Origin of the sequence: Cupriavidus sp. IDO (assembly GCF_000812465.1) — a bacterium.
Classification (GTDB): Bacteria; Pseudomonadota; Gammaproteobacteria; order Burkholderiales; family Burkholderiaceae; genus Cupriavidus.
Map to the genome: position 1 here is coordinate 1 of NZ_JWMA01000192.1, position 57,387 is coordinate 57,387.

Here is a 57,387-nt window from a genome sequence, read left to right on the forward strand (position 1 = left end):
CCTCCGGCATCCAGCCGCACTTCCAGCTGACCGGCATCCACGCCATGGAAACGCTGGATCGCATGGTGCGCGCCGGTATCTACAAGGGCCCGCTGAACCTGACCTGGATCGGCATTGGCGGCGGCTTTGACGGCCCCAACCCGTTCAACTTCTTCAACTTCGTCCACCGCGCCCCGGACGGCTGCACGCTGACCGCGGAATCGCTGCTCAAGAACGTGCTGCCGTTCAACATGATGGCAATGGCCATGGGCCTGCACCCGCGCTGCGGCATCGAGGACACCATCATCGACCAGCACGGCAACCGCATGAGCTCGGTGCAGCAGATCGAACAGTGCGTGCGCGTGGCCAAGGAACTGGGCCGCGAGATCGCCTCGGGCAAGGAAGCGCGCGAGATCTACCGCATCGGCACCTGGTACGACAGCGCCGAGGAAACCCTGGCCGCGCACGGCATGGCGCCGAACCGCCAGGCCGGGCAGAAGAACCTGCCCCTGCGCGCGGCCTGACGCGCAGCGGCCTGGCCACCGGCGCAATGCCTGTGGCCAGGCCATCGCCCCAGCCCGGCGCGCCGACCAAGCCTCCACGAACACATGACTCCACCACTTCCGCCGCCATTTCGTGCTCAGCATCCGTCGCACCGCCAGATCCCGGAAGCCTTTCCTGCAGTAGCCCGTACGCTCTCCTGAAATGACTGCGCCTACGGACGTCCTACATCCCGCATCGATAACGGAGTCACCTATGCCATATCGCCCCGCCCTCCTACGAGTCGGCAAGGCCGCTGTAGCTGCAATCGTTGCCCTCGCCATGCCTGCTGCCATGGCGTGGACCAACAAGCCCGTCCGGGTGCTGGTCCCCGCCCCCGCAGGCGGATCCATGGACGTACTGGCCCGCGTGCTGGCTGACCAGCTCACGGCCGACCTGGGGCAACCCGTGGTCGTCGACAACAAGCCCGGCGCCGGCGGCGGCATCGCGATCAGCACCATGCTGGCAGCGCCGTCGGACGGACAGACCATTCTGGTTGCTACCACCAATGTGCTCACGGAAATCCCGCATGTCATGAAGGTCTCCTTCGATCCGATGAAAGACGTAAAGCCCGTAGCCGCCGTGGCCAAGACGGGCCTGCTGCTGGTCGGGTCGACGAGCCTGCCAGCCAGGGATCTGCCGAGCCTGATCAGCTATGTGAAGGCTAATCCGGGCAAGCTGAGCTTCGCCTCCTACAGCGCAGGCACGGTCGCTCATTATGCGGGCATGATCATGAATCAGAAGGCAGGCATGGATCTGCAACATGTGCCGTTTGCCGGCTCGCCACCCGCACTGACCCAGGTGATGGGTGGACAGATCGCCGTGATGTACGACGGCATGGTGACCTCGCTGCCGATGATCAGGGCGGGCAAGCTGCAGGCTTTTGCCGTGGCATCGAAGGAGCGCTCGCCGCTGCTGCCACAGGTCCCGACGTTTGCCGAGATGGGATATCCGGATCTGGACTTCAGCAACTGGGCGGGCGTATTCGTATCGGCCAAGGTGTCCGAAGACCTGGCCCAGAAGATCCACGCAGCGGTATACAAGGCCATGTCAACACCCAAACTGCATGAGCGGATCGCAACGCTCGGCTTTGAACCGTTGCCTGTCCAGACTATCCAGCAGCTCAGCCAGGGCCTGCGCACCGAGTTCGATCGCAATGCCGGCATCGTGAAGACCTACCATATCCAGCCTTGATCTACACGGCCCGGGCAAGGCCCGGGCTCGCCTTCGCGGGAGAGGCGGATATGAACCGCCGGCATGGCCGCGCAACGACGCCAGAATCATTTTGATAGCGTCTCTTAGCGGCCTATCCAGCGATTCCCGGCCTGTTTGCCCATTGAAATATCGAGGAGCCTGCATTGAGTTTCGGATCCTGTCTGCCGCACGAAGCCGATACGCCGGAAGACGTAGGACTTTCGTCCAGGCGGCTGCAGACCATTGCGTCGGTCCTTGAGGGTGATGTCGATCGGGGAAAGATCCCCGGGGCGGTCGTGCTGGTGGCGAGGAAAGGCCGCATTGCCTTTCTTGAAGCCATCGGGTTCGAGCGCGGGGATGACCCGTCTCGTCCGATGCGGCGCAATTCGGTCTTCCGGATTGCAGCGATGACCAGGCCGATCGTCTGCGCGGCTGCGCTGACATTGGTCGAGGACGGCCGACTGGCGCTGAGCGACCCTGTCGAACAGTTCATTCCGGCGTTCGGGCACCTGCAGGTCGGCTCGGAAATTGTCGACGCGAGCACCGGGCAACGACGACTTGAACTAGAGCCCGCACGGCGCACCATGACCGTTCATGATCTGTTCCGGCACACATCCGGCCTGACCTATGGGCAGTTCGGAGATTCGCTGGTACAGCGCATGTATCGCGACGGCAATGTCATGGATGCCGGACAGACCAACGCCGAAATGGTCGCAAAGCTGGCCGCCATCCCGCTGCAATGCCAGCCGGGTACGGCGTTCGAGTATGGCATGTCGACTGACGTGCTCGGTCGCATCATTGAGGTCGTCTCCTGCATGGAACTCGACCGCTTCGTCGCCGATCGCGTGACGCGCCCACTGGGCATGCATGCGACCGGCTTCCGGCTGAACCGAATGGACGACGCAGGCCTGGCCTTGCCGTTGCGGCGACCAGATGGGAAATCCGGCGTCTTGTTCGATTACGACGACAGCAATCCGCCTCGGTGGTGCTCAGGCGGCGCCGGCCTGTTATCGACTGCCGGCGACTACGCTCGCTTCTGCCAGATGCTGCTGAACGGCGGCGTGCTCGAGGGAGTGCGCCTGCTTTCGCGCAAGAGCGTGGATCTCATGCTCAGCGACCACCTGCCGGCGACCGTGAGCTTCGGCAGCTCGACGAAAGGGCTGGGCATCAACGCGCCCCTGCCTGAGGTTGGGCAGGGTTACGGGCTGGGCGTGGGCGTGCGCAACGCCATGGGCTTGTGTCCTGTACCCGGATCAATCGGTGACTTTTTCTGGGGCGGTGCACTTGGGACCTATTTCTGGGCCGACCCACGGGAGCAACTGATCTCGATCCTGATGCTTCAGGAAAACGATATGGCATTGCGGGCCTGGTACCGGGCATTCTTGCGCAACGTCGTGTATGGGGCGCTGATCGACTGAGCTTGCGACAGCGTTGTGATGGCTGGACACACGGCGAGCACCATGCGCGTAGCGCCGATGCAGACTTTCAGGGAGTAAGGATGATGACGATGAACCGACGCTGGATTCTCAGGCAACGCCCGATAGGCGACATCAGGGACGGAGACCTTCAGCTCGTCGACGCGCCGCTACCGGAGCCAGGCGACGGCGAGATACTGGTGCGCAATATCTACCTCATGGTGGCCCCAACCAATCGCGTCTGGATGAGCCAGATCGACCAGTATATGGAGCCTGTGGCAACCGGCGAGGTGATGCGCGGCGGCACGATGGGCGTGGTGGTCGAGTCCAACAATCCGGACTTCAAGCCCGGGGACATTGTCGAAGCCGGCATGGCCTGGGAAGAGTACTCGGTGGCAAAGAACGCGCGGCGTATCCCGGTGGAGCACGACCTGCCCCTCCCCGCTTTCGCGAGCGTGCTGGGCAACTCCGGCATGACCGCTTATTTCGGCATGCTTGACATCGCCAGGCCAAAGCCTGGCGAAACCGTGGTCGTGTCGGCGGCTGCCGGTGGCGTCGGCTCGATCGCCGCTCAGATTGGCAGGATTCTCGGGTGCCGCGTAGTCGGGATCGCCGGCGGCGAAACCAAATGCCGGCTCGTAAAGGAGGAGTTTGGTCTGGATGCGTGTGTCGACTACAAGGCAGGCAATGCGCTCGCCGACCTCCGCGCAGCGTGCCCCGATGGCATCGACGTGGACTTCGAGAACGTGGGTGGCGACACCATGGACGCCGTACTCACGCTCATCAACCTCGGTGCCCGCATCGCGCTTTGCGGAATGATCTCCACCTATAACGCAAGCGGTGACTGGTGGAGCCCGAAGATGTTCCGCAACATCATCATGAAGCGCGCCCGGATCGAGGGCTTCCTTGTTTCCGACTATCGTTCGAGATTTCCCGAAGCCGTTGCAGTCATGGCGCAATGGATCCGGGACGGCCAGCTCAAGTACAAGACCGACATCGTCGACGGCATTGAGCAGGCTCCGGCTGCATTGAACCGGCTGTTCAGTGGCAAGAACATCGGCAAGCAACTCGTCCGCCTCTCTCCCGAGCCGGCATTCGGGTAAGCGCTGCCCCTGCGACATTGACGACAGCGGAACATACATGACCCATCGAACTGCCACCGCAAAAGGCCATCCGCCCGCGACCGGGAAGGCCGATTCTCCCTCAAGGACCGGTATCATCGACTTCTGCGGCAAGACTGCCATCATCACTGGCGCCGCGTCCGGTATCGGCCTGGCACTGGCCGAGGCACTGGCAGCGCGTGGTGCTGACCTTGCGCTTGCCGATATCGATCCGCAGGGACTCGACGCGGCACGTGCTCGGCTTGCGCCGACCGGACGCCGCATCTGCACCCGCGTACTGGATGTTTCGTGCGAGGCCGACGTGCGCGCCGCGGCTGCGGAGTTCACGGCCACCCTGGGAGACGTCCATCTCGTCTTCAACAATGCCGGCATCGACATGAGCGGCGCACTGGCGTCCCTTTCGGAGCAAGACTGGAGGCGCGCTTTCAATGTCAACGTCTTCGGCGTGATCCACGGCATCCGTCATTTCGTTCCACTGCTGCGCCGTCACGGCGAGCCGGCTCATATCGTCAACACCGCCTCAGGCGCCGGATTCTGGGTAAACGGCGAGATTCCGATGGGCGCCTACGCGGCAACAAAGGCCTGCGTGGTAGCCCTGACTGAAGCGCTGGAACAGGAACTTTCCGGCACGAGCGTGGGTGTCTCTGTCCTTTGCCCAGGGCCGGTAAAGACCTCGATTGCCGAACGCTCAGCCTATGCAAGTGAACAGCTGAGGACAAGTATTGCCGCGGGGGCGACACCGGAGGCGGTAGCGAAGCACGTACTCGAGGCACTCTGCGCGGGCGAGTTCTATATCTTCACGCCGACGCGCATGCGGGCAAGCCTGGCGCAGCGATTCGCGCGAATCCTCGCGGCGCTGGATCGGGCGCCCCAATGACGACTGGACTCGCCACTGGGGCCATGGCTAACGTCGCGCTGTCTGGCCCGACCCCGGCTGACCAGGGCAACCCGTATTCCGCCGCTCCGTGCTGCGCCTGCTACGGCAGGCTTGTCGCCAGTGTAGATGGCGGCGGAACAGGCACAGGCCACACGCCGTCCGCGCGCCATACGCTGGGGCTGCAACCGAAGCGGCAGCGAAACCAGCGGGCGAACGCGCTGTGCATGGAGAAGCCGAGCAGTTCGGCAACGTAGTTGACCGAGCGCTCAGGCTGCCCCAGATACTGGACAGCGAGCGTGGCGCGGACCTCATCAAGAATGGCACTGAAGGTGATGCCCTCTTGCATCAGTCTGCGGTGAACAGTGCGCCGGTCAATACCGAGCTGGCCGGCAACCCGTTCAATGCTGCAATGTCCCGTGGGGAGCAGCGAGAACACCATCCTCCTGACTTTCTCCGCCAGCGACTGGTTGGTGCGCGCAAGCAGCGAGTCCAGATACGCGTGCGCGTATCGCACCAGCCCGGGATGAGCGGTTTGAGGAACGGCGTCCAGGTCCTTCAGTTCGCAGACAATACAGTTGAAGTCGCAACCAAACTCCACGGGCCCGCCAAAAACCTGCAGGTGGGTTGCCATGTATTTCGGGGCCCCGTGTGACAGGCAGATGCGTCGCGCGCGCCAGGCTGGCCCGAGCAGCTCCCCGAGTATCCGGTACAGCGAACCCAGCACCATTTCGTTGGCTTGCCGCGTCGCGCCGATATCGTCGACCATCAGCGACATGCGTATGACAACGACGCGCTCGCCTACCTCGATGTCAAGAAGCGCGGCTTCGCTGTGCAGGGTGAGGTAGCGAGTCAGGGCAGCCAGTGCATCCCGCAAGGTTGGGGCGTCCCGGATCACCATGCCAAGCGGCCCCAGTACCGACAGCTGACGGCCCATGCACATCCGCAGGCCGAAGTCTTCGACACCGGCTGCGGCTGCGGACATCTCAAGAAGCCGGCACGTGGCGCTAGCGCAGATCAGGCTGTCCGCGGCGTCCAGCGCGCTTCGCGGGATGCCGGCCTCGCCCAGGATCCGCAGCGGGTCAAGACCGAGCGAGCGGGCGACCTCTGTGTATCCGGAAAGCGTTGCACTACGGACCAACCGCTTCATAAGCCTCCTTGCATGGGCTGCGGCGGGCAACGCCATCGCAGCCACGGGTTGGCGACTTCGCCGGCATCCGCCTGACACTTGCCTGCTCATGCGAGCGCCGCCCGGCCCCCGGCCAACGACGGCGCTCGGCTCAGATCACCGCGCCGCCGTTAGGACTGATCACCTGTCCGACAAAGTAATGATCTCCCGCCAGGAAGGTCGCGGTTGCCGCGTACTCCTCCATCGTCCCGAAGCGGCCTGCAGGGATCACCTGCCAGAACCGGTCCCTGGCTTCTTCGCTAATGCTTCCGAGATATTGCTGGAAGAACGGCGTCGCCACTCCCCCGGGAGCCAACGCGTTGACAAGAATGTTGGCGCCGGCCACTTCCGCCGCCACCGACTTGGTGAAGGCAATGACCGCGCCCTTGGTGGCAGAGTAGTGGGGACTATGCGCGCTAATGGTGGAGTATCCAGCGATTGACGCCAGGTTCACAATCCTCCCGTACTGTTGCGGCTCCATCAGCCTGAGCGCTTCGCGTGTGCAGTAGAACATCCCATGCACGTTCACATCCCAGTACCGCAGCCATTCCTCATCGGTCAGATTACTGGTGAAGCCAAGAGATTGCCGTGGGACCGGCGTCGTGATGTAGGCGTAGTGCTTGTTGCGCCGTACCTCATCGGCCGCCGTAGTGGGCGCGCGCGCAGCGTTGTTCACCAGTATGTGCAACGTGCCGAATCTCCTGACGATGCTGGCAAACATCTCCGCCACCTCGCTGCTCGAGGAAATGTCGCAACGCAGCGCAAGGCAGGACGCGTCAGCCGCTTCGACAGCGGCGCGGGTGTCTTCCAGGGCGGGCATGTCAACATCGCAGATGACGATATCGGCTCCGGCGGCTGCAAAGTCCCGGGCGATGGCCCCGCCCAGACCGCGACCGGCGCCGGTAATCAGGGCAACGCGCCCGGTCAGTTTTCCTGTTGCCGGCGCGTTGGGCGGCTGTTTGGACGGTTGAGTATATTGCTGCATCTCGGCTTCCTCCTGGTTGATGTTGGGTTGCCTTGAACCCGGGTGGCTCAGGCGCGACGCATCAGGCTGTAGCTCTGTGCGCTGGGGCCGGCGTCGGGCATGCTGGCCAGGAACAATGCGAGCGGGACGACGTCCGCTGGTTCCTTGACCCATTCGCCAGGGGGCATTGGGGCGTTGCGCGTCAGGTCTGTTCTGACCGGCCCCGGAATCAGTTCATTGACGCTGATGTTGTCCTCCTGCAGTTCCACCGCGAGCGACTGGGTGAGCATCCACAGGCCGCTCTTGGAGCACGAGTAGGCGGAAAACCCCGGGGCGGGCCGTTTGCGCTGGCCGGACCCAACCATGATGATCTTGCCTGCTCCGCGCCGGCGCAGGTGGGGGATGGCGGCGTGCGCGGTGTAGTAGGCACCGGTCAGGTTGATATCGATGGTCTTGCTCCAGAGCGCCGGATCGCTGTCAGCGATCCGGCGCTGCTCGAGTGCGACACCGGCATTGGCAACGACGATATCGATGCCGCCATATTCATTGCTGGCTCGCTGGAAAAGGCTGGCAATCGCCTGGTAGTCGCCTACGTCGGCGACATGGGCGATGGCCCGGCCGCCTGCTTCCCGGATCAGGTTCGCCGTTTGGGTGATTTCCGCCTCGCCGCGGGCGCTGCAGACCACGGCTGCGCCCGCGCTGGCGTAGGCAAGTGCAATGGCACGTCCAATGCCGCGGCCAGCCCCCGTAATGACGGCAACTTTGTTCTTGAGCAGGTTGGGATCGGTACGGCTCATTCTCAATCTCTCCTTGGTTGCAATGGGTTGTGGGTAGTCAGAATGCGCGCTGCGGCCTGCGCCTTTCAGGCCCTCAGCGCGGCGCACGTGAACTCAATACGGGCGATCCCCGACGACCGTGGCGCGATCCATCCTGCGATGGCACGGTGGGTAATCCATGACCGCGTAGTGCTGGGTCGCACGGTTGTCCCAGATCGCCACGCTGTTCTTTGTCCAGCGCCAGCGCACCTGATGCTCCGGAATGTGGGCCTGGCTGATCAGGTAGCGCAGCAGATCGGACGCGCCCTGGCTGAGATCCTGTCCAAAGCGCACGCGCTCGGGCGTATGAAAGTTGGTGAAGTGCGTGGTAAAGGCATTGACGAAGAGCACTTTCTCGCCTGTCTCGGGATGCGTCCGGACGACCGGATGCTCGGCGTCCGGAAACTGCGCCCTTAGCGCGAGGCGCTTCTCGATTGGCATGGCCGCGCCGAAGCTGGCTTCGATGCTGTGACGCGCCCGAAGGCCCGCAATCTGTGCCTTGAGGTGGCCAGGCAGGTTCTCATGGGCGAGCACCATGTTGGCCCACATGGTGTCGCCGCCGACAGACGGGCACTCCCTGCAGCGCAGGATGCTGGCAAGCGGCGGCGCTTCGCGCCAGGTCGCATCCGTGTGCCAGGAGTTTTCGTAACGCGGGCTGGGCTGGTCGGGATCCTTGTAGATGCGGACAAGTCCCGGATGCTCCGGATCACTGCCTGCTACCGGATGCGCTTCCAGTTCACCAAAGCGACGGGCAAAGGCCACGTGCTCGGCAGCAGTGATTTCCTGGTCGCGCAGGAACAGGACACGGTGCCTGAGCAGCGCCTCGCGTATGCCGGCAAATACGCCGTCATCGTGAATCGCATCCGCCAGGCTGACGCCCGTCAGTTCGGCGCCAATGGAACAGGTAAGTTGCTCGACGCGCATGCCGGCTCCGTCAAACGGTAAGGATGGACGACCCGGTGGTCTTGCGCGCTTCCAGATCGCGGTGAGCCTGCACAGCGTCCTGCAGAGGATAGCGCTGATTGATCTCGATCCTGATCCGGCCGGCGGCGACGTGACCGAACAACTCACTGGCCAGCGCGCTGCGCTCGGCAGGTTCTGCAATGTAGTCGGCCAGCGCCGGGCGGGTTAGGTACGGCGAGCCTTTGGTTGCCAGGATCTGGGGATTGAAAAGGGGGAACGGACCCGAGGCGGTGCCCAGGCACACCATCAGGCCGCGCCGTTTGACCGAGTCAAGCGAGGCATCGAAGGTGTCCTTGCCGACGCTGTCGAATACGACATTGACGCCAACGCCGTCCGTCAGTTCGCGCACGCGCCTGGCCACGTCTTCATGGCTGTAATTGATGACATCATCGCAACCGTGCGCACGCGCGACTTCAGCCTTCGCTTCGCTCGATACAGTACCGATCACCCTCAGGCCGAGCAGCCGGGCCCACTGGGAAACGATCAGGCCCACGCCGCCCGCGGCGGCGTGCAGGAGTATGGTGTCGCCCGCCTTGAAATCGTAAATGCGGCGCATCAGGTAGGCTGAGGTAAGCCCCCGCATCGTCATGGCAGCCGCCGTCTCGCAGGAGATGTCGTCGGGCAGCCGGATCAGTGGAGCAGCCGGCACAATGCGTTCGGTGCTGTATGCACCGAGAGTGTTGAGGAAGCCGGTGTAGGTGACGCGATCACCGACGGAAACATTCTCCACGCCGTGGCCAACGGCCTCCACCACGCCAGAGCCTTCTACACCCATGCCGGCGGGCAGCGGCATGGGGTAGAGGCCCGAGCGGAAGTAGGTGTCGGCGAAGTTCAGTCCGACTGCTTCGTGCCGCAGTCTCACATGGCCCGGGCCGGGGTGGCCGACTTCAACCTTTTCCCAGCGGAGGACTTCGGGTCCACCGGTTTCATGAATGCGAATGGCGTGGGACATCTCTTTCTCCGGTTCGGGTTCGCGTTGCTCCTGTGCGTTCGCCGTTGTCGATCCGCCCTTCCCGAAGGCAGTCCTGATCGAAAGCGCTCACAAGGTGCCAGCAAGTATTGGAGAAGGAGTCTTTGCCTCGTTGACATCCTGGGGCAGGCACTTTACATTTTGGGGCACCTCGGGGAACTCCTTATGTCGACACTGCTGCAACACGCAAGCCTGACAAACTTCGTCGAAGTGGCGCGCAAGGCAGGCCTGAATCCCTATCAGCAACTCCGGCAAGCGGGCATCAGCCCGGCGGTCCTGGTGGACCCTGAAATCCGGGTCCCGACGAAGTCAGTCATGCAATTGCTGGAGGATTCGGCGCGGCTCGCTGGTTGGGACGACTTTGGTCTTCGCGTGGCAGAGGCCCGGCACCTGACCAGCTTCGGGCCACTGGCCATCGTCATGCGCGAAGAGGCCACGCTTCGCAAGGCGCTTGAAGCGATGGCGCGCTATATCCACTTGCTGAACGAAGCGCTGGACCTGCACCTGGAGGAAGTGGGCGACATCGCGGCCCTCAGGCTTGAATTCCTGGTGAGCAACCGCGGCTCCATGCGGCAATCCACGGAACTCGTCATTTGCCTGTTGTTCCGGCTGTTCAAGCTGCTTTCGGCTGCGGCATGGAAACCTCGCAGCGTTTGTTTTACGCACAGCGCGCCAGCCAGCCTTGCCACGCATCGGCGCCTGTTCGGCGTGCCGGTCCGGTTCGGGCAGGACTTCGATGGCATTGTGTTGTCCGCCGCGGATCTGGACGTGCCCAGCCCTGCCTATGATCCGGCGCTGGCCCGGCATGCGCGGGAATTCCTGGACGCCAAGCTGGCACAGTCGGATGCGACCATGCCGGACAAAGTCAGGAAACTGGTATTCGCCCTGCTGCCAACCGGAGAGTGTGGGGTCGAACGGGTGGCCCAGCAACTCGGTGTCGACCGGAAAACGGTGCATCGCCATCTGGCTGGTTATGGGCAGAACTACTCGTCCATCGTTGATGAGGTCAGGGTTGACCTGGTTTCGAGGTATGTCAGGAATAGCGAGCGGGCGTTGTCGGAGATAGCGATCTTGTTGGGCTTCTCGTCGCTCAGCGCTTTTTCGAGATGGTTCTCCAAACGCTTCTGCTGCAGCGTATCAAGCTGGCGCAATAAGCAATCGGGCTGAAGCGAGCGCAGCCTCGTCGGGCGGGCGTAATCGATCGTCGCCCGGCAGGCGTAGACTGGCAATCCCGGCCTGCCGGGACCGCGCCCCCCAACAAGAAAAAGGATCCGTTCATGGCCCGTATCCGCATCACCGCCGGCGGCTTTACCTTCGTCACCGAGACCCATCCCGACGCCCCGAAGACCGTTGCCGCCTTTCTCAAGCTGCTGCCCTACCGCGAAAAGCTGATCCACGTGCGCTGGAGCGGCGAGGGCTGCTGGATTCCGCTTGGCGAATTCGAGCTGGGCGTGGAGTTCGAGAACCATACTAGCCACCCTTCGGTCGGTGACATCCTGTTCTACCCGGGCGGCTACAGCGAGACCGAGATCATCCTGGCCTACGGCAGTTGCTGCTTTGCCAGCAAGGTCGGCCAGCTTGCCGGCAATCATTTCCTGACCATCGTCGAAGGCAAGGAGAACCTGCGCGCACTCGGTACCAAGGTGCTGTGGGAAGGCGCGCAGGACGTGGTGTTCGAGCTGGAGTGACCCACACGTCTCCACCCGGAGACGGCTCACGCGCTGGCCGCACTGCGGCGCCACCCCCTACCCACCCCTCGCCCGCTGATGTCGCGCGAGTCGCTGTTGGCCCGCCTGACCGAGGCCCGGCGCCAGCGTTGCCTGGTCATCCAGGGGCCAGCGGGCAGCGGCAAGGCCAGTACGCTGGATTTCGATGTGGCCTGGCTCTCGCTCGCCCCCGAAGACAACAACCTGGCGTGCTTTTTCAACGGCATGGTGGCCAGCCTGGCGACGGTCGACGAAGCGATCGTGCACGACGCCTGGCTCCTGATGGGACGCGACGGCGACCAGTCCGCCGTCGAGCACTGCGTCATCACGCTGGTGCGCGCGATTGCGGCCCGCAAACGCGAACTGATGCTGATGCTGGACGATGTCCACCATCTCGACGACCCCGCATCCTGCTTGCCCTGCGCTGGTTGCTGGACTACGCACCGCCGCAACTCCAAGTGGTGCAGCGGCTCGAAGCCGCGGGCGCGCGCAGTCATGGCGAGTTCGGTGACCTGATCCTGTCATCCCGTACGCGCCAGCGGGTCTATGTCGATGGCGACGTAGACGCCGGCATCGTTTCGCTCGGACCGGCCGGCGGCTTCTCGGACGCCATCGCTCCCGCGGCCGACATCGTTGCCGGCCTGATGCGCGAAGCCACGCAGGCGGCCTGCGCGTTCACGCGGACCTTCAGCCCGCCAGCGCCGCCACGCCCGCTTCCGGTCGCCTGACGCGGAACCACGCCGCATACAGCGCCGGCAGGAACAGCAGCGTCAGCACGGTCGCGACGATCAGGCCACCCATGATGGCCACCGCCATCGGCCCCCAGAACAGCGAGCGCGACAGCGGGATCATCGCCAGCACCGCCGCGGCGGCGGTCAGGACGATCGGGCGGAAACGCCGTACCGCTGCCTCGACGATGGCGTTCCATACCGGCACGCCGACCTTGACGTCCTGCTCGATCTGGTCGACCAGGATCACCGAGTTACGGATGATCATGCCCAGTAGCGCGGTAATGCCAAGCTGTGCCACGAAGCCCATCGGCGCGCGCAGCAACAGCAGTGTCGCGGCCGCCCCGATCAGGCCGAGCGGGCCGGTCAGGAACACCATCAGCGTGCGCGAGAAGCTGTGCAGCTGGAGCATCAGCAGCGTGAAGATCAGGAAGATGCAAAGCGGCAACTGCGCCGCGATCGATGCCCCGGCCTTGCCGCTTTCCTCTTCCGCGCCGGCCACGGTGATGCGGTAGCCCGGCGGCAGCTGTGCGCGCAGCTTGTCGAGCAGCGGATTGATCTGCGCCGTCACGGTCGGCCCCTGGATGCCATCGACCACGTCGGCCTGCACGGTCACGCCGAAATCGCGGTTCTCGCGCCAGATCACGCCCGGCTCGGACTTCAGCGTGACGTGCGCAACTTGCGTCAGCGGCACCACGCGGCCATTGCTGGTCGGCACCAGCATATTGTTGATGTCCGACATCGCATCGCGCTCATTGCGCGGCGTGCGCATCATGATGTCGATCAGCTTGTCGCCGTCGCGATACTGGCCCACCGGTATGCCGGTCAGCACGGTCTGCGTCACGCGCGCGATGGCGCTCGTGGTCACGCCCAGCGCACGCGCCTTGTCCTGGTCGATTTCCAGGCGCAGCATCTTGACGTTCTCATTCCAGTTGTCGTTCACGCCCACGGTGTTGGGATTGGCGGTCATCACCGCCCTGACCTGGTCGGCCAGCCTGCGCACGCCCGCCGCATCCGGCCCGATCACCCGGAACTGCACCGGATACGCCACCGGCGGCCCGTTCGGCAGCAGCTTGACGCGGCCGCGCAATTGCGGGAACTCGGTGTTCAGCACCTGGATCACGCGCTTGCGCAGCGCATCGCGCGCCTCGGTGCTGACCGGCATCACGATCACCTGCGCCACGTTGCTCTGCGGGAAGATCTGGTCCAGCGGCAGGTAGAAGCGCGGCGCGCCGGTGCCGACGAAGGTGGTCAGGCTCTGCACGTCACGATCCTTGCGCATGGCGGCCTCGAAGCGTTTCGCCTCGGTCTCCATCTGGGCGAAGCTGGTGCCTTCCGGCATCCACAATTCCACCATCAGCTCGGGCCGGCTGGAATCCGGGAAGAACTGCTTCTCGACGAACTTGAAGGCATAGATGCCCAGCGCGAACGTCACCAGCGTGATGGCGATGACGGTCTTGCGCCAGGTCACGCACCAGTCCACCAGCTGGCGGAAGCGCGCGTAGAACGGCGTGTCGAACACCTCGTGGTGCGCGCCGGCGCCGGCCGGGCGGCTCTTGAGCAGCAGGTACCCCAGGTACGGCGTGAAATAGACCGCGGCCAGCCATGACAGCACCAGTGCCAGCGCGGTCACGGCGAAGATCGCGAAGGTGTATTCGCCCACCGTTGACCGCGCCAGTCCTACCGGCAGGAAGCCGGCCGCCGTGATCAGCGTGCCGGTCAGCATCGGCATCGCAGTCGACGTATAGGCAAAGGTGGCGGCCTCCATCTTGGAGAAGCCCTCTTCGAGCTTGCGCACCATCATCTCCACGGCAATAATCGCGTCGTCGACCAGCAGGCCCAGCGCCACGATCAGCGCGCCCAGCGAGATCTTGTGCAGGCCGATGCCGAAGATGTTCATGAAGAGGAAGGTCACCGCCAGCACCAGCGGGATGGTCAGCGCCACCACCAGCCCGGGGCGCGCATCCAGCCGCAGCGGCCTGGTGTGCAGGCCCAGCGAGAGGAAGCTGACGGCAAGCACGATCACCACCGCCTCGATCAGCACGTGCACGAACTCGCCGACCGAACGCTGGACCGCCTGCGGCTGGTCCTGCACCTGGTCCATCTCGATGCCTACCGGCAACTGGCCGCGCAGGCCATCGAACGCGGCGCGCAGGTTCTTGCCGAGCGCGATGATGTCGCCGCCCTTCTCCATCGAGATGCCGAGCCCGATCACGTCCTTGCCGTTGTAGCGCATGCGGCTTTGCGGCGGATCGATATAGCCCCGGTAGACGTGGGCGATGTCGCCCAGCCGGATATTGGCGATGCCGTTGGGCCCGCGCAGCACCAGGTTCTCCAGGTCCTTCACGTCACCGAACTGGCCGGAGAGGCGCACCTGCAGGTTGTCGGTGGGCGTGACCAGCACGCCGCTGCCGGTCAGGTTGTTCTGCTGGCTGATCTGGTCGGCAATGGCATTGATGTCGAGCCCGAGCTGGGCAAAGCGCGCCTGGTTGAACTCGATGTAGATCTTCTCGTCCTGCAGCCCGAGCAGCGACACCTTGGCCACCGACGGCACGCGCAGCAGCTGCTGGCGCACCAGGTCGGCGTATTCGCGCAGCTCCTTGTAGTTGAAGCCATCGGCGGACAGCGCATAGATCGTCCCGTACACATCGCCGAACTCGTCATTGAAGAACGGGCCGCGCACGCCTTGCGGCAGCGTCGGGGCGATATCGCCGATCTTCTTGCGCACGGTGTACCAGATCTGCGGCGTTTCCTTCGCCGGCGAGGTGTCCTTGAGCTGGAAGATGACGGTGGTCTCGCCCGGCTTGGAGAAGCTGCGGATCTTGTCGGCATACGGCACTTCCTGCAGTTGCCGCTCGATCTTGTCGGTCACCTGCACCGCGATCTGCTCGGCGGTGGCGCCCGGCCAGAACGCCTGCACCACCATCACGCGGAAGGTGAACGGCGGGTCCTCGTCCTGCCCGAGCTGGAAAAAAGCCAGCAGGCCGCCGAGCAGCAGTACCACCAGCAGATAACGGGTCAGCGGCTGGTGCTCGAGCGCCCAGCGCGAAAGGTTGAAACGCGAATGATCCATGCGGCCGCCCTCAGCCCTGCTTCGGGTTGGCGGCGGCTGGCGCCGCGCCCGGCGACGATCCTGGCGCCACCATCTGCATCGGCTTTACTTTCTGCCCCGGCTTGAGGAGATGAACCCCCGCCGTCACAATGGTCTGTCCGGGCGCCAGGCCCTGGCGCACCTCGACCTCGTTGCCGACCGGGTCGCCCAGCGTGACCTGTACCGGCTTCACCGTTCCTGCGGCCGGATCGTAGATCCAGACCTGGTTGCGGCCCTGCTCCTGCAGCAGCGCGGTCAGCGGCACGCGGATCGCCGGCGTGGCGCCGGTCCGCACGAAAGTCACCACCGCCGTCATGCCCAGCTTGAGATCCGCGGGCGGGTTGGGAATCGAGACGCGGGTGGCGTAGGTGCGGGTCACGGGGTCGGCCGCTGCCGAGATCTCGCGCACGCGGCCCGGCAGCGCGCGATCGGGCTCGGCCCAGGTGCGGATAGTGACATCGGTGATGCCGCGCAGCAGGTCGACCTGGTCTTCGGGCAAGCCGATCGCGACTTCCTTCTCCGCCGTCTGGGCGACGCGGATCACCGGCTGGCCGGGTGTCACCACCTGGCCGACTTCGGCGTCTACCGCCGTGACCACGCCGTCGGCATCCGCGTTGAGCACGCTGTAGCCGGTCTGGTTGGACTGGTTGCGCAAGCCGGCCTCCGCCTGCTTCAGGCGCGACTCGGCGGCATCGTAGGTGGCCTGCCGGCGATGCTGCTCGGCGGCGCTGATAAAGCCCTTGGCAAACAGCTCGTTGTAGCGCTTGAGGTCCGAGGCGGCGAGATCGCGGTCAGTGCGCGCGGCGTCGTACTGGGCGCGCGAGCCCGCCTCTGCCAGCGACAGGTCGGTCGCGTCCAGCCGGGCCAGCGGCTGGCCCTTGCGCACCACCGCGCCCACGTCCACCAGGCGGGCCGAGATCTTCCCGCTGACCCGGAAGCCGAGCCGAGATTCCACCCGGGGACGCACATCGCCCGAGAATTCAAAGGCAGTCTTGCCGGTGTGCTGGCTCAGTTGCAGCAGCCGGACCGGCCGGACTTCAGGCGCCGGCCCGGCCTTCTTGCCGCAGCCGGCCAGGGTGAGCGCTGCGGCGAGCAGCAGTACGGCGCCGCCCCGGGAAAGCCCGCGCAGCAAGGGATTCGTAACAGTCGGGATATCTGCGGCCGCAACTTCCGGCACTTGGCAAAGCACTGGCATGGGTGAGCTACAAGTCGGATGGAACAGCAGGCGTGGCGAACCAGGCACTTGCGGGCGTATGGCGGCAGCTATATCGGACCGCTGCGGTCGGCAAGGATGGCGGCAATTGCGGGGCGCCGCCAGTTAATAACTAGCCGGTCAGTAATATAGCGATCGACCATGGGTGCGTCAAACGCCGGACGACGAAACGCCCGGAATCGCAACCGAAGAATCATTCAGTCGGGGCGAGCCGTGGGTGGGTGTGGTTAAAATGCGGCTCGCATGCGCCGCAGGACGCCCTGCCTTTTCCTTCGCGGACGCACTGCACTTTCCTCACATCATCGATCCGAGACTGGCGTGACGCCCGATCAGTATTGCCAAGAGAAAGTCGCCCAGAGCGGCTCCAGCTTCTATTACAGCTTCCTGTTCCTGCCGGCCGAACGCCGTCGCGCCATCACCGCGCTCTACGCCTGGTGCCGCGAGGTGGACGATGTGGTCGACGACACCCATGACCCCGGCCTGGCCCACCAGCAACTGGACTGGTGGCGCGGCGAGCTGCGCCGCCTGTACGAAGGCGAACCGACCCATCCGGTCACCAGGGCCCTGCAGCCGCACGTGAAGGCCGCCGGCCTGCCCCAGGCCGAAATGGCCGAAGTGCTGGAAGGCATGGAGATGGACCTGACGCAGTCTCGCTACCTCGACGAAGCTGGCCTGAACCGCTACTGCCATTGCGTGGCGGGCGTGGTGGGCACGCTCAGCGCACGGCTGTTCGGCTACACCGACCCGCGCACGCTGGTATTTGCCGAGAAGCTCGGCCAGTCGCTGCAACTGGTCAACATCCTGCGCGACGTGGGCGAGGATGCCCGGCGCGGGCGCATCTACCTGCCGGTGGACACGCTGCAGCGCTTCCAGGTGCCGGCCTCGGAGATTCTCCAGGGCAAGCATTCGGAGCGTTTCGTCGCACTGATGAAGTACCACGCCGACCGCGCGCGCGCCCTCTACCGGGAGGCGCTGGAACTGCTGCCTCGGCAGGATCGCCGCGCGCAGCGCGCCGGGCTGCTGATGGGCGCCATCTACCACGCCCTGCTCGACGAGATCGAGGCCAGCCAGTTCCAGGTGCTGAACCAGCGCATCTCTCTGACGCCGCTGCGCAAGCTGTGGATTGCCTGGAAGACCTGGATGCGGAACGGGTAAAAGAGGAATAAGCGAGCCGGGCTGCGGATACCATGTCACCCTTCCGCTGATTCACCAGACGCCGTATTGCAGCCATGACCCAGAACACCACCTCCTTCGGCCAGGCCATCCTGGACCGCGCCGACCAGCTTGCCCGTTTCTCCGACGCGGAAGCCGGCCTCACCTGCGCCTTCCTGACACCCGCACACCGCGCGGCGCAGGCACAGCTTGCGCAATGGATGGAAGAAGCGGGGATGAGCGTGCGCATCGACGCCATCGGCAATGTCATCGGCCGCTATGCCGCCGATGCCGCCGTGGGCGACAGCGCGCGCGTGCTGATGACCGGCTCGCATTTCGACACCGTGCGCAATGGCGGCCGCTATGACGGGCGCCTCGGCATCCTGCTGCCGATCGCGGTCGTGGGTGCGCTCAACGCGGCCGGCATCCGCCTGCCCTACCACTTCGAGGTCGTCGGCTTTGCCGAGGAAGAAGGCCTGCGCTTCAAGACCAGTTTCCTTGCCAGCAGCGTGCTGGCGGGGCGCTTCGATCCGGCCTTGCTCGACCGGCAGGATGTGGATGGCGTGACGCTGCGCGACGCGCTGGCGGCGTCGGGCCTGCCGGGCGGGGGCGAACTGCCGGCGCTGCAGGCGGCGGCGGTCGATCCGGCCTCCCTGCTGGGATTCGTCGAAGTCCATATCGAACAGGGCCCGGTGCTGCTGCACCACGGGCTGCCGCTGGGCATCGTCACCCAGATTGCCGGCAGCAGCCGCTTCCAGGTGCGGGTGGAAGGCCTGGCCAGCCACGCCGGCACAACACCGATGGGCATGCGCAAGGACGCCGCCGCCGGCGCCGCCGAAATGATCCTGCTGGTGGAGCAGCGCTGCGGCGAAGTGCCCACGCTGGTAGGCACGGTCGGACAGCTGCAGGTGCCGGAGGGATCGAGCAACGTCATTCCCGCGGCATGCATGTTCTCGATGGACATCCGCGCCGGCGAGGACGGCATCCGCGAAGCGGCGATTGCCGACATTGTGGCCGGCATCCAGCGCATCGCCGCACGGCGCGGGCTGACGGCAAAGGTGGAACGCGTGCCGCCCGTCAACAATGCGCCGTGCGCGCGCTGGCTGATGGACCAGTTCGGCGCCGTGCTGAAGAAACGTGGCCTGCAGGTGTTCGAGCTGCCTTCAGGCGCCGGGCACGATGCCATGATGATGCAGCGCGTCACCGATGTGGCGATGCTGTTCGTACGCTGCGGCAACGGCGGCATCAGCCACAACCCGCTGGAAACCATCACCGCCGACGACGCCCGGCAGGCCGCCGAGGTCTTCGTCGACTTCCTGCGCCACTTCCAGCCGCTCCCCGCCATGCGGCGCTGACACCCCACCGCGGTGCGCTTGCAGTCTCACGCCGGATCGTATTGGATGGATGCACAACATCGACGACGACGGAGACAAGCATGCCGGAACGCACCCTGTCGGTCCTGACGCAGGGCCACAGCTTCCTGGAGGGATTGCGCTGGCACGAGGGCCGGCTCTGGCTGTCCGACTTCTATACGCACCGCGTGATGGCGATCTCCGCCAACGGCAACATCGAGGACATCGCCAGCGTGCCGGGCCAGCCATCCGGACTTGGCTGGCTGCCTGACGGGCGACTGCTGATCGCGTCGATGCGCGACCGCAAGCTGCTGCGGTGCGAGCCCGACGGCAGCCTGGCCGAGCATGCCGACCTGTCGGGCGTGGCCGGCGGGCACGTCAACGACATGGTGGTGGATGCACAGGGCCGGGCCTATGTCGGCAATTTCGGCTTCGACCTGATGGGCGGCGCGCCGATGCGCACGGCCAGCCTGGCGCGGGTCGATCCGGACGGAACCGTCACGGTCGTCGCCGAAGGACTCTTTTTTCCCAACGGTTCGGCGATCACGCCGGACGGCAGGACGCTGGTCGTGGGAGAGACGCTGGGCAATCGCATTTCGGCCTTCGACCTGCACGCCGACGGCACGCTCGGTCCCCGGCGCGACTGGGCGCGCTTTGGCGACCAGCCCGGCGCAGCCGATGTGGGTCAGGCGCTGGGCGGCGCGCGCGTGGCGCCAGACGGCTGCGCCCAGGATGCCGAAGGCGCGTTGTGGGTGGCGGATGCGGTTGGCAACCGGGCCATCCGGGTCAGGAAAGGCGGCGAGATCGTGGAAGAAATTGCGTGCGGCACCGGCATCTATGCCGCCGCGCTCGGTGGACCGCGCGGCACGACGCTCTACCTGGCGGCGGCGCCCAGCTTCCATGAAGCCGAGCGCCGCGAAACCCGGGTGGGCCAGATTCTGATGACCGAAGTGGATGTGCCGCACGCTGGCCTGCCCTAGCAGGCGGCAGCCCCGGCGGCCGGGGTCAGCCCCCCTGGTACATTTCGCGGCTGAGGTCGTAGAGGTTCTTGCGCAGCTTGCGGCGCTCGTCCGGCGACAGCCGGGAGCCGCCATTGCCGTGGCCCTCTCGCTCGGCTTCGCGCTGCTCGGCGCGATGGTGTTCGGCGCGGGCTCGGGCCTCGCGCTGGCCGTTGCCGGCGGCGTCGCTGGCCTGGGCCGACGGACGGTCGGAACGCTTGAGGAGATTGGCCATGCCGGCCGACTGGGCCTGCCCCGAAACCGGCGTCACGCATAGCGCCAGCACCACACCGGCGAGCGCAAACCACGCTCCAGGGGCGCGACGCAGGGCCAGCCCGTGCCGGTTACGGTTCACTTTCATTGATAATGGCGGTTTTGGCTTCCGAATTTGCAGTCGCCGGGACTGCCTGAAGCCGAAAAAATCCGGTACCCCGTCCGCGCAGTCGGAAAACCTGACACCATAAATAATCCGGTGTGAAACATGGCTCCGAGTGCGGGAAAGCACGGTGCGCAAAAAACGGAATGCGCAGTGTAAACGCAGGGTTAGTGCACGCTGCCATACCACGGGGTAAAGTATGTAACGTTTTGTTAAGCCATTTTGAGCGAAAGCTTTAGTCGCTAAGATACCGCCATGGAAAATACCAGCCACAAGATTCTCGTCGTGGACGACGACCCGCGTCTCCGCGATCTGCTGCGCCGTTACCTGGGCGAACAAGGTTTTACGGTGCTGGTGGCGGAAAACGCCACCGCCATGAACAAGCTCTGGCTGCGCGAACGTTTCGACCTGCTGGTGCTTGACCTGATGATGCCGGGCGAAGACGGCCTGTCCATCTGCCGCCGGCTGCGCGGCGCCAACGACCAGACCCCGATCATCATGCTCACCGCCAAGGGCGAGGACGTGGACCGCATCGTCGGCCTGGAAATGGGCGCGGACGATTACCTGCCCAAGCCCTTCAATCCGCGCGAGCTGATCGCCCGTATCCACGCGGTGCTGCGCCGCAAGGGCCCGGCCGAAGTGCCCGGCGCCCCGTCGGAAACGCCCGAGACCTTTGCCTTTGGCGACTTCGTGCTGAACCTGGCCACGCGCACGCTGACCAAGAACGACGAGGAAATCACGCTGACCACCGGCGAGTTCTCGGTGCTCAAGGTATTTGCCCGTCATCCGCGCCAGCCGCTGTCGCGCGAAAAGCTGATGGAGATGGCCCGCGGCCGCGAATACGAGGTCTTCGACCGCAGCCTGGACGTGCAGATTTCCCGCCTGCGCAAGCTGATCGAGCCGGATCCGAGCAACCCGCGGTTTATCCAGACCGTCTGGGGCCTCGGCTACGTCTTCATCCCTGATGGCGTGAAATAACCGATTCCGGCCGCTGTTCCCATCGTGGCGACCGTTATCGGCCGTACCGCAACGCGGTTCTTTGGTTCGCTGTTCTGGCGAACCTTCATGCTGATCGCGCTTTTGCTGGCTATCTCCCTGGGCATCTGGTTCCAGAGCTACCGGCTGTTCGAGCGCGCCCCGCGCGCTCAGCAGATCGCAATGCAGGTGGTCAGCGTGGTCAAGCTCACGCGTGCCGCGCTGCTCTATTCCGACCCGGCACGGCGCCGGTTCCTGCTGCTCGACCTGGTGCAGAACGAAGGCATCAAGGTCTATCCGCGCGAGAAGGACGACGACTTCGCCGCCCCCACCGCAAACCCGTTCCTGACGCAGCTGGTGCAGCAGGAAATCCGCGGGCGGCTGGGCGAGGACACCGTGCTGGCCACCACCGTCAACGACATTCCCGGCGTGTGGGTCAGCTTCGAGATCGAGGGCGACGATTACTGGGTGGCGATCAGCCCGGAGCGTTTCGAGCGCGTCTCCGGCATCCAGTGGCTGTGGTGGAGTATCGCCGCGCTGCTGCTGTCGATCATCGGCGCGGCCTTCATCACGGCGCGCGTCAACTACCCGCTCAAGCGGCTGGCCAACGCCGCGCGCGCCATCGGTGCCGGGGGTGATCCGCCGGCGCTGCCGGAGCATGGCGCCAGCGAAGTCGCGCAGGCCAACCACAGCTTCAACCAGATGGTGCGCGATCTGCGCCAGCTCGACGACGACCGCGTGGTGATGCTGGCCGGCATCTCGCACGACCTGCGCACGCCGCTCACACGGCTGCGGCTCGAGACCGAGATGTCGCCGGTCGACACCACCACGCGCGAAGCGATGATCACGGACATCGAGCAGATGGACGCCATCATCGGCCAGTTCCTGAACTACGCGCGGCCGGCCCTCGAAACGGTGGAACCGGTCGACCTCTCTGCCCTGGTGCACGACGCCGTGGGCGTCTACGCCGCGCACGACGACGTTCGCGTCCACGTGCGCGCGACCGCGCCGGTGATGGCGATCGCCAACCGCATGGAAATCCAACGCATTCTCGACAACCTGATCGAGAATGCGCGGCGCTACGCCAAGGACGACGAGTCCGGCATGGCCGAAGTCGAGATCACCACGAAGCTCGACGACAAAGAAGCCGTGCTGACCGTCGCCGACCACGGCCAGGGCGTGCCGGAAGCCCAGCTCTCGCTGCTGACGCGCCCGTTCTACCGGCTCGACAGCGCGCGCAGCGAGGCCAAGGGCGCGGGCCTTGGCATGTCGATTGTCAATCGCATCCTGCAGCGCAATGGCGGCCGCCTGGTGCTGTCCAACCGCATGCCGCCGGCCACTGGCCTGGTGGTCAGCGCGTGCTTCCGGCGCGCCTGATTCGCCACGATGTGCGCCAAACGGCGCGCATGCCTTCCCGTCCCCCGGCATTGACAGGTTTTCGACAGCTTCTGATAGGAATCTGAAAGGTATTTGACAGGGCAATGACAGCGTCGCGGCGCACACTGGCGCCGGTCAGCAGGGACGATGCGAACGCATCTCCAGCCAAGGCGCCGCCTGCTGGCTCCCCCACGCCTGGCTGACCCTCACCGAACAATCATGCGGCCGGAACGCACCGGCGGCGCCTGAGAGACAGCCATGTCAAATACTCCCCAATCCCAACACGGGTTCCGGACGGTGTTCCGCGTCGTCAGCGGCAACTTCCTGGAAATGTACGACTTCATGGTGTACGGCTTCTACGCCGCCGCCATTGCGAAGACCTTCTTTCCGAGCGGCGACGAGTTCGCCTCGCTGATGCTGTCGCTGGCCACGTTCGGCGCAGGCTTCCTGATGCGTCCGCTCGGCGCCATCATCCTCGGCGCCTACATCGACCACCACGGCCGCCGCAAGGGCCTGATCCTGACGCTGGTGCTGATGGCGCTGGGCACGCTGCTGATCGCCTGCGTGCCGGGCTATGCCTCGATCGGCGTGGCGGCGCCGCTGCTGGTACTGGCAGGGCGCTTATTGCAGGGCTTTTCAGCCGGCGTCGAACTGGGCGGGGTCTCGGTCTATCTCGCGGAAATCGCCAAGCCCGGCCGCAAGGGCTTCTACGTGAGCTGGCAGTCCGCCAGCCAGCAGGTTGCCGTGATCTTTGCCGGGTTGCTCGGCGTGATCCTGCATGCCACGCTGGCGCCGCAGCAGATGGACGAATGGGGCTGGCGCGTACCGTTCCTGATCGGCTGCCTGATCGTGCCGTTCCTGTTCCTGATCCGCCGCTCGCTGGAAGAGACCGAGGAATTCAAGACACGCAAGAATCGCCCGAGCATTGCCGAGATCTACCGTTCCATGGCGGAAAACTGGCGCATCATCGTGGCCGGCTGCATGATGGTCGTGATGACGACGGTGTCGTTCTACATGATCACCGCCTACACGCCAACCTTCGGCAAGACCGTGCTCAAGCTGGACGATGTCGACAACCTTATCGTCACGATGTGCGTCGGCCTGTCCAACTTTATCTGGCTGCCGCTGATGGGCGCACTCTCCGACCGCGTGGGCCGCAAGCCGCTGCTGGTGATCTTCACCGTGGCCACGCTGTTGACTGCGTATCCGGCCGTGTCGTGGCTGGTAGCCGAGCCTTCGTTCTCGCGCCTGCTGATGGTGGAACTGTGGCTGTCCTTCCTGTACGGCAGCTATAACGGCGCGATGGTGGTGACGCTGACCGAAGTGATGCCGCCGGCAGTGCGCACGGCAGGCTTCTCGCTGGCCTACAGCCTGGCCACCGCGCTGTTCGGCGGATTCACGCCGGCGATCTCGACCTACCTGATCCACAGCACGGGCAACAAGGCTGCCCCGGGCCTGTGGCTGATGTTCGCCGCCGTGTGCGGCCTGGTCGCCACCCTGATCATCTTCCGCACCGCACGCCGCAGCGAGGCCGCACTGCGCGCCGCTTGAAATCCGGTGCATCCGGCGCCATGTACGAAAAGGCGTCGTACATGGCGGACTTTGTGTTCCGCAACAAGGCTGTCATGACGTGCCGTCACGCTCCCTATCGGGCTGTTTGAGATTTTCAATTAGCCGCGGGGCGTGGTGATAACGCATAATCACGTTTTGTCGCGGTGCGTCAGAGCTTTCCTGCCTCAATAGGCACATGGCGCGCATGGCGCATTCGCGTGTCTCTCTTCAACCGTATCAGGAGATGTCTATGAAGACCGTTGGTGACAAGATCGAAGCCTTCCACGTCGTCGGTGTCAAGCCGGGTTTCAACAACCATGAAGAAAACGGCCAGTCGGCTTTCGAAGACATCACCGAAAAGTCGTTCGAAGGCAAGTGGAAGATCATTTACTTCTACCCGAAGGACTTCACCTTCGTGTGCCCGACCGAAATCGTGGCCTTCGCCAAGCTGAACGGCCAGTTCGCCGAACGCGACGCGATCGTGCTGGGCGGCTCGACCGACAATGAATTCGTGAAGCTGGCATGGCGCCGTGAGCACAAGGACCTGAACAAGCTGGACCAGTGGCAATTCGCCGACGTGACCGGTTCGCTGATCGACCAGCTGGGCGTGCGTGATCACGCTGCCGGCGTTGCCCTGCGTGCCACCTTCGTCGTTGACCCGCACAATGTGATCCAGCACGTCTCCGTGAACAACCTGAACGTCGGCCGTAACCCGGACGAAGTGCTGCGTATCCTGGACGGTCTGCAAACGGACGAACTGTGCCCGTGCAACCGTGCTGTTGGCGGCGCTACGCTGTAATTGCTGCAACGTTGCCGGCATAGTGGCAACTTCGCGGAGGGCTCGGCCCTCCGCTTCAAAACCCGCGTGAGCGGGTTTTTTGAGCCCTGATCGATAGGAGAATTGAATGGAATTCCTTAGCACGATTAAGAACCTCATTCCCGACTACGCCAAGGACATCCGCCTGAATGTCGACGGCACCATCGCCCGCTCCTCGCTCGAGGGCAACGATGCGGTTGGCGTGGCACTGGCCGCTGCATTCGCGGCCCAGAGCAAGGTCCTGGTGGACGCAATTCGCAACGCCGGCGTGCTGTCGCCCGAGGAAACCAACGGCGCCCTGACTGCCGCCGCGCTGATGGGCATGAACAATGTCTGGTATCCGTACATCGAGATGGCCGGCGACCCCGACCTGGCCAGCCAGCCGGCCGGCCTGCGCATGAACGCGTACGCGACGCACGGCGGCGTGGACAAGCGCCGCTTCGAGATGTACGCGCTGGCCGCATCCATTATCGGAAAGTGCCATTTCTGCGTGAAATCGCACTATGAGCTGCTGAAGAACGAGCAAGGCATGACCTCGCAGCAGTTGCGCGACGTGGGCCGCATCGCCGCCGTGATCGCGGCGGCCGCCAACGTAATCGCCGCCCAGTAAGCCGGCCAGCGGCGGGCCCGTAGCACAACAGCGGGGAGGTTCCTAGCAGGATCCTCCCCGCTGTTCTTATGGCGCAACCCGCGCAAAGGTCAACTGCAATTGTGTATCGATCGGCCTACAATCGAGCCAGGACATGCACTTTTCATACGCCATGAGCATCCTGCCTTCACCGACTTCTCCCCGTTTTCACTACCGCCTGGCTGCGGTCCACGACTGGGGCGATATCGCCGCCGTTACGCAGCAGGCCTACGGGCAATACGAGCTCGAGATCATGGAAGACTGTCGCGCCTCCTTCCAGCGCGGCATGCAGGCAGTGCTGGCTACCAGCCATCCCGACATGGAATGGTGGGTGGCCGAGACGGAACACGGCATCAGCGGCGCGGTGCTCTTCTGCCACCCGGGCGCCACGCTTCCGGCGCTGGACGGCAGCACCATTACGCTGACCCAGCCCGAAGCCCGCCTGCTCTCTGTCAGCCCGCAGGCACGCGGCCTGGGGCTCGGGCATACGCTGATGCAGATCTGTATCCAGCGCGCGCGCGACATCGGTTCGCCAACGCTGCTGGTGCGCACCATGCCGGAAATGGCATCCGCCAACCGGCTGTGCCAGCAGATGGGATTCGCCAAACGCACCGAGGCCGGCGCACGCACCGGCGCCATGGCGCGCCTGATCGACTACACGTACGCGATCACGCCCGAGAACGCCACGCCCTCGCCGATTCCGGCCAAGGCCTGAGGCGCCGCACAGGCTCAGTCCTGCGCGCCGCTTACGGTGCCGCGCCAGATCAGCACGGCCGCCTGGGCCACGATGCCCTCCTGGCGCCCTTCGAACCCGAGCTTCTCGTTTGTCTTGGCCTTGACGTTGCAACGCACGGCGGGCAAGCCCAGGTCTTCCGCAAGATTGGCAACCATGCCCGCGATATGCGGCGCCAGGCGCGGCGCCTGTGCGATCACCGAAGCGTCGACGTTGCCGATCTCGTAGCCCGCCTCGCGCACGCGGCGGGCCGCCTCGCGCAGCAGCATGCGGCTGTCGGCGCCGGCGAAATCCGGGTCGGTATCCGGGAAGTGACGGCCGATGTCGCCCAGTCCGGCGGCGCCGAACAGCGCGTCGGTGACGGCGTGCAGCAGGGCATCGGCGTCCGAATGGCCCAGCAGGCCGCGGTCGTGCGGGATCTCGACGCCGCCCAGGATCAGCTTGCGGCCGGGAACCAGGGCGTGGACGTCGTAACCTTGCCCTACGCGGATATCAAACGGGATCATCGATTACGCTCCTTTTTGAGCCAGCAGGACTTCGGCCAACGCGAAGTCCTCCGGATACGTCACCTTGAAATTGCGCAGCGAGCCGTTGACCAGGCGCGGATGCAGGCCGAGCCGCTCGATGGCGCTGGCCTCGTCGGTCACGACCGCGCCCGCGGCCATGGCGTCCTGCAGCGCCTGGCGCAATACGCCCACGCGGAACATCTGGGGCGTCTGGGCCTGCCACAGGCCTTCGCGCGAAACCGTGGTGCCAATACGCGTGCGTGCATCGGCACGCTTGAGCGTGTCAGGCACGGGCACGGCGAGGATGCCGCCGATCGCCGCGTCGGGATCGTTGTCACCGTCGCTCTCCACGGCGCGCACGAGGGTGTGGATCATGGCCGGCGTCAGCCCGGGACGCGCCGCATCGTGCACCAGCACCCAGTCGCGGTCGGTCGCGCCCAGCTGCGCGAGGTGATGCAGGCCCGCCAGCACCGAGGCGTGGCGGGTATCGCCGCCGACAAACGCCGTGTCGAAGCGCAGCCCCGCAAAGGCTGCCGCGCCAAAGCGCGATTCCAGCGGCATGTCGTCGGGTGCGAGCACCAGCGCGGTGGCGCTGATGGCATCGCAGGCGGAAAACGCGGCCAGCGCGTACCAGATCATCGGCCGTCCGGCGACGGTCTGGTACTGCTTGGGCACGGCGCCGCCGGCGCGGCTGCCGGTGCCGGCGCAGGGGATCAGGGCAAAACGGCGATCGGGCACGGAATCGGTATGGAATATGTGGGCCACCGGCCGGGACGGCCAGCGGGGCAACCGGTGCGCATTCTATAATACGGCCCTTGTTCGTCGCCATGCCGCCGCGCTCCGGTGTGTGGCAGGCGACGCGTGCGGCCGCAGTTCCCGGGCCGCAAGATCAGACCCCCGCCCGCAATGCCGGCGGGGTGTCGTCGTTGATAACGCTTGCCGCCCCCGATGCCAGACGCCTCGCCTTCCTTCTCCTTCGCCAACCTGCCGCTGATCAGGCCGGGTCTGCGCCATCACGTGGCCGGGCTGCGCGGCTCGGCCGACGCGCTGACGCTGGCGGCCTATGCCCGCCAGCACCGCAAGAGCGCGCCGATGCTGGCCGTGGTGTGCGCCAATGCCGTCGACGCCCAGCGCCTGGCGGACGAGATCCCGTGGTTTGCGCCGGAGCTGCGCGTGCGGCTGCTGCCCGACTGGGAAACCCTGCCGTACGACAGCTTCTCGCCGCACCAGGACCTGGTCTCGGAGCGGCTCGCGACGCTGCACGACATCCAGGGCGGCCAGTGCGACGTGATGCTGGTGCCGGCCTCCACTGCGCTCTACCGGCTGGCCCCGCCCTCTTTCCTGGCGGCCTATACGTTCTTCTTCAAGCAGGGCGAGCGCCTGGACGAAGCCGCGCTCAAGGCGCAGTTCACGCTGGCCGGCTACGAGCATGTCAGCGCGGTGATGCGTCCGGGCGAGTACAGCGTGCGCGGCGGCCTGATCGACCTGTTCCCGATGGGCTCGGCGCTGCCGTACCGGATCGACCTGTTCGGCGACGAGATCGAGACCATCCGCGCCTTCGACCCCGACAGCCAGCGCAGCCTCTATCCGGTCAAGGAAGTGCGCTTGCTGCCGGGTCGCGAGTTTCCGCTCGACGAAACCGCACGCACCGCCTTTCGCGGCCGCTGGCGCGAGGTGTTCGAAGGCGACCCGAGCAAGTCGCCGATCTACAAGGACATCGGCAACGGCGTGCCGTCTGCCGGCATCGAGTACTACCTGCCGCTGTTCTTCGAAAGCAGCGCCACGGTCTTCGACTACCTGCCGGCCGACACGCAACTGGCCTTCGCCGGCGATGTCGACGAAGCGATCCGCCGCTTCTGGGCGGATACGATGCAGCGCTACAACTTCATGCGGCACGACCGCGAGCGCCCGTTGCTGCCGCCAGCCGACCTGTTCCTGTCCGAGGAGCAGTTCTTCGTCGCCGCCAAGCCGCTGTCGCGCCTTGTCCTGCAGGCTGAAGACAGCGCCGGGCAGGAATCGTTCTCCGCCTTGCTGCCCGATGTCTCGGTCAACCGCCGCGCCGAAGATCCGCTGGTCAACCTGGAAGCCCTGCTGCTGCGCAAGACCACGCGCGTGCTGATGTGCGCCGACTCCGCCGGCCGCCGCGAGACGCTGCTGCAGCTCTTTGCCGAAAGCGGCCTGCGCCCGCAGCCAGTGGATGACTTTGCCGCCTTCCTGGCCGGCGACTCGCATTTCTCGATCGCCGTCGCACCGCTGCACAGCGGCTTCATGCTGCCGCAGGCGCAACTGGTCTTTGTCACCGAGGCCGAGCTGTACGCCGGCACCGCGCGCCGCGCCGGGCGCCGCAAGCAGGAACAGGCCACGGCCGTCGATTCGATGGTGCGCGACCTGGCCGAACTGAAGATCGGCGATCCCGTAGTGCACAGCGAGCACGGCATCGGCCGCTACCAGGGCCTGGTGACCATGGACCTGGGCCAGGGCGACGAAGAGTTCCTGCACCTGGACTACGACAAGGGCAGCAAGCTGTACGTGCCGGTGCACCAGTTGCACGTGATCTCGCGCTATTCGGGCGCCGATCCCGAGACCGCACCGCTGCACCACCTCGGCTCCGGCCAGTGGGACAAAGCCAAGCGCAAGGCTGCGCAGCAGATCCGCGATACTGCCGCCGAGCTGCTTAACCTGTACGCGCGCCGCGCCGCGCGCGAAGGCTTTGCCTTCCCGCTCTCGCCCAAGGACTACGAGACCTTCGCCGAGAGCTTCGGCTTCGAGGAAACACCCGATCAGGCCGCCGCCATCGCCGCCGTGATCGCCGACATGACCTCCGGCAAGCCAATGGACCGCCTGGTCTGCGGCGATGTGGGCTTCGGCAAGACCGAGGTGGCGCTGCGCGCCGCCTTCGTCGCGGTGCTGGGCGGCAAGCAGGTCGCCATGCTGGCGCCGACCACGCTGCTGGCCGAGCAGCACTTCCAGACGCTGTCCGATCGCTTCGCCGAATGGCCGGTGCGCATCGTCGAACTGTCGCGCTTCAAGACAAAAAAGGAAATCGACGCCGCCATCAAGCAGATCAACGAGGGCACCGTCGATATCGTGATCGGCACCCACAAGCTGCTGTCTGACGACGTCAGGTTCCAGCGCCTGGGCCTGGTGATCATCGACGAAGAGCACCGCTTTGGCGTGCGCCAGAAGGAAGCGCTGAAGACGCTGCGCGCGGAGGTGGACGTGCTGACGCTCACTGCCACGCCGATCCCGCGTACGCTGGGCATGGCACTGGAAGGCCTGCGCGACTTCTCCGTGATCGCCACGGCGCCGCAGAAGCGGCTGGCGATCAAGACCTTCGTGCGGCGCGAGGAAGACGGCGTGATCCGCGAGGCCATCCTGCGTGAACTCAAGCGCGGGGGCCAGGTGTACTTCCTGCACAACGAAGTCGAGACCATCGAGAACAAGCGCGCCCGGCTGGCCGAACTCGTGCCCGAAGCGCGCATCGCGGTGGCCCACGGGCAGATGCATGAGCGCGAGCTGGAGCGCGTGATGCGCGACTTCGTCGCACGGCGCGACAACATCCTGCTGTGCACGACCATCATCGAGACCGGCATCGACGTGCCGACTGCCAACACCATCCTGATCCACCGCTCCGACAAGTTCGGCCTGGCGCAGCTGCACCAGCTGCGCGGGCGGGTCGGGCGCTCGCACCACCAGGCCTATGCCTACCTGCTGGTTCACGACGTGGAGGGCCTGACCAAGCTGGCACAGCGCCGGCTGGAAGCGATCCAGCAGATGGAGGAACTGGGTTCCGGCTTCTACCTGGCCATGCATGACCTGGAAATCCGCGGCGCGGGTGAAGTGCTCGGCGACAAGCAGTCGGGCGAGATCCACGAGATCGGCTTCCAGCTCTATACCGACATGCTCAACGCCGCCGTCAAGGCGCTCAAGGCCGGCAAGGAGCCCGACCTGATGGCGCCGCTGGCGGCCACCACCGAGATCAACCTCGGCACCCCCGCATTGCTGCCCAATGACTACTGCGCCGACGTGCACGAGCGCCTGTCGCTCTACAAGCGGCTGGCCAACTGCGAAACGGCGGAGCGCGTGGACGATATCCAGGAAGAGCTGATCGACCGCTTCGGACGCATGCCGCCACAGGCACAGGCGCTGGTGGAAACGCACCGGCTGCGCATCGCCGCCGCGCCACTGGGCGTGCGCAAGATCGATGCTGGCGAAGCTGCCATCAGCGTGCAGTTCGTGCCCAATCCGCCGGTGGATGCGATGCGCATCATCGACCTGGTGCAGAAGAACCGCCATATCAAGCTGGCCGGACAGGACAAGCTGCGCATCGAGGCCAAGATGCCCGACGTGGCGGTGCGGGCGCAGACGATCAAGCACACCTTGCGGCAGCTTGCGTGAACCTGGGGAAATGCCGTGCGTAGACCTCGCTCCGTGCACGGTGTAGCATCAGGTCCTTAACAAGTTAGCCAAAGCGCCCCCATGCCCGCCGATACTCAACACCAGTCCGCCACTGACAATGCCGCCCCGCGCGGCAGCGCGCTCGAATGGACCCAGCGCCTGGTGTCGTACGACACCACCAGCCGCCACTCCAACCTGGGCCTGATCGAAGCCGTGCGCGATCATTTCCTGGCCAAGGGGTTGCGGCCGCATCTGAGCTACAACCTGCAGGGCGACAAGGCGAACCTGTTCGTGACGGTGCCCGCGGCTGATGGCAGCACCAATGGCGGCATCGTGCTGTCGGGGCATACCGACGTGGTGCCGGTGGACGGCCAGAACTGGACCACCGATCCGTTCAAGCCCGTGATCCGCGACGGCAAGCTCTATGGCCGCGGCACCTGCGACATGAAGGGCTTCATCGGCACCAGCCTGGCGCTGCTGCCGACCATCCTGCAAGCGAAGCTGCGCGAGCCGGTGCACTATGCACTGTCCTTCGACGAGGAAATCGGCTGCATGGGCGCGCCCTACCTGCTCGCTGAATTGCGCGACCGCGGCGTGCAGCCCGGCGGCTGCATCGTCGGCGAACCGACCAGCATGCGCGTGATCGTGGCGCACAAGGGCATCAATGCCTACCGCTGCTGCGTCAGGGGCCAGGCCGCGCACTCGTCGCTGACGCCGCGCGGCGTCAATGCCATCGAGTACGCCGCCCGCCTGATCTGCTTCATCCGCGACATCGCCGACGAGTTCAAGGCCAACGGCCCGTACGACCAGGCCTTCGACGTGCCCTACACCACCGCGCAGACCGGCACCATCCAGGGCGGCATTGCGCTGAACACCATCCCCGCGCTGTGCGAGTTCGTGTTCGAGTTCCGCAACCTGCCGGGCGTCGATCCCGAAGCCATCTACGCGCGCATCCAGGCCTATGCCAACGACGTGCTGCTGCCCAAGATGCGCGCCGAACATGCCGACGCGGATCTCGCCATCAGCAAGATCGCCGCGGCGCCGTCGCTCGACGTAGCCGAGCAGGAAGCCATCACGCAGCTGGTGCGCGCCCTGACCGCCGACCGCGAGACCAACAAGGTCGCCTACGGCACCGAAGCCGGCCTGTTCCAGCGCGCGGGCATTCCCGCCGTGGTCTGCGGCCCCGGCGACATCCAGCAGGCGCACAAGCCTGATGAGTTTGTTGCGCTGGATCAGCTGGCTGCGTGCGAGGCGTTCCTGCACAAGGTGGTCGACAGCCTGCGCGTAGCAGCCTGACGGGTAGGGGTGGCTTTGTTGTCCGCACTTCGTCGATACGCCCGCCCTCACCCCAACCCTCACCCGCAAGCGGGAGAGGGAGCACCCCGTCAGAGCCTGACAGCACCGTAGCAATCCCATCCCGCTTGTGTGCTCCCCTCTCCCGCATGTGGGGAGGGGCGGGGGTGAGGGCAGGCGCGTGCAGCACTGCATGCGCCGCACTTGCCAAGAAGCCAACCACCTTGCCAGCATCAAACCAACAATAACGAAGGAGATCCTGCATGGCTGTTTGTCACACCGCATCCCGCCCCACGGCCCGATTTGCCATTGCCAGCCTGGCACTCGCCGCCGGCCTGATGTGCAACACTGTGCAGGCACAGGCCACGGCGGCACCGGCCGACGCCGACGCGCTGCACGCGCAGATCGAGACCCGCGCCAAGGCCGTCGAAGCGCAACTGATCGCGTGGCGGCGCGACATCCACCAGCACCCCGAACTCGGCAACTACGAAACACGCACCGCGAAGCTGGTCGCCGACCACCTGCGCAAGCTCGGCATGGAGGTGAAGACAGGCGTGGCCAAGACCGGCGTGGTCGGCGTGCTCAAGGGCGGCAAACCCGGCCCGGTGGTGGCGCTGCGTGCCGACATGGACGCGCTGCCGGTCAAGGAGCGCGTGGACGTACCGTTCGCCTCGAAGGCCAAGGGCCAGTACCTGGGCAAGGAGGTGGACGTGATGCACGCATGCGGCCATGACACGCACGTGGCGATCCTGATGGCGACCGCCGACGTGCTGGCCGGCATGAAAGACCAGCTGCCCGGCACGGTGAAATTCATCTTCCAGCCGGCCGAGGAAAGCCCGGCGGATTTCGAACCCAACGGCTCCAATATGTGGGGTGCCAAGCAGATGGTTGCCGAAGGCGTGCTGGATAACCCGAAGGTCGACGCGATCTTCGGCCTGCACGTGAGCAGTGGCATCGAATCGGGCAAGCTGGGCTGGCGCAGCGGGCCGTCGATGGCCGCTGCCGACCAGTTCTGGATCGACGTGAAGGGCCGCCAGACACACGGCGCGCGGCCGTGGGGCGGCATCGACCCGATCGTGGTGGCATCGCAGATCGTGATGGGCCTGCAGACCATCCAGAGCCGCCAGGTCAATGCCATGCTGGAGCCGTCGGTCATCACCGTGGGCACCATCCACGGCGGCAACCGCATGAACATCGTCCCGGAAAAGGTCGAGATGATGGGCACGGTGCGCACCTATGACGAAGGCATGAAGAAGGACATCCATGCCCGGATGAAGCGCACCACCGAAGCCATTGCCACCAGCGCGGGAGCCGAGGCCACCTTCAAGGTGGTGGAACTCTACAACGCCACCGTCAACCAGCCGGCGCTGACCGAAAAAATGGCACCCACGCTCAGGCGCGTGGCCGGCGACGGCAACTGGCTGATCACGCCGAAGGCCACGGCTTCGGAGGACTTCTCGTTCTACCAGGAGAAGGTGCCGGGCCTGTTCTTCAACCTTGGCGTGACGCCCAAGGGCCAGGATGTGACCAAGGCGCCCTCCAACCACTCGCCCGAGTTCTATGTGGACGAACCGGCGCTGGTCAACGGCGTGCGGGCCTTGTCGAACCTGACGGTAGACTACATGACGATGGCGCAGCGCTAAGCGCCTCGCTGCGCGCGGGCCGGCGCGGCTACAATAGCGGTTTTTCCGCCTTGCAGCCGTGCCTTGCCGTCTGTCGGCAACTGCCCGCGCGCCGCGCCCGATTCCGTTCCGTCATGCCCCTGATCCTCCAGAGCACCGCCCCGCTGTCCGCCGCCGACCTCGCAACTGTCCGAACCCTTGCCAGGGCATCGGAACTGACCTTGCGCAGCAATACCGTGGCCGCCGCCGAGGAATGTGCAGCGCTGACGCCGGCCCTGCGCGACGCGCTGGACGATTTCTGCGGCCCGCGCGCGATCGACTGGGCCGTGGTGCCCGCCGGGCGCAGGCTGTCGGACTTCCGCCTGGTCGCGATGGACATGGATTCCACGCTGATCACCATCGAGTGCATCGACGAGATTGCGGACTTCTGCGGGCTCAAGGCCGAAGTCTCGGCCATCACCGAAGCCGCCATGCGCGGCGAGATCACCGATTTCAACGAAAGCCTGCGCCGCCGCGTCGCCCTGCTCAAGGGCCTGGACGCGAGCGTGCTGGACCGCGTCTACGACGAGCGCCTGCGCCTGTCGCCAGGCGCCGAGCGCATGCTGCAGGCCGTGCAGGCGCTCGGCCTGCGCACGCTGCTGGTATCCGGCGGCTTCGTCCACTTCACCGAAAAGCTCAAGGCACGCCTGAAGCTCGACGTGACGCGCGCCAACACGCTGGAGATCGTCGACGGCAAGCTGACCGGCAACGTCGTGGGTGAAATCGTCAACGCCGACGTGAAGGCGCGCACCGTGCAGGAAGTGTGCGCGCAGATCGGTGCCGCGCCGGCACAGGCGATCGTGATGGGCGATGGTTCCAATGACCTGAAGATGATGGCCGTCGCCGGGCTGTCGGTGGCGTTCCGCGCCAAGCCTGTGGTCCGTGCGCAGGCGAGCGTGGCGTTCAATCACGTCGGGCTCGACGGATTGCTGCAGCTGTTCCCCCACTGACCGCGGGCGCGGCACCACGCACCGTGCACGCGAGCGTAACGGCGAACGTCTGAGTCTGGTTGTCGCTGGAGAAATAAGAACGGACGCCGCGGCGTCCGTTTTCCCTTGCGCCTTCCGGCCGCTAGGCCTTGAGCTGCGACTCCATCGCCCCCCGCAGATCGGCGATCAGGTCGCGCGTATCCTCCAGGCCGATATACAGCCGCACCAGCTCGCCGGCATTCTGCCAACCCGCCGGCGGCCAGCTGCCGGCCGGACGCATGGTCTGCACGTGATATGGCACCGCCAGGCTGTGCGCCCCGCCCCACGACCAGCCGATGGCGAACAGCCGCAACGCTTCGACGAAGGCATCCACCTGCTGCCGCGAATACTTCGCATGGAGGATGATGGCGAACAGGCCGCTGGCGCCGCTGAAGTCGCGCCGCCACTGCGCGTGCCCCGGGCAGTCCGGCAGCGCCGGATGCAGGACGCGCACCACTTCCGGCCGCTGGTGCAGCCATTCGGCAACTTCACGCGCGGCGCGGTCGTGCGCCGCCAGCCGGACCGGCAGGCTCGGCAATGCGCGCAGCACCAGGTAGCAGTCATCGGCCGACACGCCCCAGCCCATCAGCATGCGGGTGCGCTTCAGGCGGTCATGCAGCGCGTCATCCCGCGTGAGCGTGGCGCCCATCAGCACGTCGCTGCCGCCCGACTGGTACTTGGTCAGTGCCTGGACAGAGATATCGATGCCCTTGTCGAAGGGACGGAAGTACACGCCGGCCGACCACGTGTTGTCGATGGCCGTCAGCACGCCGCGCGCTTTTGCTGCGGCAACGATGGCCTCGGTATCCGGCACTTCCATCGTTACCGATCCTGGCGATTCCATCCAGATCAGGCGCGTATTGGGACGGATCAGCGACGCAATGCCTGCGCCGATCATCGGATCGTAGTAACGCACCGTCACGCCGAAATCGCGCGCCAGCCATTCGCCGTGATCGCGATTGGGACCGTAGACGTTGTCCGGCACCAGCACGTCGTCGCCACTCTTCAGCAGCGCAAAGTACACCAGCGAGATCGCCGCCAGGCCGGAGGGCAGCAGCAAGGTGTGGCGGCCGCCTTCGAGCAAGGCCAGGTGCTGGCACAGCGCCTCGCTGGTCGGCGTGGCGTGCAGGCCGTAGCGCCAGTATGTGGTGGCGCCATCGCCCTGCGCGCGCAGTTCGGCGAGATTGCGGAAGACTACGGTCGAGCCACGATGCGTGGCCGGTGAAAACGAACCAAAGCCTGGCGCGATATCCAGCTCGGGCTGAACCGCGACGGTCTGCAGGTAATGGGCGGAAGGGTTGGACGCTGGCTTGTCGGATGTCGAATCGGACACGGCGGATTCCTTGGCTGGCTGGTGCGCGGGCTCGCGGCATGCGCCCTTGTGGGAGCACATGCGGGACCGTGCAAGAAGACTCGATGAGCCTTTCAGCTTACCAGCAAATGGCGGCCGCGCCACCAGCCAGGTGCCTTACCAGCCCTTGATCGATGACTTCGGCGGAGGCGGCGCGTAGGTAACGCCGCTGTCGGGCCGCATATCGAACGGAGGAATCACCAGTTCGCCAAGCGGCCGGATGAAGAACGGCAAGATGATGGCCGGGTTGAAGGCGTCGGTCCAGGTCCCGCGCACGGCGCCGCTGGCATCGATGGTGCCTTCCCAGTTGCCGGATACGCGCGTGCCGTCGTCGGACTCTTCCATCAGGAAGGCGCCGTTCTCGTATTCGCCGGCCAGCAGGCGAACGCCGGGCCCGCGCCCGGTCGAGTATTCGCCGCGCACGCTGTCGCGCTCATCCGGCTTGGGGCCGATGCGCAGCCGCACGGGCTGGTCGCCCACCTTGCCGACATAGACCGGCAAGGTGGCATATTCGGGACGCGGCGCCAGCGCCCTGGGCGCCGCGCCGGTCGAGAGCGATGATCCCCGCCTGGCCTCACCGTCAAGGATGGCTTGGTTGATGCCCAGGCCTTCCGCTTCGGCGGTCGCACCGGCAGCCACCGGCCCGGTCGACAGTTCGGTGGCCCCGGCCGCCAGCGCCGGCGTAGCGCCCGCGAAGGCAAGCGCGACAGCCAGTCCGATGGCCGGAAAGGTTTTTTGCAGCGGGGTCAGGCTCAAGGACAACCTCAGATGCGTTCGAAGATCGCCGCAATGCCCTGGCCGCCGCCGATGCACATCGTCACCAGCGCATAGCGGCCTTGCACGCGTTGCAGCTCATACACCGCCTTGACCGTGATCAGCGCGCCGGTGGCGCCGATCGGATGGCCGAGCGAGATGCCGGAGCCGTTCGGATTGACCTTGGCCGGATCCAGGCCAAGCGCCTTGGTCACCGCGCAGGCCTGCGCCGCAAAGGCTTCGTTGGCTTCGATCACGTCGAGGTCGGACACCTTCAGGCCCGCGCGTTCGAGCGCAATCTTCGTGGCCGGCACCGGGCCGATGCCCATGGTCTTCGGATCGACGCCGGCGTGGCCATACGACACCAGCCGGGCCAGCGGCTTCAGGCCACGGCGCTCGGCTTCGGCGCGCTCCATCAGCACGACCGCGGCGGCGGCGTCGTTCAGGCCCGAGGCATTGCCGGCGGTGACGGTGCCGTTTTCCTTGACGAAGACCGGCCTGAGCTTGGTCATGTCGTCGATGGTGGCGTCATGGCGCACATGCTCGTCGGTATCGAACGTGACGTCGCCCTTGCGGCCCTTGCTGACCACCGGGACGATCTGGTCCTTGAAGTAACCGGCCTTGATGGCAGCCGACGCGCGACGGTGCGATTCCAGCGCGGCCTCGTCCTGCTGGCTGCGCGAGATGTCGTATTCCTTCGCCACGTTTTCGGCGGTCACGCCCATGTGGATGCGATGGAACGGATCGTGCAGCGCACCCAGCATCATGTCGACCATGGTGGCGTCGCCCATGCGCGCGCCCCAGCGGGCGGCCGGCGCCAGGTACGGCGCGCGGCTCATGCTTTCCGCGCCGCCGCCGATGGCTACATCGGTATCGCCCAGCAGGATGTTCTGCGCAGCGCTGATGATGGCCTGCAGGCCCGAACCGCACAGGCGGTTGACGGTCAGCGCGGGCGCGTTGGTCGAAACACCGCCATTCACGGCGGCGACGCGGCCCAGGTACATGTCGCGCGGCTCGGTCTGGATGACATTGCCGAACACTACGTGCCCGACGTCGTCGCCCGATACCTGCGCGCGTGCCAGCGCTTCGCGGACCACCAGGGCGCCCAGGTCGGACGGGGCCACATCCTTCAGGCTCCCGCCGAAGGTACCAATTGCGGTGCGAACGCCGCTGACAACTACTACTTCACGCGTCATGATTGTCTCCATCAAGGTTATGTTGCACCGCACAGTATAGCGGCACACCCGGGAAAACGAACGACCGTACTTTTACCTAAATGCCGGACGACCGCCAGGCGTCGATGCCGGCTTGCGCAATCAGAGCTCGCCCCACAGGTCGTGCCCGTCTGCCCCGGTGATCTTCACCTGCACAAAATCGCCTGCGCGATAGCGCTGCGACGGCTTCGACGGCGGCGCGATATAGACCAGGCCGTCAATCTCGGGCGCATCGGCGGACGAACGGCCGACGCCGCCATCCTGGTTCACCTCGTCCACCAGCACGCGCAGCGTCTGGCCGACCTTGCGCCGCAAGCGGCGCGCCGAAACTTCCTCGGCCACCTCCATGAAGCGGGCGCGGCGCTCCTCGCGAACTTCGTCGGGCAGCGCGCCGGGCAGGTCATTGGCAGTGGCGCCCTCGACCGGCGAATAGGCGAAGCAGCCCACGCGGTCTAGCTCGGCTTCCGCGATGAAATCGAGCAGCGTCTGGAACTCTTCTTCCGTTTCACCGGGGAACCCGGCGATAAAGGTGCTGCGAATGGTCAGCTCGGGGCAGATCTCGCGCCAGGCGCGGATGCGGTCCATCGTCTTCTCTGCATTGGCCGGGCGCTTCATGCGCCTGAGCACGTCCGGGTGGGCGTGCTGCAGCGGCACGTCCAGATACGGCAGCACATGGCCCTGCGACATCAGCGGGATGATCTCGTCCACGTGCGGATACGGGTAGACGTAGTGCAGTCGCACCCAGGCGCCATACTGGCTGGCCAGCTCGCCCAGCGCCGCCACCAGCTCGGTCATGCGGGTCTTGAGCGGACGGCCGTTCCAGAATCCGGTGCGGTACTTCACGTCCACGCCGTAGGCGCTGGTGTCCTGCGAGATCACCAGCAGTTCCTTGACGCCCGATTTGAACAGGTTCTCGGCCTCCAGCATGACTTCCGCCACGGGGCGCGATACAAGGTCGCCGCGCATCGACGGGATGATGCAGAACGAGCAGCGGTGATTGCAGCCCTCGGAAATCTTCAGGTAGGCATAGTGCTTGGGCGTCAGCTTGATACCGGCCGGCGGCACCAGGTCGGTGAACGGGTCGTGCGGCTTGGGCAGGTGGGTGTGCACCGCCTGCATCACTTCGCCCAGCGCATGCGGGCCCGTGACCGCGAGCACCTTCGGATGCACGGACGACACGATGTCCTGGCCGGCGGCATCCTTCTTGGCGCCCAGGCAACCGGTCACGATGACCTTGCCGTTCTCGGTCAGCGCCTCGCCGATGGCGTCCAGGCTCTCCTGCACGGCCTCGTCGATAAAGCCGCAGGTATTGACCACGACCAGGTCGGCGCCGTCGTAGGTGCCGCTGATGGCGTAGCCCTCTGCACGCAGCTGGGTGATGATCTGCTCGGAGTCGACCAGGGCCTTGGGACAGCCCAGGCTGACAAAGCCTACCTTGGGCGCGGAACCGCTGTTAATCGTTGATTCTGAAGGGTTTTTCACGGGCACTTCCAGATGTGGGGCGGGCGAGGCGGGACATGGCCGCCCCACGCTACAAAGCCAATTCGACATTTTAACCGCTGCTCAAAGTTTCCCGGTGCCTGACTCCATACTGCCGTGGGAAACCCTTCGGGGTCAGATATGCGGGAACTGCCGGGTTAATCACATGAGAGTGCGGCCGGCGTCCGAGAACGAGTCATGCTCGCAACGGTGGCGTCGCTGGCATACCCGTCAGCGCGCTCTCGATCACGCCTTGGATTTCAAGCGAATCATGCAGGCGCCGGATGGCTGCATGCAACTCCGCGGCCTGCGGCCAGGTCCGCTTCAGATAGCTGAGCCACAACTTGACCCGCCCGTGCTCATGCTGGCTTGAGATACGGCCCTGCAGCTTCTTCAGGTAGTCGAGGATATGACCGAGCACGCCCGGCCATTCCGCGGCGGATGGCGACTTGTCCATCATTCCGCGTATTCGCAAGGCCAGGAAAGGATCTGACACCGCGCCCCGTCCGATCATCACATCCGCACAGCCGCTGACAGCCCGGCACCGCTCCCAGTCGTCGACCGACCAGACGTCGCCATTGGCAATGACAGGCACGTCCACGGCATCATCGATACGCGCGATCCACTCCCAGTGTGCCGGAGGCCGGTAGCCGTGATCACGTGTCCTGGCATGCACGACGATAGAGGCCGCCCCGCCTTCCGCCAGCGCCGTGGCGCAGTCGATTGCCAGCGAGGTGTCGGAGACGCCGAGGCGCATTTTTGCCGTGACGGCGATATTGACCGGCACCGCGGCGCGAACCGACGAAACGATCCGGTTCAGCGCGTCAGGCGTAGCCAGAAGCATCGCCCCGCCGCCGTGCCGGTTGACGACCTTGGCGGGACAACCGAAGTTCAGGTCGATGCCATGCGGCGACAGCGTGGCTGCGTAGGCAGCGTTCCGCGCCATCCATTCGGGATCGCTCCCAAGCAACTGGATCACCATCGGGGTGCCCACAGGGGTATGGCCTCCGTGATGGATTTCGGGTGTATCCCTTTCGTAGACACGCGCGGGAAGCAAAGAGCCCGTCACCCTGACGAACTCGGACACACAGCCGTCGTATCCGCCCGTGGCAGTCAATACGTCGCGCAAGGTGTAGTCCGCAAGCCCTTCCATGGGCGCAAGAAGCAGCCGGCTCATGCGAAAGCCGGCGCTGAAGCGTGGCCCCTAGGCTGGCAAATGTCCTGGATTTTGGAGGGCATTGGGATTCGCGCTGTACAGGCGAGTCCGCTGAATGAATCGCCAGAAGTGAGAGGGGCTTCCAGCGCAATAATTTTGCGCCTCACCCGGGAAGGCGCGATTTTACCCGATTACCCCGTGCATCCCGCGTGTCAGCGCCGGCGACGATGAAGGCATGCGGCAGGCCAGGGGCGGCCTGCCGTAAAACGTATATCCGCTTACTTCTTGTTGTCAGGCTGGTTGAACGGGAAGGTCCCGAACATGTTCTTGGCCTGGCTTTGCATCTGTTCCTGCATCTGCACGAACAGGTTCTTGCTCTGTTCGATGTAGTTGCTCATCATCCCCTGCATCATCGGCCCCTGCATGTTCATGAACTGGGACCACATGTCGGGGCTGAAGGCCTCGCCAGCGTACAGGCCCTTTGAGTTTTCGGCCAGCTTGCTCTGGATATCGATGAAGGCCTGGATGTTCTTTTCCAGATAGGTGCCCATCATGCCTTGCATGGCGTGGCCGTAGAAACGGATGATTTGCGACAGCATGGCGCTGGAGAACATCGGCACGCCGCCGGTTTCCTCTTCCAGGATGATCTGCAACAGGATGCTGCGTGTCAGTTCGTCGCCCGACTTGGCATCGACGACTTTGAAGTCTTCGGTTTCCATCACCAGCTGCTTCACATCGGCCAGAGTAATGTAGGTGCTGGTCTGGGTGTCGTAGAGCCTGCGATTGGGATATTTCTTGATCAGTCGCTCTGCGCCTTTCTTGGTCGTGGCCATCGGTGCTCTATCCTTTTGTCATCGCTGATGTGCGCTGCTGCACCGCATGGGGTGCAGTGCGCAAACCGGTACCGCCTGCGCCATCTTCTATCGTCGTGACCCATTGCGCTTGTCGCGCGCAAGTGGCGTGCAGCCTTCGCCCCCGCGAGGGCTGCGCCTTGCACGGCTATGGTGCTGGCTGCGCCGCTGCCCTGATTCTATGCCCAACAAAGCACTAAGAAAAGCAAGGCGGGTTAAGGAAAACCCGCACGCAATAATGGTTTGCGGGCCGTCAGGCTCGCAAAATATCGGTTCAGAAATGGTTTGCCGCTGATCAGGCCGGCAGAATTCCGGCCCAAAAATGGCTTGCGGGCCATCAGGCCCGCAAATTCTCGGCGTTTCAGACTTGTGCGGCGCGCTGGCTGCACCGCAAAAAGCGGCGCCGCCAGCGTGTGCGGGCGGGGTGCCCGCGCGTCAGCCCATGTGCAGGCCGCCGTTCAGCGAGAAGTCCGCGCCGGTCGAGAAGCCGGACTCGTCCGACGCCAGCCAGGCGCAGATCGAGGCGATTTCCTCGGGCAGCCCGAGGCGCTTGACCGGGATGGTCGCGACGATCTTGTCCAGTACATCCTGGCGGATGGCCTTGACCATGTCGGTGGCGATGTAGCCGGGCGACACCGTGTTCACGGTCACGCCCTTGGTTGCCACTTCCTGCGCCAGCGCCATGGTGAAGCCGTGCAGGCCGGCCTTGGCGGTGGAGTAGTTGGTCTGGCCGAACTGGCCCTTCTGCCCGTTCACCGACGAGATGTTGACGATGCGGCCGAAACCGCGGTCGGCCATGCCGTCGATCACCTGCTTGGTGACGTTGAAGAGCGACGTCAGGTTGGTGTCGATCACGGCGTCCCAGTCCGCGCGCGTCATCTTGCGGAACACCACGTCGCGCGTGATGCCGGCGTTGTTGATCAGGACGTCGACCTCGCCAACTTCAGCCTTGACCTTGTCGAACGCGGTCTTGGTCGAGTCCCAGTCGGCCACGTTGCCCTCGGAAGCCACGAAGTCATAGCCGAGCGCTTTCTGCTGCTCGAGCCACTTCTCGCGGCGCGGCGAGTTGGGGCCGCAGCCGGCTACCACGCGATAGCCGTCCTTTGCCAGCCGCTGGCAGATCGCGGTTCCGATGCCGCCCATGCCGCCGGTCACATACGCAATGCGCTGAGTCATGTCCACTCCTTGATTGGCTCTTCGTTATCGTCGCCGGCCCGCCCGAACTACCGGGCGGGCCGGCACACCGCTTAATTGCGCTCGACTGCCAGCGCCACGCCCATGCCGCCGCCGATGCACAGCGAAGCCAGGCCCTTCTTGGCATCGCGGCGCTTCATTTCATGCAGCAGCGTCACCAGGATACGGCAGCCCGACGCGCCGATCGGATGGCCAATGGCAATCGCGCCGCCATTGACGTTGACCTTGGAGGTATCCCAGCCCATCTGCTGGTGCACGGCCAGCGCCTGCGCCGCGAAGGCCTCGTTGATCTCCATCAGGTCCAGTTCCTGCGGGGTCCAGCCGGCACGCGACAGCGCCCGCTTGGAGGCCGGCACCGGGCCCATGCCCATCACCTTCGGGTCGACGCCGGCGTTGGCGTAGCTCTTGATCGTGGCCAGCGGCGTCAGGCCCAGTTCCTTGGCCTTGGCAGCCGACATCACCACCACCGCGGCGGCGCCGTCGTTCAGGCCCGAGGCATTGGCGGCCGTGACCGTGCCGGCCTTGTCGAAGGCGGGCTTCAGGCCGGACATGCTGTCCAGCGTAGCGCCATGGCGGACAAACTCGTCCGTGGCGAACGCCACCGGATCGCCCTTGCGCTGCGGAATCAGCACCGGCACGATTTCCTCGGCAAACTTGCCGGCCTTCTGCGCGGCCTCGGCCTTGTTCTGCGAGCCCACGGCGAATTCATCCTGCGCTTCGCGCGTGATGCCGTACTCCTTGGCAACGTTCTCGGCGGTGATGCCCATGTGGTACTGGTTGTAGACGTCCCACAGGCCGTCCACGATCATGGTGTCGACCAGCTTGGCGTCGCCCATGCGGAAGCCGTCGCGCGAGCCCGGCAGCACGTGCGGTGCGGCGCTCATGTTCTCCTGGCCACCGGCCACCACGATCTCGGCGTCGCCGGCCATGATCGCATTGGCAGCCAGCATCACGGCCTTCAGGCCCGAGCCGCACACCTTGTTGATGGTCATGGCCGGAACCATGGCGGGCAGGCCGGCCTTGATGGCCGCCTGGCGGGCCGGGTTCTGGCCCGAGCCGGCGGCCAGCACCTGGCCCATGATCACTTCGCTGACCTGGTCCGGCTTCACGCCGGCGCGCTCCAGCGCGGCCTTGATAACGATGGCGCCCAGTTCCGGGGCGGGAATCTTGGCGAGCGAGCCGCCGAACTTGCCGACCGCGGTGCGGGCGGCGGAAACGATGACAACGTCAGTCATTTGAAGTCCTCTCGATAGAAACGGAAGGTCCGCGGAGCTGGCCGGCCCCAGTATCAGGCAGCCAGCCAGCTTCGCAAAAAGTCATGCCTTGGCTTTGACGTAACGCCCAGGCGCGGGTTCGATCGCGGTGTAGCGCGCGTTGCCATACTCGGCAGGCGCGGCATGTTTGGCGCCGGCCTGCTTGCCGAGCCACGCCATCCAGTCCGGCCACCAGCTGCCACGGTGCTCCTGCGCCCCGCCCAGCCAGTCGTGCGCCGATTCCGGCAGCGCATCGTTGGTCCAATAGCTGCGCTTGTTCTTGGCCGGCGGGTTGATCACGCCGGCAATGTGGCCGGAAGCCCCCAGCACGAAACGCAGCTTGTTCTTCAGGAGCGGTGTCGACGCGTAGGCCGCGGTCCACGGCACGATGTGGTCTTCGCGCGAACCGTAGATATAGGTCGGCACATCGATGCTGCCCAGATCCACAGGGGCATTGCACACGGTCAGCTTGCCCGGCACCTTCAGCTCATCCTGCAGGTAGGTGTGGCGCAGGTACCAGCAGTACCACGGCCCCGGCAGGTTGGTGGCGTCGCCGTTCCAGAACAGCAGGTCGAACGGCACCGGCGTATTGCCCTTCAGGTAGTTGTCGACGACGTAGTTCCAGACCAGGTCGTTGGGCCGCAGGAAGGAGAACGTATTGGCCAGCTCCACGCCGCGCAGCAGCCCGCAAGGTGCGCCGGCCCCGCCACCCAAAGTGGCTTCGCGCAGCTGGACGTGGGCTTCGTCGACGAAGACATCGAGGATGCCGGTGTCGGCAAAATCGAGCAGTGTGGTCAGCAGCGTCAGGCTGGCCGCGGGCTTCTCGCCGCGCGCGGCGAGCACCGCCAGCGCGGTCGAGATGATCGTGCCGCCGACACAGAAGCCGAGCACGTTGATCTTGTCCTGGCCGCTGATCTCGCGCACCACTTCGATCGCACGGATGGCCGCGTGCTCGATGAAATCGTCCCAGGTACTCTCGGCCATGCTCGCGTCAGGATTGCGCCACGACACCAGGAACACCGTGTGGCCCTGCTCCACCGCATGCCGCACCAGCGAGCTTTCGGGCTGCAGGTCGAGGATGTAGTACTTGTTGATGCACGGCGGCACCAGCAACAGTGGGCGCGCATAGACCTTGTCGGTCAGCGGCTTGTATTGCAGCAGCTGGAAGTATTCGTTCTCGTAGACCACTGCGCCTTCGGTGACCGCCACGTTGCGGCCCACCTCGAACGCGGTTTCGTCGGTCTGCGAGATCTTGCCTCGGCCCAGGTCGGCCAGCATGTTGCGCACGCCATTGCGCAGCGATTCGCCGCCGGATTCGATCAGGCGGTTCTGTGCGTCGGGATTAGTCGCGAGAAAGTTCGCCGGCGACATGGCGTCCACCCACTGCGAGATCGCAAAGCGGATGCGCTGACGGGTCTTGGCGTCGCCCTCGACGGCATCGGCCAGGGCTGTCATGGCGCGCGCATTGAGCAGGTAGAACGCCGCGGCGTAACGGTATGGCGCATTTTTGCGCCAGGCATCGCTGGCAAAGCGCCGGTCATGCACATGGCCGGCCGACTCGACGTCGCCTTCGGCAAGGCCGCGCCAAAGCTCGGCAAAGTCCTGCATGTAGCGTTGCTGGATCTCGGCCATCTGCGCCGGGTCGATCTTGACCCCGGCCAGCGCCTGGCCTGTCAGCGCCTCGAACCCCGGGAAGCCCGGGGATGCGCCATTGCCCGCGGAGGGCTGCCACTGACGGGACCACTCCAGCCATGTAGCTGGATCCAATGGCCCCGGCGGAAACTTAAACGGTTGGGACTTACCTTCCGAAGTGGAAGCTGCCGCACCTTTGCCGGTCGCCATGATGTATTCGTCTCTCTGCCGTCGCTGTTCGAGACCGGCTCCCGGGCATTGCCCTGGCCGGCACTTATGCATCTGGATGACGCTATCCAAATGACTCTGGCGACTTCAGCCCGACTACCGGACACACCAGTACAGTCAAATGCATCACTATCCAGTCATTTGGATAGCGTCCTCCCACCGGCCCGCACCGACGCTTCGGCTGGCAGCGTCATGCGGTATGCTTGCCGGCAAAAACCAAGGAATCTGCGAGGATTCCGAGACATTCGAGGCCATTGTTGCCTTGCAATGCGCGCGCTGTCAATGCGGAATACCGCCTCGCCTGCACCCACTCCAAAACCTACCCCGCGGTATGGCGCGAGGTCGCCGATGGCCAGTGCAGCACCTTATACGAGAAGGATGAAATTCTGATGTACATCGTTGCCATCGGCTGGATCTATGTGGCGCTGATGATGGCGATCACCGAAACGAACATTGTGGCCGGCGTTGCGACGTTCCTGCTCTATGGCGTCGCGCCGGTATCCATCGTGCTCTACATCATGGGAACGCCCGGGCGGCGCCAGCGGCGCAAGGCCGAGGAAGCGCGCACGGAACAGGCGGCAAAAGAGGAAGGGAAGGAAGCGGGAAAGGAAAGTAGCAAAGCGGGCGGCGCCGGCAAAGACTGAGTCGCCGCCGGCCAAGTCTGGAACACTGTCAGGCGTCGAGCCAGATCAGGCTGGCCATGCGGCCGGTCACGCCGTCACGTCGATACGAGTAGAAGCGCCGGGCATCGGCCACGGTGCAGGTATCGCCGCCATAGACGTCGGTGCAGCCGGCGCGGCCCAGCCGCGTGCGTGCCAGCGCATAGAGGTCAGCCATGTACTTGCCCGGCGCACCGGCGCGGAAGGCGGCCTCGATTGCAGGCTCCTCTCCGGGCCGGGCCTGCGCGAGGAATGCCTCGCGCACTTCGGCGCCGACCTCGAAGGCCTCCGGCCCGATTGCCGGACCCAGCCAGGCCAGCCAGCGCGCGCTGGCATTGCCTGACGCTGCCTGCATGCGCGCGAGCGTGGCTTCGACCACGCCGCCGCAAAGGCCTCGCCAGCCCGCATGCGCCGCGCCGACGACAGTCCCGGCGGTATCGCACAGCAGTACCGGCAGGCAATCGGCCGTCATCACCGCGCAAACCAGGCCCGGTGTCACCGCGAGGCTGGCATCGGCCTGCGGCACGGCTTCCCGTGGCGCCGCAATGTGGTCCACCGTGGCGACCGCGCAGCCGTGCACCTGCTCCAGCCACAGCGGCATCGCCGGCAGGCAGGCGGCAAGCCGGGCACGGTTCGTTGCCACGTCGCCCGGAACATCGCCGACATGCGTACCCAGGTTCAGGCCACCCTTGCTGCCGTCAGCCAGCCCGTACGGGCCACTGCTGACGCCGCCCTGCCGGGTGGTCGCCAGCGCGCGCACGCGGGCCGGGGCCGGCCAGTCGGGCACCAGCCACGACGGATCACGCGTCATCGTCATCCTCGTCGTCCTCGTCCCAGCCTGCCTCGCCGTCCTCGCCGCCTTCCCAGACTTCCTCCCAGGCTTCGTCCTCATGGGCCTCGGCGGCGCTTTCGAGGTCGAGTGCATCGATCAGTGCCTGCAGGTCCTCCGGCGGCTGCGCCTTCCACGAAATAGCCCTGCCGGTGACCGGGTGCACCAGGCCAAGCTTGTAGGCATGCAGCGCCTGGCGCGTGAATGGCACCGGCAGTGGCACGCGGATGGCCGGGCGCTGCCCGCGCTGCGTGGCACGGAAATAGACCGGATCGCCCACCAGCGGATGGCCGATCGATTCGAAATGCACGCGGATCTGGTGCGTGCGCCCGGTCTCGAGCTGGCACATCACCATCGACACAAAGCCGCGTCCGAGCGGCACCGTGGCAAGCGTGCGGAAATGCGTGCGCGAGGGCTTGCCGCTGTTGGTATGGACAATGGCCATGCGCGTGCGCTCGCGCGGATCGCGGCCGATGGGGGCGTCGATGGTGCCTTCTTCATAGGTGTGGCCCCAAACCAGCGCGATATAGGTCCGCTTGACGGTACGGGCCTGCAGCTGCCGCACCAGGTCGGTCTGCGCAGTCAGCGTGCGCGCCACCACCATCAGGCCCGAGGTTTCCTTGTCGAGCCGATGCACGATGCCCGCGCGCGGCAGTGCCGCGGACTCCGGGAAGCGATGGAGCAGCCCGTTGAGCACGGTACCGCTCCAGTTGCCCGCCGCCGGATGCACCACCAGCCCGGCGGGCTTGTTGATCACCAGCAGCGTGGCATCTTGGTAGACGATGTCGAGCGGCACGTCCTCCGGCGAAAATGCCTGCGATTCCGGCGCGGCCTGCGGCTTCACCTCGATCAGGTTGCCCATCTGCACGGCATCGCGCGGGCGGCGCACTTCTCCGTTTACGCGTACCGCGCCGCTTTCGATCCATTGCTGGATGCGGCTGCGCGAAAATTCGCTGAAGTGGCGGGCAAGCAATTTATCGAGACGTTCGCCGTGTGCGGCGCTGTCGACTTCGAGCGAAAGGGTGATTGCGGAGGGATCGGCGGGTGCGGCCTGAGCCTCGCCGGCAAAGTCTTGGAGTGCCTCCGATTCGGCCACGGAGGCCGCTGCGCGCACGCGTTCGGGCGGGAGCCCCCCAATGCCGGTTTCGGCCTGAGGGCTTGGGCTATAATGCTTGACGCTATTTTTCTTCATCCGGGATACGTTGCCCATGCAATTGCTGAGCATGAAACGCGCAAGCTTGCGCGCGAGATTTGGAGCGATTCTGCTCGCAGGCGGCTGCGTCATGCTGTCGGCATGCGGCCTGCTCGCAGACCAGCCCGACGAAACTGCCGGCTGGTCGGCCAACAAATTATATTCGGAAGCCAAGGATGCGCTCGATGGCGGCGACTTTACGCGCGCCGTCAAGCTGTACGAGAAGCTCGAGGGCCGCTATCCCTTTGGCCGCTACGCCCAGCAGGCGCAGATCGACACCGCCTACGCCAGCTACAAGGATGGCGAGACGGCTGCCGCGCTGGCCGCGGTGGACCGCTTCATCCAGCTCCACCCGAACCACCCGAACATCGATTACGCCTACTACCTCAAGGGCCTGATCAACTTCAACGACAACCTGGGCTGGCTTGGCCGCTTTTCCGGCCAGGACCTGAGCGAGCGCGACCCCAAGGCCGCCCGCGCCGCGTATGACTCGTTCAACACGCTGATCACCAAGTACCCGGACAGCAAGTACACGCCTGACGCCGCCGCGCGCATGCAGTACATCGTCAACTCGCTGGCGCAGCACGAAGTGCACGCCGCGCGCTACTACTACAAGCGCGGCGCCTACCTGGCCGCGGTCAACCGCGCGCAGCAGGCGCTCAAGGACTATGACGGCGCGCCGGCGAACGAGGAAGCGCTGTACATCATGATCCGCTCGTACGATTCGCTCGGCATGAAGGACCTGCGCGACGATACCGCCCGCGTGATGGAGCGCAACTATCCGAACAGCGACTTCATCAAGTACGGCGAGCGGAAGAAGGACAAGGCCTGGTGGGAAGTGTTCTGAGCCTGGCCAACACTCAGCCGCATCAATAGAAAACGGGACGTGTCGAAGAGACCGTCCCGTTTTTCCATGGCCGCAACCGCTTCCGCGGGCCTTAGTCTTCCTGGGCCCCAGCAGTGTCGGCCTGCCCCATTGCCACGCCGCTCTCCTCCACGCCGCGCAACGACTCCAGGAAGCGCACCACCGTCTGCGCCTCGCGCGTGCGGGTGAACGGCGGCAGGCTCTGCCAGATCTGGCGGCCGTAGGGCTTCTCGACCAGGCGCGTGTCGCAGATGGCCAGCACGCCGCGATCCGATTCCGAGCGGATCAACCGCCCGGCGCCCTGCTTCAGCGTGATCACGGCATGCGGCAGCTGGTGCACGGCGAACGGGCTCAGGCCCTTCTTCTGCAGTACCTCCATGCGCGCAGCCAGCACCGGGTCGTCGGGCGGCGCGAACGGCAGCTTGTCGATGATGACCAGCGACAGCGCCTCGCCGCGCACGTCCACGCCTTCCCAGAAGCTCTGGCTGCCGACCAGCACGGCGTTGCCCAGCTCACGGAAGCGGTCGAGCAGCTCGGTACGGCTGGCCTGCCCCTGCACCAGCAGCGGCAGGTTCAGCCCGCGTTCTGCAAATGCGTCATACAGCAGGTCCGAGGCACGCTGCACGGCGCGCAGCGTCGTGCACAGCAGGAACGTGCGCCCGCCCGCGGCCTCGATCAGCGGCAGCGCGGCAGCCACCACCGCATCGGTGAACTGCGGCGATTGCGGCGGCGGCATGTCGCGCGGCACGTACAGCAGCCCCTGCTTTGCGTAGTCGAACGGGCTGGGCAGCGTCAGCGAGCGGTCCTTGTCGAGGCCGAGCTGCGCCGCGTAGTGGGTGAAGTTCCCTTTTACCGACAACGTGGCCGAGGTAAAGACCCACGCACGCGGCTGCCCCTCGCGCTGGCGCGAGAAGATCGGCGCGATCGAGAGCGGCGTGCGGTGCAGCTGCACGGTATGCGAAAAAACCTCGACCCAGCGCACGGTCTCGGGCCCTGCCGGCGCGGCAACGGCATCGCCGTCGCCCGTGGGCGCCGCCGGCGCTGCCTTGCCTTCGTCGCGCCACGCGGAAAGGCGGTTCGCCAGCTCCAGCGCGCGGCGATGGCATTGCTGCAGCGACTCGGCACGCTCGGCCTGGCTCTCGAGCATCCCGACGAACTCGGACAGCGCTGCGTCCAGCGCATCCAGCGTCTCGAAGAAGGGCTCGGACATCCGCGCATCGGCCTCGATCTGGCCAAGCGCAAGGCGTACGTTGTCCTTGCTGAACGCCAGCCGCAGGTCGCGCGTGGCGCGTTCCAGGGGCGCAGCCAGCTGCACCCAGTCCACGGCATCGCGTGCATGTGAGAGGCCTTCGGCCACCGTGTCACGGGCGATTTCCAGCAGCTGGCTGGTCGACAGGGTCTCGCCGAAGAACAGCGTCGCGGTTTCCGGCAACTGGTGCGCTTCGTCGAAGATCACCGTATTGGCGGCGGGAAGCAGTTCCGCCATGCCGGTGTCGCGCAGCACCACATCGGCAAAGAACAGATGGTGGTTGACCACCACCACGTCCGCCTGCTGGGCTTCCTTGCGGGCCCGCATGACGAAGCATTCCTTGTAGTTGGGACACTCCGAGCCCAGGCAATTGTCGCGCGTCGAGGTAACCATCTGCCATACCGGCGCATTCTCGGGCACCGCGGCCAGCTCCGCCTTGTCGCCGGAAGCGGTCTCCTTGGCAAAGCGCGCAATCTCGCGCAGCCACGCCGCATCCTGGCGCGAGGCGAGCCGGCCGTTGGCCTGCGCGCGCTCCAGGTGATAGTGGCAGACGTAGTTGGCGCGCCCCTTCAGCAATGCCACCGAGATCGGCACATTCAGCGCATGGCGCACGGTTGGAATGTCGCGCAGGTACAGCTGGTCCTGCAGGTTCTTGGTGCCGGTGGACAAGATTACCTTGCCGCCCCACAGCATTGCCGGCACCAGGTAAGCGTAGGTCTTGCCGGTGCCGGTGCCGGCCTCGACGATGACGGACTGGCTCTGCTCGATCGCCCCCGCCACGGCCTCGGCCATCTGCTGTTGCGACCCGCGCGGCCGGTAGCCGGGAATGGCCTGCGCCAGCGTGCCTGTGTCGGCAAAGATGGTCGCCAGTTGCGCGGCGTGCTCCGCTGCGCTGCTGGCGGGCGATGCCGGCACAATGGCTTCGTCCGGCGCGTCGGTGGTGGCTGACGGCTCGGGCAGGTCGGTAGGATCGGACAGGTCGGACAAAGTCGGGGGGTTGCTCAGGTGCCCCGCCGCAACATGCACGGCATGCGCGGCGGGTGGATTGGGTCAGGAGGAGGATCAGGCGGGAACGTCGGGTTCGAGCTGCAGCTGCAACAGCGTGATGGCGTCCTTGAGCTTGAGCCGGCGCTTCTTCAGGCGCTTGAGCTGCAACTCGTCGTGCCCGGCGTCCATGGCCAGGCGGTCGATCAGGTAGTCCAGGTCGCGGTGCTCGATCTGCAGTTCCATGATCTGCCGCTCCAGGGTATTCAGGTTGTCGTCCATATCGTCTCCCCGCAGATGCCGGCCGTGCCGCCCGCTCAGAACCCGAAGGGGCGCGGCGCAGAAGCCCCGCCGCCCTGCTGCTGTTCCTTGGCCCTGGCGCGCCGTTCGTCCAGCTCCTTCTGGCGCTGTGCGGCTTCGCGCTGCTTGGCCTCGAACGCCTTCGCGTTCTCCTGCCGCTGCCGCGCCTGTTCGGCGCCCTTCTCCTGCGCTTCCTTCATGCGCGCATCGAAGTCCGACTGTTTCTTCTCATAGGCCTGGGCGTTGGCGGCCCGGTTGGGTGCGTCGGCCTGGCGCTGGGCGTCGCGCAGTTGCTGATCCTGCTGCTTCTTGTCGAAGGCCGCGCGGCTGGCCTTCTCGTTGGCGCTGCGCTGCGGCTGGCCGGCCTCGTACTCGGCGTTGCGCAGGGCCTGCTCGCGATCGCGCTCGGCGGCGCGATGGGCACGCTCGGCCTCGCCGACCTCCAGTTCGCGCTTGCGCAGCACCGCAAGCTCCTCGCGCTGGACTTCCTTGGCCTTGTCGATGCAGCTGTTGACGAAGAACTTGTCGTAGCAGGCACGCTCGGCCGTGGCGAAGCGGTAATTGGTCCATGCACGCGAATCTCCGATGGCCTTGCGCTCAGCCGCGAAGTCGCGCGGCGCGCCAGCGTCTGGCGCCAGGGCAGCGGCCGCCGGCACCGAAGCCTGTGCATGACTCTCGCGGACCGGAGCCAGAGCCGCCCAGGCGGCTACCAGCAGGATCGCGGCAGCCGGCAATGCGCGGCGTGCGCGCACGGCCACCCGGCCAGGACGGAGCGAGGGGAACATCGACAGGTTCGCGACAGGAGACATGGCCGGGAATGCCGCTACGGGGGCGGCCAGCAAAGTGGCCTCGACGGCGGCCGGATGGGGCTTGACGATCATGGCCGAATTCTAGCATCCGGGCCGTATTCCGCCCCGCGCTCCCGCTATCGCGCAACACCTCGCGCGAAACGTGTGCGGCACATGGCGTGATGGTTACGGGATCGTCACCGCGCTTGTGGCAAAATGCCCCGCTTTCGACTGACCGTTTGACAGATGTCCAACCTGCCCGCTTCCGTCTCGCAAAAGATTGTGTCGCTCATCGCGGCCGAACTGTCTGTCCAACCCCGCCAGGTGGCGGCGGCCGTGGGACTGCTCGACGAGGGTGCCACGGTTCCCTTTATTGCCCGCTACCGCAAGGAAGTGACCGGCAACCTGGACGACACCCAGCTGCGCAACCTGGAAGAGCGCCTGCTGTACCTGCGCGACATGGAAGACCGCCGCGCGGCCATCCTGGCGTCGATCGAGGAACAGGGCAAGCTCACGCCCGAGCTGCGTACCGCCATCGAGGGCGCCGAGACCAAGCAGGCGCTGGAAGACCTCTACCTGCCCTACAAGCCCAAGCGCCGCACCCGTGCCCAGATCGCCCGCGAATGCGGCCTGGAGCCGCTGGCCCAGGCGCTGCTGGCCGACCCCACGCTGGACCCGCAAGCTGAAGCCGCCAAGTACGTCAACGGCAATCCGACCGCCGACGGCGGCGTGCCCGACGTCAAGGCCGCGTTGGACGGCGCGCGCGACATTCTCTCCGAACAGTTCGGCGAGACCGCCGAACTGCTGGGCAAGCTGCGCGAGCACCTGTGGAACAACGGCGTGGTGGCGTCGACCGTAATGGAAGGCAAGGAAACCGCCGAGGAAGAGAAGTTCCGCGATTACTACCAGTACAGCGAAACCATCCGCACCGTGCCGTCGCACCGCGCGCTAGCGCTGTTCCGCGGCCGCAATGCGGGCGTGCTGATGGTCAAGCTGGGCCTGGGCGAGGAACAGGACGCCATGGTGCCGCACCCGTGCGAAGGCATGATCGCCCGCCACGTGGGTATCCAGAACCTGAACCGCCCGGCCGACAAGTGGCTGGGCGACGTCTGCCGCTGGTGCTGGCGCGTCAAGGTGCAGCCGCACCTGGAAACCGAACTGCTGACGCAGCTGCGCGAGACCGCCGAGAACGAAGCCATCAAGGTGTTCGGCCGCAACCTGCATGAACTGCTGCTGGCCGCGCCGGCCGGCGCCAAGTCGGTGATGGGCGTCGACCCCGGCATCCGTACCGGCTGCAAGATTGCCGTGGTGGACAGCACCGGCAAGCTGCTGGACACCGCTACCATCTATCCGCACGAGCCGCGCCGCGACTGGAACGGCTCGCTGGCCACGCTGGCAAGGCTGGCCAAGCAGCACAACGTGGCGCTGGTCTCGATCGGCAACGGCACCGCCAGCCGCGAGACCGACAAGCTGGTGCAGGACCTGATGAAGCAGATGCCCGAGCTGAAGCTGACCAAGATCGTCGTCAGCGAAGCGGGCGCCTCGGTCTACTCCGCCTCGGAGCTGGCCGCCAAGGAATTCCCGGACCTGGACGTGTCGCTGCGTGGCGCGGTGTCGATCGCGCGCCGGCTGCAGGATCCGCTGGCGGAACTGGTCAAGATCGATCCCAAGTCGATCGGCGTCGGCCAGTACCAGCACGACGTCAACCAGCGCGAGCTGGCGCGAGCGCTGGACGCGGTGGTGGAAGACTGCGTGAACGCGGTGGGCGTGGACGTCAACACCGCCTCGGCGCCGCTGCTGGCGCGCGTGTCGGGCCTGAACTCGGTGCTGGCGCGCAATATCGTCGAGTTCCGCGATGCCAACGGCGCGTTTGCCAACCGCGACATGCTCAAGAAAGTGCCGCGCCTGGGCGACAAGACGTTCGAGCAAGCTGCGGGCTTCCTGCGCATCAACGACGGCGACAATCCGCTGGATCGTTCTTCGGTCCACCCGGAAGCCTATCCCGTGGTCAAGCGCATCCTCGACCATATCAAGAAGGGCCTGCCCGATGTGATGGGCAACCGCGAGGCGCTGCGCGGCCTGTCGCCGGCGCAGTTCACCGACGAGTCCTTTGGTTTGCCGACCGTGCGCGACATCCTGTCCGAACTGGAAAAGCCGGGCCGCGACCCGCGTCCCGAGTTCAAGACGGCGACGTTCCAGGAAGGCGTGGAAGACGTGAGGGACCTGCAGCCCGGCATGGTGCTGGAAGGCGTGGTCACCAACGTTGCCGCCTTCGGTGCGTTTGTCGATATCGGCGTGCACCAGGACGGCCTGGTCCACATTTCCGCGCTGTCGACCAAGTTCGTCAAGGACGCGCACGAGGTGGTCAAGGCCGGCCAGATCGTCAAGGTCAAGGTGATGGAAGTCGACGTCAAGCGCAACCGCATCGGCCTGAGCATGCGCCTGGATGACGAGCCCGGCCAGACCTCGGCCCGTCCGGCAGGCGGCGATCGCAACGACCGCGGCCAGCGCAGCGGCGGCAAGGGCTTCAGTGGCGGCAATCGCCGCGAAGCCGAGCCGGCCGGCGCGATGGCTGCGGCGTTTGCCAAGCTCAAGCGGTAAAGCGGCAATAGCCGGAGAAAAGCCCCGCACGACACAGCCGTGCGGGGCTTTTTGCTATCCGATGCGGTACTACGCCGATGTGCCGGCAACGGCCGGCGTGCAACGCCCGATCCTCACCGACAAGCCGGGCCCGCCTCCCTCTGTCCGGTTGGCAAAAACGATTGCCAGTCCATGCAGCCGCGCCACGCGCTGCGCGATCGAAATCCCCAGCCCGTGCCCCTGCTCACGCGCACCTGCGCCGCGGAAGAAGCGATCGCCCAGGCGCGCCAGCACGTCGGGCGCGACGCCCGGCCCCTGGTCTCGGATAAGGATGCAGTCAGCCCGGAAATCCACCGTGACCATGGCCTCGGCCGGGCTGTAGCGGATGGCGTTGTCCAGCAGGTTCCTCAGCATCAGGCCCAGCAGGTTCGGATCGCCGGCAACAGCGAGCGGCGCCCCCCCTTCCGGCGGCCAGATCAGCTCCACGTCAACGTGCTTGCGTTGCGCCAGCGCCAGGCAGTCGGACAGGGCCTGCTGCGCAATATGCTGCCAGTTGGCGTCTTCGCGTGACGACAGCGCCGAGGCATCCTCGAGGCGGCTCATTGTCAGCAGCTGCGACACCAGCCGGCCAATCCGGTCGATGCCCGATTCCACGTTGGCGCGAGCCCGGGCGCGCTCGCCTTCGTCTGCCGAGCGCTGGGCAATTTCCCACTGTGCTTTCAGCGCCGCCAGCGGCGTGCGCATCTCGTGGGCGGCGTCCGCGGTCAACCGCCGCTCGTGCTCGATCGAATCCGACACACGCGCCAGCAGCAGGTTCATGGCATTGACCAGCGGCACCAGTTCGCCCGGCACCGAAGCGAGGCTCAGTGGCGCGGGATCATCCGGCAGGCGATGCTCGATCTCCGCGGACAGCGTGCGGACCGGCGCCAGCGCACGGCGCATAAACCAGATCAGCAGCCCGATCAGGACCGGCAGGCCGGCTGCCCACGGCAGAACCTGTGCGGCGATGTAGGAAAGGATCAGCTCGTTGCGCTCGCCGATCTGCTGCCCGACGCAGACACGCCACCCCGTCGCATCATCATCCAGGTAATAGAGCCGCCACGGCTTGCTGTCGATCTCGATATCGGTGAAACCCTTGGCGCCCTCTGACCTGGGCAGGATGTCGCCATCCGGATCAATGTGCATCGGCGTGCCGTCCGGCAGCCATGCGGCGATCGCCATGTCGCCCAGGCCAGCGTCGCCCTGGTCGCCCTGTTCCACCACGGGCAGCTTCGCGCGCGACGGCGCGGCCGACACGTCGACCA

50 protein-coding genes (1 of these 50 only partly in view) are annotated in these 57,387 nt (G+C 65.6%); 25 read left to right on the forward strand and 25 right to left on the reverse strand.

Features of this window, described 5'->3' with window-relative positions; translation table 11 throughout:
* From RM96_RS34015 to RM96_RS34035, 5 genes are all read left to right on the forward strand, one after another.
* On the forward strand, nucleotides 1-503 hold a 503-nt coding region (locus RM96_RS34015), incomplete at its 5' end, for a 3-keto-5-aminohexanoate cleavage protein (RefSeq protein ID WP_039012191.1).
* A gap of 232 nt (nucleotides 504-735) precedes the next feature.
* Nucleotides 736-1,713: a tripartite tricarboxylate transporter substrate binding protein gene (locus RM96_RS34020; RefSeq protein ID WP_039016163.1), complete on the forward strand. Its 978-nt coding sequence runs from the start codon at nucleotides 736-738 to the stop codon at nucleotides 1,711-1,713.
* A gap of 164 nt (nucleotides 1,714-1,877) precedes the next feature.
* Nucleotides 1,878-3,131, forward strand: coding sequence for a serine hydrolase domain-containing protein (locus RM96_RS34025; protein ID WP_039016164.1), 1,254 nt, complete (start codon nucleotides 1,878-1,880; stop codon nucleotides 3,129-3,131).
* Nucleotides 3,132-3,211: 80 nt separating this feature from the next.
* Nucleotides 3,212-4,231, forward strand: coding sequence for an NADP-dependent oxidoreductase (locus RM96_RS34030; RefSeq protein ID WP_039016165.1), 1,020 nt, complete (start codon nucleotides 3,212-3,214; stop codon nucleotides 4,229-4,231).
* Between the two features lie 37 nt (nucleotides 4,232-4,268).
* Nucleotides 4,269-5,126, forward strand: coding sequence for an SDR family NAD(P)-dependent oxidoreductase (locus RM96_RS34035; RefSeq protein ID WP_082016836.1), 858 nt, complete (start codon nucleotides 4,269-4,271; stop codon nucleotides 5,124-5,126).
* A gap of 100 nt (nucleotides 5,127-5,226) precedes the next feature.
* On the opposite strand, the gene RM96_RS34040 is transcribed toward RM96_RS34035, so the two are convergent.
* The 5 genes from RM96_RS34040 to RM96_RS34060 all read right to left on the reverse strand — a co-directional run bounded on the left by RM96_RS34040 (nucleotide 5,227) and on the right by RM96_RS34060 (nucleotide 9,985).
* Complete coding sequence (locus tag RM96_RS34040) at nucleotides 5,227-6,273, reverse strand: AraC family transcriptional regulator (RefSeq protein ID WP_039016166.1); 1,047 nt, start codon at nucleotides 6,271-6,273, stop codon at nucleotides 5,227-5,229.
* Nucleotides 6,274-6,403: 130 nt separating this feature from the next.
* Nucleotides 6,404-7,276 carry an SDR family NAD(P)-dependent oxidoreductase gene (locus RM96_RS34045; protein ID WP_052279907.1) on the reverse strand — a complete coding sequence of 291 codons (873 nt, stop codon included), beginning with the start codon at nucleotides 7,274-7,276 and terminating at the stop codon, nucleotides 6,404-6,406.
* 47 nt (nucleotides 7,277-7,323) lie between these two features.
* On the reverse strand, nucleotides 7,324-8,052 hold the full coding sequence (locus RM96_RS34050) for an SDR family NAD(P)-dependent oxidoreductase (protein ID WP_039016167.1): 729 nt from the start codon (nucleotides 8,050-8,052) through the stop codon (nucleotides 7,324-7,326).
* Between the two features lie 93 nt (nucleotides 8,053-8,145).
* Nucleotides 8,146-8,994 (reverse strand): TauD/TfdA dioxygenase family protein, encoded by an 849-nt coding sequence (locus RM96_RS34055; protein WP_039016168.1) that lies wholly within the window; start codon nucleotides 8,992-8,994, stop codon nucleotides 8,146-8,148.
* Between the two features lie 10 nt (nucleotides 8,995-9,004).
* Nucleotides 9,005-9,985 carry a quinone oxidoreductase family protein gene (locus RM96_RS34060; protein WP_039016169.1) on the reverse strand — a complete coding sequence of 327 codons (981 nt, stop codon included), beginning with the start codon at nucleotides 9,983-9,985 and terminating at the stop codon, nucleotides 9,005-9,007.
* A 183-nt stretch (nucleotides 9,986-10,168) separates the two neighbouring features.
* Between RM96_RS34060 and RM96_RS34065 the strand changes: the two genes are divergently transcribed.
* From RM96_RS34065 to RM96_RS39645, 4 genes are all read left to right on the forward strand, one after another.
* Nucleotides 10,169-11,170, forward strand: coding sequence for an AraC family transcriptional regulator (locus RM96_RS34065; protein ID WP_039016170.1), 1,002 nt, complete (start codon nucleotides 10,169-10,171; stop codon nucleotides 11,168-11,170).
* Between the two features lie 110 nt (nucleotides 11,171-11,280).
* Nucleotides 11,281-11,691, forward strand: a complete 411-nt coding sequence (locus tag RM96_RS34070; protein WP_039016171.1) for a DUF3830 family protein — start codon at nucleotides 11,281-11,283, stop codon at nucleotides 11,689-11,691.
* Nucleotides 11,692-11,787: 96 nt separating this feature from the next.
* Entirely contained in the window at nucleotides 11,788-12,225 is a 438-nt protein-coding gene (locus RM96_RS39135; protein WP_338011448.1) for an ATP-binding protein, read from the forward strand.
* The gene (locus RM96_RS39645) at nucleotides 12,168-12,437 is read left to right on the forward strand and encodes a hypothetical protein (protein ID WP_238587504.1); all 270 of its coding nucleotides are present in this window, start codon (nucleotides 12,168-12,170) and stop codon (nucleotides 12,435-12,437) included. Before RM96_RS39135 ends, RM96_RS39645 begins: the two co-directional genes overlap by 58 nt.
* On the opposite strand, the gene RM96_RS34080 is transcribed toward RM96_RS39645, so the two are convergent.
* A complete protein-coding gene (locus tag RM96_RS34080; protein WP_039016173.1) occupies nucleotides 12,397-15,510 on the reverse strand; it encodes an efflux RND transporter permease subunit in 3,114 nt (1,037 codons plus the stop codon). The genes RM96_RS39645 and RM96_RS34080 overlap by 41 nt on opposite strands.
* A 10-nt stretch (nucleotides 15,511-15,520) precedes the next feature.
* Nucleotides 15,521-16,723 carry an efflux RND transporter periplasmic adaptor subunit gene (locus tag RM96_RS34085; protein ID WP_039016174.1) on the reverse strand — a complete coding sequence of 401 codons (1,203 nt, stop codon included), beginning with the start codon at nucleotides 16,721-16,723 and terminating at the stop codon, nucleotides 15,521-15,523.
* A 336-nt stretch (nucleotides 16,724-17,059) separates the two neighbouring features.
* Between RM96_RS34085 and hpnD the strand changes: the two genes are divergently transcribed.
* The 3 genes from hpnD to RM96_RS34100 all read left to right on the forward strand — a co-directional run bounded on the left by hpnD (nucleotide 17,060) and on the right by RM96_RS34100 (nucleotide 20,225).
* Entirely contained in the window at nucleotides 17,060-17,896 is an 837-nt protein-coding gene (gene hpnD, locus RM96_RS34090; protein ID WP_039016175.1) for a presqualene diphosphate synthase HpnD, read from the forward strand.
* 74 nt (nucleotides 17,897-17,970) lie between these two features.
* Nucleotides 17,971-19,248, forward strand: coding sequence for a Zn-dependent hydrolase (locus RM96_RS34095; RefSeq protein WP_039016176.1), 1,278 nt, complete (start codon nucleotides 17,971-17,973; stop codon nucleotides 19,246-19,248).
* Between the two features lie 80 nt (nucleotides 19,249-19,328).
* On the forward strand, nucleotides 19,329-20,225 hold the full coding sequence (locus tag RM96_RS34100) for an SMP-30/gluconolactonase/LRE family protein (RefSeq protein WP_039016177.1): 897 nt from the start codon (nucleotides 19,329-19,331) through the stop codon (nucleotides 20,223-20,225).
* A gap of 25 nt (nucleotides 20,226-20,250) precedes the next feature.
* On the opposite strand, the gene RM96_RS34105 is transcribed toward RM96_RS34100, so the two are convergent.
* Nucleotides 20,251-20,604 (reverse strand): hypothetical protein, encoded by a 354-nt coding sequence (locus RM96_RS34105; RefSeq protein WP_039016178.1) that lies wholly within the window; start codon nucleotides 20,602-20,604, stop codon nucleotides 20,251-20,253.
* 270 nt (nucleotides 20,605-20,874) lie between these two features.
* On the opposite strand from RM96_RS34105, the gene ompR reads away from it, so the two are divergent.
* The 6 genes from ompR to RM96_RS34135 all read left to right on the forward strand — a co-directional run bounded on the left by ompR (nucleotide 20,875) and on the right by RM96_RS34135 (nucleotide 26,682).
* Nucleotides 20,875-21,597, forward strand: a complete 723-nt coding sequence (ompR, locus tag RM96_RS34110; RefSeq protein ID WP_010810107.1) for an osmolarity response regulator transcription factor OmpR — start codon at nucleotides 20,875-20,877, stop codon at nucleotides 21,595-21,597.
* Between the two features lie 24 nt (nucleotides 21,598-21,621).
* Entirely contained in the window at nucleotides 21,622-22,971 is a 1,350-nt protein-coding gene (locus RM96_RS34115; protein WP_039016179.1) for an ATP-binding protein, read from the forward strand.
* 258 nt (nucleotides 22,972-23,229) lie between these two features.
* A complete protein-coding gene (locus RM96_RS34120; protein ID WP_039016180.1) occupies nucleotides 23,230-24,522 on the forward strand; it encodes an MFS transporter in 1,293 nt (430 codons plus the stop codon).
* A 250-nt stretch (nucleotides 24,523-24,772) separates the two neighbouring features.
* The gene (locus RM96_RS34125) at nucleotides 24,773-25,321 is read left to right on the forward strand and encodes a peroxiredoxin (RefSeq protein ID WP_039016181.1); all 549 of its coding nucleotides are present in this window, start codon (nucleotides 24,773-24,775) and stop codon (nucleotides 25,319-25,321) included.
* A 106-nt stretch (nucleotides 25,322-25,427) separates the two neighbouring features.
* The gene (locus RM96_RS34130) at nucleotides 25,428-25,949 is read left to right on the forward strand and encodes a carboxymuconolactone decarboxylase family protein (RefSeq protein ID WP_039016182.1); all 522 of its coding nucleotides are present in this window, start codon (nucleotides 25,428-25,430) and stop codon (nucleotides 25,947-25,949) included.
* Nucleotides 25,950-26,100: 151 nt separating this feature from the next.
* On the forward strand, nucleotides 26,101-26,682 hold the full coding sequence (locus RM96_RS34135; protein WP_039016205.1) for a GNAT family N-acetyltransferase: 582 nt from the start codon (nucleotides 26,101-26,103) through the stop codon (nucleotides 26,680-26,682).
* 14 nt (nucleotides 26,683-26,696) lie between these two features.
* Here the strand turns inward: RM96_RS34135 and ispF are convergent, their stop codons facing one another.
* Nucleotides 26,697-27,206 carry a 2-C-methyl-D-erythritol 2,4-cyclodiphosphate synthase gene (ispF, locus tag RM96_RS34140; protein ID WP_039016183.1) on the reverse strand — a complete coding sequence of 170 codons (510 nt, stop codon included), beginning with the start codon at nucleotides 27,204-27,206 and terminating at the stop codon, nucleotides 26,697-26,699.
* 3 nt (nucleotides 27,207-27,209) lie between these two features.
* Complete coding sequence (ispD, locus tag RM96_RS34145; protein ID WP_039016206.1) at nucleotides 27,210-27,944, reverse strand: 2-C-methyl-D-erythritol 4-phosphate cytidylyltransferase; 735 nt, start codon at nucleotides 27,942-27,944, stop codon at nucleotides 27,210-27,212.
* A gap of 210 nt (nucleotides 27,945-28,154) precedes the next feature.
* Between ispD and mfd the strand changes: the two genes are divergently transcribed.
* The 4 genes from mfd (at nucleotide 28,155) to serB (ending at nucleotide 35,508) form a co-directional block, all read left to right on the forward strand.
* Nucleotides 28,155-31,604 (forward strand): transcription-repair coupling factor, encoded by a 3,450-nt coding sequence (gene mfd, locus RM96_RS34150; protein WP_039016184.1) that lies wholly within the window; start codon nucleotides 28,155-28,157, stop codon nucleotides 31,602-31,604.
* An 81-nt stretch (nucleotides 31,605-31,685) separates the two neighbouring features.
* Entirely contained in the window at nucleotides 31,686-32,900 is a 1,215-nt protein-coding gene (gene argE, locus RM96_RS34155) for an acetylornithine deacetylase (RefSeq protein ID WP_039016185.1), read from the forward strand.
* A 260-nt stretch (nucleotides 32,901-33,160) separates the two neighbouring features.
* On the forward strand, nucleotides 33,161-34,540 hold the full coding sequence (locus tag RM96_RS34160) for an amidohydrolase (protein ID WP_039016186.1): 1,380 nt from the start codon (nucleotides 33,161-33,163) through the stop codon (nucleotides 34,538-34,540).
* 113 nt (nucleotides 34,541-34,653) lie between these two features.
* Nucleotides 34,654-35,508 (forward strand): phosphoserine phosphatase SerB, encoded by an 855-nt coding sequence (serB, locus tag RM96_RS34165; protein WP_039016187.1) that lies wholly within the window; start codon nucleotides 34,654-34,656, stop codon nucleotides 35,506-35,508.
* Nucleotides 35,509-35,629: 121 nt separating this feature from the next.
* Here serB and RM96_RS34170 read toward each other — a convergent pair whose 3' ends face one another.
* From RM96_RS34170 to phaC, 9 genes are all read right to left on the reverse strand, one after another.
* A complete protein-coding gene (locus tag RM96_RS34170; protein WP_039016207.1) occupies nucleotides 35,630-36,859 on the reverse strand; it encodes a cystathionine beta-lyase in 1,230 nt (409 codons plus the stop codon).
* A gap of 135 nt (nucleotides 36,860-36,994) precedes the next feature.
* A complete protein-coding gene (locus RM96_RS34175; protein ID WP_082016837.1) occupies nucleotides 36,995-37,633 on the reverse strand; it encodes a hypothetical protein in 639 nt (212 codons plus the stop codon).
* Nucleotides 37,634-37,641: 8 nt separating this feature from the next.
* Nucleotides 37,642-38,826 (reverse strand): beta-ketothiolase BktB, encoded by a 1,185-nt coding sequence (gene bktB / locus RM96_RS34180; RefSeq protein ID WP_039016188.1) that lies wholly within the window; start codon nucleotides 38,824-38,826, stop codon nucleotides 37,642-37,644.
* A gap of 120 nt (nucleotides 38,827-38,946) precedes the next feature.
* The gene (gene rimO, locus RM96_RS34185) at nucleotides 38,947-40,326 is read right to left on the reverse strand and encodes a 30S ribosomal protein S12 methylthiotransferase RimO (RefSeq protein WP_052279908.1); all 1,380 of its coding nucleotides are present in this window, start codon (nucleotides 40,324-40,326) and stop codon (nucleotides 38,947-38,949) included.
* Between the two features lie 193 nt (nucleotides 40,327-40,519).
* Nucleotides 40,520-41,500 carry a tRNA dihydrouridine synthase gene (locus RM96_RS34190; protein WP_039016189.1) on the reverse strand — a complete coding sequence of 327 codons (981 nt, stop codon included), beginning with the start codon at nucleotides 41,498-41,500 and terminating at the stop codon, nucleotides 40,520-40,522.
* Nucleotides 41,501-41,757: 257 nt separating this feature from the next.
* On the reverse strand, nucleotides 41,758-42,312 hold the full coding sequence (gene phaR / locus RM96_RS34195; RefSeq protein ID WP_039016190.1) for a polyhydroxyalkanoate synthesis repressor PhaR: 555 nt from the start codon (nucleotides 42,310-42,312) through the stop codon (nucleotides 41,758-41,760).
* A 453-nt stretch (nucleotides 42,313-42,765) separates the two neighbouring features.
* Nucleotides 42,766-43,506, reverse strand: coding sequence for a 3-ketoacyl-ACP reductase (locus RM96_RS34200; RefSeq protein ID WP_039016191.1), 741 nt, complete (start codon nucleotides 43,504-43,506; stop codon nucleotides 42,766-42,768).
* Between the two features lie 71 nt (nucleotides 43,507-43,577).
* Complete coding sequence (locus tag RM96_RS34205) at nucleotides 43,578-44,759, reverse strand: acetyl-CoA C-acetyltransferase (protein WP_039016192.1); 1,182 nt, start codon at nucleotides 44,757-44,759, stop codon at nucleotides 43,578-43,580.
* An 81-nt stretch (nucleotides 44,760-44,840) separates the two neighbouring features.
* Nucleotides 44,841-46,619, reverse strand: a complete 1,779-nt coding sequence (phaC, locus tag RM96_RS34210) for a class I poly(R)-hydroxyalkanoic acid synthase (protein WP_039016193.1) — start codon at nucleotides 46,617-46,619, stop codon at nucleotides 44,841-44,843.
* Between the two features lie 407 nt (nucleotides 46,620-47,026).
* On the opposite strand from phaC, the gene RM96_RS34215 reads away from it, so the two are divergent.
* Complete coding sequence (locus RM96_RS34215; protein ID WP_039016210.1) at nucleotides 47,027-47,281, forward strand: hypothetical protein; 255 nt, start codon at nucleotides 47,027-47,029, stop codon at nucleotides 47,279-47,281.
* A 28-nt stretch (nucleotides 47,282-47,309) separates the two neighbouring features.
* Here RM96_RS34215 and pgeF read toward each other — a convergent pair whose 3' ends face one another.
* Both pgeF and RM96_RS34225 read right to left on the reverse strand, forming a co-directional pair.
* Nucleotides 47,310-48,113 carry a peptidoglycan editing factor PgeF gene (pgeF, locus tag RM96_RS34220; protein ID WP_039016194.1) on the reverse strand — a complete coding sequence of 268 codons (804 nt, stop codon included), beginning with the start codon at nucleotides 48,111-48,113 and terminating at the stop codon, nucleotides 47,310-47,312.
* On the reverse strand, nucleotides 48,097-49,317 hold the full coding sequence (locus tag RM96_RS34225; RefSeq protein ID WP_039016211.1) for an RluA family pseudouridine synthase: 1,221 nt from the start codon (nucleotides 49,315-49,317) through the stop codon (nucleotides 48,097-48,099). The genes pgeF and RM96_RS34225 overlap by 17 nt, the downstream gene beginning before the upstream one ends.
* Before the next feature lie 16 nt (nucleotides 49,318-49,333).
* Here RM96_RS34225 and RM96_RS34230 point away from each other — a divergent pair, with 16 nt between their 5' ends.
* Nucleotides 49,334-50,164, forward strand: coding sequence for an outer membrane protein assembly factor BamD (locus RM96_RS34230; RefSeq protein WP_082016838.1), 831 nt, complete (start codon nucleotides 49,334-49,336; stop codon nucleotides 50,162-50,164).
* A 91-nt stretch (nucleotides 50,165-50,255) separates the two neighbouring features.
* Here RM96_RS34230 and RM96_RS34235 read toward each other — a convergent pair whose 3' ends face one another.
* From RM96_RS34235 to RM96_RS34245, 3 genes are all read right to left on the reverse strand, one after another.
* Nucleotides 50,256-52,409, reverse strand: coding sequence for an ATP-dependent DNA helicase (locus tag RM96_RS34235; RefSeq protein WP_152624269.1), 2,154 nt, complete (start codon nucleotides 52,407-52,409; stop codon nucleotides 50,256-50,258).
* An 84-nt stretch (nucleotides 52,410-52,493) separates the two neighbouring features.
* A complete protein-coding gene (locus RM96_RS34240) occupies nucleotides 52,494-52,697 on the reverse strand; it encodes a DUF465 domain-containing protein (protein ID WP_039016196.1) in 204 nt (67 codons plus the stop codon).
* A gap of 35 nt (nucleotides 52,698-52,732) precedes the next feature.
* Entirely contained in the window at nucleotides 52,733-53,596 is an 864-nt protein-coding gene (locus RM96_RS34245; protein ID WP_039016197.1) for a hypothetical protein, read from the reverse strand.
* A 153-nt stretch (nucleotides 53,597-53,749) separates the two neighbouring features.
* Between RM96_RS34245 and RM96_RS34250 the strand changes: the two genes are divergently transcribed.
* Nucleotides 53,750-56,104 carry a Tex family protein gene (locus RM96_RS34250; protein WP_039016198.1) on the forward strand — a complete coding sequence of 785 codons (2,355 nt, stop codon included), beginning with the start codon at nucleotides 53,750-53,752 and terminating at the stop codon, nucleotides 56,102-56,104.
* A gap of 69 nt (nucleotides 56,105-56,173) precedes the next feature.
* Here the strand turns inward: RM96_RS34250 and RM96_RS34255 are convergent, their stop codons facing one another.
* Nucleotides 56,174-57,387, reverse strand: partial view of an ATP-binding protein gene (locus RM96_RS34255; RefSeq protein ID WP_039016199.1) — the 3' portion only. 163 nt of this gene lie beyond the right edge of the window; the window shows 1,214 of its 1,377 coding nt (coding positions 164-1,377); the start codon falls outside the window, past its right edge; its stop codon occupies nucleotides 56,174-56,176.

What these genes read in the sequence shown, in the direction of transcription:
- ompR (WP_010810107.1), top strand. Translation starts at nt 20,875, where the DNA reads ATGGAAAATACCAGCCACAAGATTCTCGTCGTGGACGACGACCCGCGT.
- RM96_RS34030 (WP_039016165.1), top strand. Translation starts at nt 3,212, where the DNA reads ATGATGACGATGAACCGACGCTGGATTCTCAGGCAACGCCCGATAGGC.
- RM96_RS34100 (WP_039016177.1), top strand. Translation starts at nt 19,329, where the DNA reads ATGCCGGAACGCACCCTGTCGGTCCTGACGCAGGGCCACAGCTTCCTG.
- RM96_RS34250 (WP_039016198.1), top strand. Translation starts at nt 53,750, where the DNA reads ATGTCCAACCTGCCCGCTTCCGTCTCGCAAAAGATTGTGTCGCTCATC.
- RM96_RS34160 (WP_039016186.1), top strand. Translation starts at nt 33,161, where the DNA reads ATGGCTGTTTGTCACACCGCATCCCGCCCCACGGCCCGATTTGCCATT.
- RM96_RS34070 (WP_039016171.1), top strand. Translation starts at nt 11,281, where the DNA reads ATGGCCCGTATCCGCATCACCGCCGGCGGCTTTACCTTCGTCACCGAG.
- RM96_RS34050 (WP_039016167.1), bottom strand. Translation starts at nt 8,052, where the DNA reads ATGAGCCGTACCGATCCCAACCTGCTCAAGAACAAAGTTGCCGTCATT.
- RM96_RS34125 (WP_039016181.1), top strand. Translation starts at nt 24,773, where the DNA reads ATGAAGACCGTTGGTGACAAGATCGAAGCCTTCCACGTCGTCGGTGTC.
- mfd (WP_039016184.1), top strand. Translation starts at nt 28,155, where the DNA reads ATGCCAGACGCCTCGCCTTCCTTCTCCTTCGCCAACCTGCCGCTGATC.
- RM96_RS34080 (WP_039016173.1), bottom strand. Translation starts at nt 15,510, where the DNA reads ATGGATCATTCGCGTTTCAACCTTTCGCGCTGGGCGCTCGAGCACCAG.
- RM96_RS34205 (WP_039016192.1), bottom strand. Translation starts at nt 44,759, where the DNA reads ATGACTGACGTTGTCATCGTTTCCGCCGCCCGCACCGCGGTCGGCAAG.
- RM96_RS34085 (WP_039016174.1), bottom strand. Translation starts at nt 16,723, where the DNA reads ATGCCAGTGCTTTGCCAAGTGCCGGAAGTTGCGGCCGCAGATATCCCG.
- RM96_RS34055 (WP_039016168.1), bottom strand. Translation starts at nt 8,994, where the DNA reads ATGCGCGTCGAGCAACTTACCTGTTCCATTGGCGCCGAACTGACGGGC.
- pgeF (WP_039016194.1), bottom strand. Translation starts at nt 48,113, where the DNA reads ATGACGATGACGCGTGATCCGTCGTGGCTGGTGCCCGACTGGCCGGCC.
- RM96_RS34045 (WP_052279907.1), bottom strand. Translation starts at nt 7,276, where the DNA reads ATGCAGCAATATACTCAACCGTCCAAACAGCCGCCCAACGCGCCGGCA.
- RM96_RS34215 (WP_039016210.1), top strand. Translation starts at nt 47,027, where the DNA reads ATGTACATCGTTGCCATCGGCTGGATCTATGTGGCGCTGATGATGGCG.
- RM96_RS34040 (WP_039016166.1), bottom strand. Translation starts at nt 6,273, where the DNA reads ATGAAGCGGTTGGTCCGTAGTGCAACGCTTTCCGGATACACAGAGGTC.
- RM96_RS34130 (WP_039016182.1), top strand. Translation starts at nt 25,428, where the DNA reads ATGGAATTCCTTAGCACGATTAAGAACCTCATTCCCGACTACGCCAAG.
- RM96_RS34230 (WP_082016838.1), top strand. Translation starts at nt 49,334, where the DNA reads ATGCAATTGCTGAGCATGAAACGCGCAAGCTTGCGCGCGAGATTTGGA.
- argE (WP_039016185.1), top strand. Translation starts at nt 31,686, where the DNA reads ATGCCCGCCGATACTCAACACCAGTCCGCCACTGACAATGCCGCCCCG.
- RM96_RS34105 (WP_039016178.1), bottom strand. Translation starts at nt 20,604, where the DNA reads ATGAAAGTGAACCGTAACCGGCACGGGCTGGCCCTGCGTCGCGCCCCT.
- RM96_RS34240 (WP_039016196.1), bottom strand. Translation starts at nt 52,697, where the DNA reads ATGGACGACAACCTGAATACCCTGGAGCGGCAGATCATGGAACTGCAG.
- phaR (WP_039016190.1), bottom strand. Translation starts at nt 42,312, where the DNA reads ATGGCCACGACCAAGAAAGGCGCAGAGCGACTGATCAAGAAATATCCC.
- serB (WP_039016187.1), top strand. Translation starts at nt 34,654, where the DNA reads ATGCCCCTGATCCTCCAGAGCACCGCCCCGCTGTCCGCCGCCGACCTC.
- bktB (WP_039016188.1), bottom strand. Translation starts at nt 38,826, where the DNA reads ATGACGCGTGAAGTAGTAGTTGTCAGCGGCGTTCGCACCGCAATTGGT.
- RM96_RS34095 (WP_039016176.1), top strand. Translation starts at nt 17,971, where the DNA reads ATGACCCAGAACACCACCTCCTTCGGCCAGGCCATCCTGGACCGCGCC.
- RM96_RS34060 (WP_039016169.1), bottom strand. Translation starts at nt 9,985, where the DNA reads ATGTCCCACGCCATTCGCATTCATGAAACCGGTGGACCCGAAGTCCTC.
- ispF (WP_039016183.1), bottom strand. Translation starts at nt 27,206, where the DNA reads ATGATCCCGTTTGATATCCGCGTAGGGCAAGGTTACGACGTCCACGCC.
- RM96_RS34065 (WP_039016170.1), top strand. Translation starts at nt 10,169, where the DNA reads ATGTCGACACTGCTGCAACACGCAAGCCTGACAAACTTCGTCGAAGTG.
- RM96_RS34035 (WP_082016836.1), top strand. Translation starts at nt 4,269, where the DNA reads ATGACCCATCGAACTGCCACCGCAAAAGGCCATCCGCCCGCGACCGGG.
- RM96_RS34200 (WP_039016191.1), bottom strand. Translation starts at nt 43,506, where the DNA reads ATGACTCAGCGCATTGCGTATGTGACCGGCGGCATGGGCGGCATCGGA.
- RM96_RS34225 (WP_039016211.1), bottom strand. Translation starts at nt 49,317, where the DNA reads ATGAAGAAAAATAGCGTCAAGCATTATAGCCCAAGCCCTCAGGCCGAA.
- RM96_RS34245 (WP_039016197.1), bottom strand. Translation starts at nt 53,596, where the DNA reads ATGATCGTCAAGCCCCATCCGGCCGCCGTCGAGGCCACTTTGCTGGCC.
- RM96_RS34190 (WP_039016189.1), bottom strand. Translation starts at nt 41,500, where the DNA reads ATGAGCCGGCTGCTTCTTGCGCCCATGGAAGGGCTTGCGGACTACACC.
- RM96_RS34020 (WP_039016163.1), top strand. Translation starts at nt 736, where the DNA reads ATGCCATATCGCCCCGCCCTCCTACGAGTCGGCAAGGCCGCTGTAGCT.
- phaC (WP_039016193.1), bottom strand. Translation starts at nt 46,619, where the DNA reads ATGGCGACCGGCAAAGGTGCGGCAGCTTCCACTTCGGAAGGTAAGTCC.
- RM96_RS34120 (WP_039016180.1), top strand. Translation starts at nt 23,230, where the DNA reads ATGTCAAATACTCCCCAATCCCAACACGGGTTCCGGACGGTGTTCCGC.
- RM96_RS34135 (WP_039016205.1), top strand. Translation starts at nt 26,101, where the DNA reads ATGAGCATCCTGCCTTCACCGACTTCTCCCCGTTTTCACTACCGCCTG.